Here is a 57,671-nt window from a genome sequence, read left to right as displayed (position 1 = left end):
GAGTTGAGCACCACGTCGACGCCCCGGCCGTCGGTGTCGCGTAGGATCTCTTCGGCGAAGGTCAGTGCGCGGGAATTATAGAGGCGATCGACGCCGTACAGGCGCAGGAAGTCAGCCTTTTCTTGGCTGCCGACGGTGGCGTAGATGTCGGCACCCAGCCAGCGGGCGACCTGGATCGCCGCCAGGCCGACGCCACCGGCGGCGCCGTGGATCAGCACCCGTTCGCCGGGCGCCAGTCGGGCCAGTTGCTTGAGCGCATAAAAGACGGTGAAGAAGGTCGTCGGTATGGTCGCGGCGGCGGCAAAGCTGATGCCGTCCGGCAGCGGCGTGACCGAGCCACGGGTAGCTACCACGCGGTCGCTGAAGCTGCTGGGGCCGAAGCCGACCACGGCGTCGCCGGGGGCAAGGTCGCTGATCCCTTCGCCGACGTGCTCGATGACCCCGGCGAACTCGAGTCCGAGGCTCGCGCCGGCGAAGCCGTTCTCGATGGCTTCATCGGACAACAGGCCGAGGGTGTACATCACGTCGCGGAAGTTGAGCCCGGTGGCCTGGACGCGGACGCTGACATCCTGTTCGCCGAGTTGGCGCAGGGGCCGCGGTTGCCAGTGCAGGTGACGTAGTTGGCCGGGCAGGGTCACTCCCAGACTGCTGGCCTGAAGCGGGGGGAGGGTGGGCTCGACGGCGGTTGGTGCACTGTCGATGGCTACGTGGGCGCCCGGAGCCGCGTCCGCGGTACCGCACTTGGCGTCGCGGGTCTGGACCCGCAGGCGTGTGGCGAAACGCTGGCCCTCGGCACCGAGTACCAGCTCGGTTTCCTCGCCGGGGCAGCAAAGCTCCAGGGTCAGGGCCTGCAGGATGGGGCCGTCCAGCAGGTGAGCGCTTGATGACGCCTGGGCCTGGCCACTGGGCGGGTTTAGGTCGAGATCGACCAGGGTGACCCGGGCTTGGGACAGTTCGTTGGCCAGCGAGCGCGCGAAGCCCCACGTCGCGGCGTCGGCCGGGGTGGCAGCGTCAGGGCCGTTATCGGCAGCGGCGGTAGTGGCCGCACCGACGCCTGCCGGTTGATCGGCAAACAGGGACGCCACGCCTCGGGTCAGCACCCACAGGCGGCAGCGCTGAGAGATATTTTCCAGGCGCCTCACCCAATGGGCCAGGCGATCGCAGCGCTCGATCTCGTCGGCGGTGTCATTGAGCCCGCGCAGGTCGATCAGATTGAGCGGGGGGGACGTCGGGTGGCTGTCCTCTCGCGCAGAGGAGCTCGAGGATTGTCCGGATGTCTGGCGAGTGGCCTCGGCAAGGGTAGCATCGAGGGCGGCGTTTTCTCCCTCGATATCCACCGATGGCAGCGCCAGCCGTGATACCTGACCTCCCGCCGCGCTCAGGGCGTCGGCGAGGCGCTTGGCCGCCTCGGCGGTGGCCTCGTTGTGGACCAGCAGTTGTGCAGGCAGCACGGCCTGGGCGCGGGACGCTTCCTCGGTGCCTGGTGCCGGTCGCTCGGGCAGGCGCAGTGAGTAGAGCACCAGACTTTCGTCGCCTTCATCCAGGGGCGTGGCGTTGACGTTGCCTTGTGCCAGTTCGGCCAGCATCTCTTCGAGGTCGGTCTTCTCGCACAGCCGGGGATTGTCGCCTTGCGTCAGGGCGGGGGTGGCGGCCAGGGCGTCCCACCAGGGGGCGCCGGGAGCGTGTAGCACCAGCAAGGCGGCGCCCGGGACCAGGCGTTCGCCAAGGTCCTGAAGCTGGCGTCTGGAGGCCTCGTGATCGACGGTGTCGACCATGATCAGCCCGAGCTGGGCGCGTCGGCGCTCGGCGGCTGGGGCCTCGCCTGCGCTTTCCAGTGTGATCAGTGGGCAGCGTTCCTTCAGACGCGTGGCACGCTGGCGACTATCGTCGTCGCCGACGATCAGGTGAAGGTCGAGGTGGTCGGGGTCGACCAGAGGGCTCAGGGCTTCGCTCAGGCGCGGAGCGCCAACGCCTGTTTCGATGACACCGAGACGCCGACATTCGCCCTGGATCGACTCACGTACAGCCGACAGTGCCGCGGCAAGACAGCGGCCCAGCGCCTGCCAGCCAGACTGTCCCAGGGTATGCGGGGCGAGGGCGGACAGCGAGGCCGGCGTCAGCCCGATGGCGGCGGCGTCGCGCTGGCCGGTCAGCAGTTCGCTCAGGTGCAGACCATGGCGCCCTAGACGCTGGATCAGCAGGGCATCGTCGGGGTAGTCGTCGATCAGCAGCTGCCAGATCGGTGCCGGGTCCAGGCGTTCGTCTTCGTCGATGCGGGTCCAGCCCTGGTCGTCGGCGACCAGACCGCCGCTGGCCTCGAGCTGGGCGACCAGCTGTCGCCACTGGGCCGCGCTGCCCGGATATTCCAGCAGATAGCGCTCGAACTCGGCGCGCTCGAGCCGCTGGTGGTGGCCCAGTTGGCTTAGTGCCTGATCGGCGAAGGCTTCGCTCAGGCGGTTGAGCAGCGCTGCCAGCTCGGCAGCGTAGCGCCGATCGGCAGATGGCGCGACGTCATCCGCTGTGGCGCCGGAGTCTTGCCGGTGCTTCTGCAGGTGCTTATGCAGGGCATCGGGCAGGGCCTTGGCGAGTGCGTCGAGGGTGACGTCATCGACCTGACGCGAGTGCGGTGCCGGGGTCAGTACATTGCCGACCAGGCTGATAGCGCCGTGGCCAGCATTTTTAAGCCGTACTAGGCGGAATCGCGTGGCGTCCAGATGGGCCAGGCAGCGGCCTTCGGCGTCGAACAGGCTGAAGTCGGCGGTGAACGAGTGAGGCGCCCGTCCGCGCAGCCTGGCCTTGGCCAAGGCGGGGCGGCCGGCGTTGGCACGGAACTGCAGGCGATCGATACGGATGGGCACGAAGGCGTAGCCGGCCGCGGCGGCCTCGCTGTCGGCCAGCAGCGGCAGAAACAGCTGAAAGGCGCTGTCGAGAATGCCCGGCGACAGGTGCAGCGGTTCGCCCTCGGCCCCGGTGGGCACGATCTCGCCGAGCATGGTGTCGCCCTCGCGCCAGGCCCGGGGAATCGCCTGGAAGGCGGGCCCGTAGTCCAGACCCAGACGACTGGCCATGGCCAGGTGGGTTTCCAGGGTGACGTCCGGTGCCCGCGACGGCAGCGTCGGCGGAGTCTGTTCGAGCAGCGAACCGGCGCTCTCGGCCATCAACCGCGCGCTGGCGTTGCGTTGCCAGTCGCCGGCCTCTTGGGTGTCGCGGGAGTCGATGGTGATATGCCCCTGGGCGTCGCTCAGTGTCAGACGTGTCTGACGTCCGTGGGGCGCATCGAGCATCAGCGGTGCGTGGATTTCCAGCGATTCGATGTCGACCAGCGTCGGGGCGCGGTGATGGATGGCGGCGGCCAGCGCCATTTCGACGTAGCCGGCACCGGGAAAGACCGCGGCCTGGCCGACCACGTGGTCGGCCAGCCAGGGCAGGCGCTCGACATCTAGCTGGCTGTGCCAGGTGGTGCGCTGCTGGGCCAGACGGTAGCCGAGCAGCGGATGCTCTATGTGGCGGTCGATCAAGCCGCCGCCGTGGCCGCTGGGGGTGATCCAGAAGCTCTCGCGCTGCCAGGGATAGAGCGGCAGCTCGACAAAGTCACCTGCCAGCGGAAAGATCCGGCTGTCGTCGATGGTGATGCCGCAGAGCCACAGCCGCCCGAGGCCACGATTGAGGGCGTCGATGCCGTCGGCGTCGCGCTCCAGGGTGGTGATCACCAGGCCTTCGCCCTGGCGCGCCTTCAGCGCATCGTTCAGATAGCGGCGCAGTACCGGGTGGGCGCCTATCTCGACGAAGACGTTGGCGCCGGTGTCGAGCAGCGCCTCCATCGCCGGGGTAAAGCTGACCGGCTCGCGAATATTGCGCCACCAGTAGTGGCCATCCAGCTCGCGGGTGTCGAGCTGGGCGCCGGCGACGGTGGAATAGAAGGGGCAGCGGGCCTCGCGCGGGCGAATATCGGCCAGGGCGGTGACCACGTCATCCTTGATGACGTCCATGGCGGGGCTGTGGAAGGCGTAGTCCAGAGGCAGGCGGAAGCTGGCGATCTGGGCGTCGCCCAGGGCTTTCTCGAGCGCTGCCATGGGGCCTTCGGGGCCGGCCAGGGTCACGCCCTGACGGCTGTTGTCGCCGGCCAGGCTGATCTCGTTGAAGCGCGGATCCTCGAGCCACTCGGCGGTGCTGTCGGCATCGAGCACCACGGCGGTCATGACTCCCTGGCCACGGGTCATGCCCTGGAAGTGACTACGCTGGGTGATCACGCTGACCGCCTCGTCGAGGGTCAAGGCGCCGGAGGCCCAGGCGGCGGCCACTTCGCCGACACTGTGGCCGATCACGGCGGCTGGCCGGATGCCCCAGTGCTCGAACACCTGGGTGATCGCCACCTGGATCGCGAACAGGGTCGGTTGGGCGATCTCGGTGCGCTCGAGGCGGTCACCGTCGACGCCCTCGAGTTCGGCGCGCAGCGAGAAGCCGCCGAGGGGCATGAACAGGGCGTCGATGCGGTCGATGGCGTCGGCGAACAGCGGCGACTCGTTCAGTAGATCGCGGCCCATGCCGAACCACTGACAGCCATTGCCGGAATAGACAAGGACGGGGCCACTGGCGTCGGCCTGCGCGGTGCCGGTCACGACGCTGCGGGCATGGGTTACGTCCCAGCGGACGCTTGCGTCCGCTTGCGCGAAGGCTTCGAGCATCGCGGCGGCGCTGTCGCGGTCCTCGGCGAAGACGACGCCACCATGCTTCAGGCGGTCCCGACGCTGGTCGAGGGCGTAGGCCAGGTCGTAGAGCGAGGTGTCGGCCTGGCGCAGGTGTTCGGCCAGGCGTACGGCGAGCTCGACCAGGGCCTCTGGGCTGTTGGCAGAGAAACGCAGCGGCAGGGCCCGGTCCGGCGTGGTGGCGCCGTCGTCGGCAGTGATGTCCTGTGACGGGCTCTTGTCGGATGGGCTGGCGTCGCCCGGTTTGCCTTGTCTCGCGCTGTCTACCGGCTCGGGGGCGCTCTGCAGGATGACGTGGGCGTTGGCGCCACCGAAGCCGAAGGAGTTCACCCCGATCGTCAGCGGCCCCTGGTCGGCGAGCTTCAGCGGCTCGGCGACGATCTCCAGATTCCAGTCGTCGAGCTTGATGCGGGGGTTGGGAGTGCGGATGCCGATGGTTGCCGGGACTTCACGGTGGATCAGGCTATAGAGCCCCTTGAAAAGGCCGGCGACCCCGGACGCGGTCTCCAGGTGGCCGACGTTGCTCTTGACCGAGCCGATCGGCAGTGGTCGGCTGCGGCCCTGGCCGAGGGCCTGGCCTATGGCGTGGGTCTCGATGGGATCGCCCACCGCGGTGCCTGTACCGTGGGCCTCGAGGTAGTCGATGTCGTCCGCGGAAATGCCAGCGTCGGCGTAGGCCTGACGCATCAGCGCGATCTGGGCGTCGGCGTTGGGTACTGTCAGGCCGGTCTTGTGGCCGTCGGTATTGACCGCCGATCCTGCCACTACGGCCAGGATACGGTCGCCATCGGCGACGGCGGTATCATAGTCCTTGAGCAGGAAAATGCCCGCGCCTTCGGAGCGCACATAGCCGTCGCCGGCCTCGTCGAAGACCCGGCAACGGCCGTTGGCGGAGAGCATGCTGGCCTTGGAAAACACGATGAAGCCGAAGGGGTGCAGGTGCAGGCTGATGCCACCGGCCAGGGCGGTGTCGCATTCGCCGTGGCGGATCGCCTGGCAGGCTTGATGGAAGGCCACCAGCGATGACGAGCAGGCGGTGTCCAGCGCCATGCTGGGCCCCTTCAGGTCGAACACGTAGGACAGACGATTGGCGGCGATGCTGGAGGTATTGCCGGTGGCCGATGGGGCGTCCATTGCCTGCAGGTCGTCGGCGTGACGGTAAGTGTAGTCGAGACTCGAGATGCCGATATAGACGCCGCAGCGGCTGCCGCGCAGCTTTGATGGCGCGACTCCGGCGTGCTCCATGGCTTCCCAGGCCAGCTCCAGCAGCATCCGCTGCTGGGGCTCCATGTGAGCCGCCTCACGTGGAGAAATGCCGAAGAAGGCGGCGTCGAAGCCACTGATGTCCCCGAGGCTGCCCGCGGCAAAGGTGACACTGGTGCCGGGGTGCTGACGATTGGGATGACGGTAGACGTCGTGGTCCCAGCGCTCCGGCGCGACCTCGGTGACCAAATCTTGGCCTTTTCTCAGGCTGTCCCAGAAGGACTCATCGTGCCTGCTCGGAAAGCGATGGGAGGCTCCAATGATAGCGACGCGCCTTGTCATTCCTGCTCCTGTAATTCGTCCTGCTGCTTCGATCTCTGTGCCTTCCGGGCGCAGGCGTTTTTCTGTCGCGTGCTTGCCTTAGCCATGCCGGTCACGGTGTCCCACAGAGTTGCTGCCAGGTGGTCGATGGGGATGTCGTTGTCATGTAAAAGCTCGGCCGGCCCCGCTGATGAGGTGGCGGTGGTCCAGATCAGGTAGTCGCTGCGACCGTCGGGCTCGCCGAGTGCGCGATAGGACCTGGCCATGATCGGCACATGGTCGCCATAAAAGCACAGTATGCCTTGTCGATCTTGTCGAATCAGGCTATTCGCCAGGGTGCTCGCCATGCTATCGGCGTTTGCCAGGTGGCGCAGATAGACCGCCAGTTCATTGCGGCCGCGCTCGTCGAGCGATGTGGCCAGGGGGGGCGGCAGCTTGTCTCGCCAAGCGGCGTCCGGGCGCTCCAGGTGCAACGGGCCGTGATTTTCCATGGTGATGACGAACACCATCAGCGGCTGATCGATGCTTGCTTGCAGCAGCTCGTCGACTTTGCTTGCCAGTACCGCGTCAGCGATGTACTGGCCGTCCCGGTCACCCTGTCGGCCTTCGGCCGGCTGGTCATCGTCGAAGGCGTCGAGAGTAATGAAATCATCGAAGCCCATGTGCGGCATGACCTTGTGACGCAGATAGAAAGACGCCGGGTAGGGGTGCACGGCGACGGTGCGATAGCCGCTGCGCTTGAGGCTGCGCACCAGGTTGGGCACCGGTTGGCGCGCCAGCTGACGGTAGGGGTTGAACTGATGCATGCCGAGGGCGGCGCCGCTCAGCCCGGTCAGAAAGGCGGCTTCGCTGCGCACCGTATTGGCGCCCCAAGCGGGCACCTCGAGGCGACCCTGCACGGCGCTCTCAGCACAGAGTCGGTCCCAGCCGTCGAGCACGCTGCCGTGAAGCGCTGGCTGCCATTGGCGGGGGTCGAAGAACGATTCGCTCTGCACCACTACCAGATGGGGCAGGGCGTCGGCCCCGGGTAGGCTGTCGGGTCGGCGGAAGCACTCTGGCGTGCTCGACGGATCGATCTGGCGGCGCGGGTAGCGGGCGTAGGCCCAGAAGAAGCCGAACAGTCCGTGGCGCTTCAGATCCTGGACTGGGTTCAGGGTTATCTGTGATAGACGGGGCAAGGCATGGCCGAGCAGACCGACGCCGTTAAGGCCGAGGATGGCGACCATGGCGACAAGACCGCTGGCTCCCACGGAGTCCGACAGGGCAGGTTCGAACCAAAGGAAGGCCGCGAAGGCCAGAGCCCCGGAGACGCTGGCGGCGATGGCGAGGCCGATGCCGAAGAACGGCACATAAAGGCGAGGATGGCGGATGGCGTCGAGGAAGTAGTCGAAGTCCTGCACCAGAAACGGTTCTTTTAGGCTCACCCATTTGGTGCGCGCCGACTCTATCACCACCAGTTGCAGGCACAGCAGCAGCCCGGCGCTCAGCCAGCCACGCTGAAGCATCAGCAGTGACACGGCGAACAGCAATAGCCAGGTGCCAATGTGCACCATCAGCGTTGCCTTGGGACGCAGCCACAGCGAGTCCGGGCGCGGGCGCACCAGGGCTTCCATGGCGATGCTCAGGGCAAGGCCTAGAAACAAGGGAAGCAGCAACAAGGAAACCAGCAACATCAGCGCTCCACTCCGTAGCCGGTCCACTTCACCAGGCGTTCAGACAGGCCTGCCGGCAGCAATGCCAGGCACTGGGTGGCGAGTGCCAGAGGCCAGGGAAAGCTGACGCGAGCACGGTTGGCCTCGACCGCCGCCTGGATACGTCTGGCAGCGCGTTCGGGGCCGATCAGGAAGGGCTTGGGGCCAGGCATGGCGCGGGCCATAGCCGATTGTACATAGCCGGGCATGACGACGGTGACGCCGACTCCGTCGGCGGCGACCAGACCGCGCAGCGACTCGCCATAGGCCTTGATGCCGGCCTTGCTGGCGCTGTAGCTCGGTGTCACCGGCAGTCCGTACCAAGCGGCCAGAGAGCTGATGAAGACCAGCTGGCCACTGCCGCGGGCCTGCATGGCCGGGATCAGGCGGCGGGCCATGTCGATGGGGATACGCAGGTTCAGGTCGAGCAGTCTACGGGCCGTGGCGCCGTCTTCGCCATCGCGGCGGCTGGTGACGCCGTGGTTCATGCCGGCACACAGCAGCACCCGATCAGGAGTGCGCGGCAGGCCGTCGAGCCAGGCGTCGCGGACGTCGTCGTCTTCGAGGGGGGTCTGGCTCAGGCTGACCACCGCACCCAGCGTCCTGCAGTCCTCGGCCAGGGGCTTCAGTGCCTCCAGGCGTCGGCCGTGCAGCACCAGTTCGGTACCGGCGGCAGCATAACGCCGGGCCAGTTCTCCACCGATGGCGCCGCTCGCCCCGGTAATCAGTATCAGGCGGCCTTGGGCAGGCATTGCAGCAGTTCCTCCAGTGGGCTGAGATCGGCGGCGAGTCGCGGCGAGCATTGGGCGACGGCGAGATCGATGCCACGGCGGCAGTAGAAGCCACCGTTGAGCTGCACCGTGTGCAGCAAGGTCTGACGAAAGGCGTGGAACAGGCGCGGATCCGGGGCTTCGGGATGCTGCCAGAAGGCGTCGAGCCCTGCTCGCGCCACCAGCCCGGGCAGGGCGTAGATGGCCTGGCCGAGCGACAGCGTCGGGCAGCCGTGCTCCATGGCCACCAGGCCTGCCGTACTGTTGACTGTGACCATGCCCCGCGATCCTGGCAGCAGGCGGTTCAGGTCGCCGCTTTCGAGGTAGATGACGCGGCCGTCAATGGACAGCTCGTCGGCCTTGCGGCGGATATGTCCGGCGTAGTTCACCAGGCCCATGTCCAGCGGATGATTTTTGATCACCAGTCGGGCGTCGCCGGGAGCGCGGCGGGCAAATGAGGTCATCACCGTATCGAGGACTTCGAGCATATCTCGATAGGGCGAGTGATGCTGGATCTGGGCGTCGCCGTTCAATTGAAGCGGCAGCACAAAGTAAGGTCTGGATGATGCGACCAGGGATTCGATGCGCCGGGCATCGCGGGACTTATAGTAGCGCAGCAGAGAGAAGCGCTTGAGATAGGCGGCGTACTCGAGCGGCGCGGTGACCGATGCATGATTGCGGTAGTGGGGCGCAAGCACGGGGTTGGCAAGGCCAGCCAGGTGGAATAGCACGTCGTGGGTAGCGCGGATGCGAAACGGGCTATTAAAGGGCATGGCAGCCGGTGCATCGCCGAGTCTTGCGTAGGCCTCCTGGTACCAGTCGGAGTCGCTGGGCAAGGTTGACCGAGCATTGACGCCCTCCGGCTCCATAGTAATCCAGTGTGGGCGGAAATAGCCTTCCTCGAGCACCTGGGTGCGCACGCCGAAGGCTGGCGCCAGCGTGACTGCTGGGCGGTGGACTGGGCGCTGGTCACCGAACAGCACCTGATCGGAGATGTTGTCGCGCCGATAGCGGTCCTGCAGAAATTCGGGGAGATCTGGCAGCGAGCCTCGGTATAGCCGAGCACCTTGGCGGCGTCGGTAAAGCAAATCGCCACCATTGAAGTTGAGCAGATGGACATGGTGCCCGTCATCGGCCAGCCGGCGGGCCAGGCGAGCAGAGAATGGTGAACATGGGCCCTGCAGCATTAGAAAGGACTTTTTGCTGGCGAGCATGTCAGTGCCTGCCTTCGACGGTATTGCGGTAAAGGCGATAGGCCCGCTGCCACAGTCGCAGTCGGGGATGAGCCTGGCGGCGCTGGTCCAGCAGAGTGATCGCGGTCTCGACGTTGATCAAATGGCGGGTGGTCGGGTCGACGTAGCGCGGGTAGACGATGAGGGTCGCTGCGACCAGCTCTTCCAGAGTAGCTCGGCGGCTTCGGCGCGGCGGGGGGGGCGCCTGATCCAGGGTCAGCCCCCAGCCTGCGTAGAAGGGAACGCCGTAGGTGGTCACTCGCGTGCCACGTAGCAGTGCCTCGAACCCAGTCAGCGAGGTCATGGTGTGGATCTCGTCCGCCTGCTCGATCAGCGCCGTGATATCGGCGTGGGGTAGACAGTGATCGTAAATCGCATCGTCGACGACCTGACCCAGCCTGACGCCGCTGGTCACGTCGGGATGGGGCTTGTAGATGATAAGGGCGTCGGGATTGGCCTCACGCACCCGGGCCAGCAGGGCGGCGTTGGTGGTGATCTGGGTGGTGCCGGTACGAATGGACGCGTCGCTTTCGACCTGGCCGGGTACCAGCAGGCAGCGTTGTTCTGGACTGGCCTTGAGTGCCGCCAGGCGTGGCCTGAGAGTAGTCTCGTGGTGTTGGGTAGTGCTGTCGTTGTACTTGCTCATCTTGAGCGCGACCAGGCGCTGGATAACGTGGCGAGCACGTGCCAGCAGCCGTGGCGAGAAGTCGCCTCGTTCGATCATGGTCTCGAGGTCACTGGGCCGGCCGGGATCGTAGTAGATGCCAGCGCCGTCGATGACCAGTGACAGTGGGCGTATCAGGTCGATGCCCAGCCCTACCGAACGCAGAAAGCCATCTTCCATGCGCCAGCAAGCGCCATCATCGTTGTGGCCATGCTGATCGCCCCACACTAGTCGCCGTGTCACACCTGTGGTGGTCGATGGCTGGGGCGTGTAGGGGGAGTTGGCTCGAGGCGTCTCTCGGGGCGTGCTGGTGCTGTGCAGCTTTGCCCTGGGACCAAGGAAATCGCCGATAAAGCCGCGCTTCCAGCGTGAGAAGCCCTGTGCCTGCCAGTCGCCGGCAGCAGTCTCGATCTGACGACGTTGGTCTTCCAGCAGGTCGAGGGTGGCTTCCAGGTCGCTGGTTTGCCCGGTATAGGGGTTGGCGTAGCGGCAATAACGCAGGTAGGCCGCTGCAAACACCCAGGTGAGACTGGGGCGGTGCGCACGACGAGGGCAGGCACAACGGTCGTCGGTGAGCCCCCAGCCGGCGTAAAACGGCAGGCCGTGGCAGGTGACCGGCAGTCCGGCGATCAGGGCTTCGAAGCCGAGTTGGCTGGTAACCACGTGAACGGCCTCCACCGCATCGAACAGTGCCCAGGGGTTGATGTCTTCGGTCAGTAGATGACAGCGTCGGCGCTTTCCTGCCTGCATCAGGTGACCGGCCTTGCTGCCGGCCACCACGTCCGGATGGGCCTTGATCAGGATGTCGGCGTGCGGATGGTGATCGCAGGCGTAGTCGAGCATGGCCTCGAAGCTCTTGGCGTTAGCCATGCCGTAGGTGATCGAGGCGTCGCCGCGGGTTTGGTCGACCACCAATACACGCGGGTTATTGCTTGCGGGTAGCGGGAGGTCCGGTGCGTGATTGTACTTTGAAAGACGCAGCTCACGCAGGCGGGCCATGGCACGTTCGGCGCGCTGTTGCTCGCCGGGCAGGAAGCTGTCTTGCCCGATCATAGTCTCGAGATCCGATGGACGCGAGGCGTCGTAGTAGATCCCTAGGTGGTCCACCACTAGGGAGTGAGAGGCATAGCCCTGCACATTAAGACCCCAGGAACGCAGAAACCCGTCCTCAATGGCAACGTAAGGCATTCCGAGGCGCTCGGCGTAACGCCTCGCCTTGTTTGCAGATGGCTTATAGCCCCAGCCAGCCACTGCCTGGGCGCCTTGGCGATGCCGTTGGCTCCAGGGGCGGAGCTCATCGAATTCGTGCAGACAGGTCGCCAATACTGGCTGTTTGGCCAGAGCGCCCGTGGTCAGGATGGCAATGCGGCGGGGGTGCATTTCATCTGCGTGTAGATTGACTCCCTGTCCCAAATTTCACCTACGGCGCACAAGTTGATTAAGTGAGTAGTGCCTCATGTTAACAGAACTAATGTTCTTGAAACTCTTATTCTGTCAAAAATAAGCATCGTTTATGGACCTTAATCGGTGTAAGGTCAGCGGCAAGCTGTAAGCCTTGATTAGTAGTACCAATATTGGTGTAGCGTCTTAACAAGTTTTGTACAGGTTACACAGCGGCAATCTGTCGGTAGTGACCAGAGTGGTGCTAACTCCGGCGAATGACATTCAAGTCGTGCTGAGCCGCCGCCCCCCCCTGCGCTGAACCGGTGAGTCGCGGTAAACTTGACACCTTCGATTTCCGGGAAGGCCTTGCCTTCTCGGTACATGGTACCGGCTCGCCCTGTTATCTTCGGTCGAGTCTTTCATCAAGGAGCCTTCCGTGCCCGTAAGTCTGAGCAGTGAACACAAGGATGCCCTTGTCGCGGGTGTCGAAGACGCCGGTCGCCTGGTGCTCGAGATCTATCAGCGTGACTTCGACGTCGAGCACAAGGATGACAACAGTCCCCTGACCGAGGCCGACCTGGCCGCCCATCACGCGCTGGTGGCGCTGCTGGAACAGCTGACGCCCGGCACGCCGGTGCTGTCCGAGGAATCCGGCGAGATCGCCACCGAGACGCGGCTGGGCTGGGACTGTTACTGGCTGGTGGACCCGCTGGATGGGACCAAGGAGTTCGTCAATCGCAACGGCGAGTTCACCCTCAATGTGGCGCTGATCGAGCACGGTGTACCGGTGCTCGGGGTGGTGCACGCGCCGGTACTGGGGGTGACCTGGTTCGGTGATCGCCAGCAAGGCGCCTGGCGCACCGAGCAGGCCCCCAGCGGCAAGGCGCCGGTGCGCCAGCCTATTCGAGTGCGTGACTTGCCGGACCCCGCGGTAGCGCCGTGGGTGGTGGTCGGCAGCCGGCGCCACGGGGCTGAAGCCTTCGAGGCCTTCTGTGCGGGCCTGCCCGCCAGCGAGTGCACGTCCATGGGCAGCTCGCTGAAACTGTGCCTGGTGGCAGAGGGCAAGGCGGACCTCTATCCCCGTCTGGCACCCACCTGCGAGTGGGACACCGCCGCGGCCCAGGCCGTGGTCACGGCCGCAGGAGGCGAGGTGCTGGATGCCGAGACGTTGATGCCACTGCGCTGCAATCGTGGCGAGTCACTGCTCAATCCGTTTTTCGTCGTCTGCGGCCAGCGTGACCGGCGCTGGGAACAGGCCCTGGCCGCAGCACTGGCGGACTGAGTCACGCTGTTCTGCCGGCTTCAGAAGGTGTAGGCCAGTGAGGCACTGATGACGTCGTATTCGGTGTCGCTGGCGCCCAGCGTGGTCTGTCCCGACAGCGACATGACCACGCCTTTGCCGAGGCGGTGTTCACCCCCAGGGTCAGGACGAAACGGTCGTCATCGCTGCCATCCAGGTGGTCGGCGTCGTCGTCCACGTCACTGGACAGGTCGTAGTGATAGAACAGGTGGCCATAGACCCGTCCCGCGCTGAAGTGGGTGCTCAACTTGGCGCCAGCAAAGACCTCACCGGTCTCCTCGCCATAGTCAGTGCGCTGCCCCAGGTAGTCCCCGTCCAGGTCGTCCTCAAGATAGGCGCCGCCCAGGGTAAGGCCTGTGTCGACCCGGTGATAGCGCGGTAGATAGTAGGTGCCGGAGGCTCGTCCTCCCCAGCGGTGGCCATCCACGTCGATGGGGGCGGCCAGATAGTCCCGATGTGCCTCTCCATCCAGGTCCTGGTACAGCAGGGTGGCATCCAGCACCAGGCGGTCATCGAGCAGGGCCACCGCCGCATAGGGCATGACCAGCTCTCCTCCCAGGTCGGTGCGGCCGCCACGGTCGCCATGGAGTTCGATATCGCTGTGGCCCGCGGCGAGGCCGACGAGCCAGTTCCGTTGGCGGTAGTCCACCCCTGCCAGCACCGCCTTGGTATCTCCCGAATATCCTGTGTGGTCTGTTTCCCCGTCCAGATCGCCGACCTCGCTGGTCGTCCAGACGCTGATGCCCGGACCTGTCAGAGCTTGCTGCGCGCGCGGTTGCATATGCGTGTCGATGCGCTGGGTGACCGGCTGGAAGTGGCGTGCCAAGGCTTGTTTGAGGGCTCCGTACAGGCTCTGATCGATGTCGAGAATGCCCAGGCGGGACGCTAGCGCCAGGGTCTCATCGCGATCTAGCTCGCCCATCGTTCCGCTGAACAGCAGCGTGCCATCGTCAGCACGCAGGGATATCGGCGTGGTGGTGTTCACGGCGGCCAGCGGTGTACCGAGGGGTAGCAGGAGGTCAATGGGACGACCATTGAGCACCGCCGTCACACGGTTGTCCGGGCTGCCAGGAGCCGTTTGCTGGAAGTGCTGCAAGGTGAGGGGGCGGCCCTCGAAGCTCGTGTAGAGCGTGCCTGCTGCTGCGGTTGTCGGAAGCGTCTGGCCCAGCCCTGCAGCGGGCATCAGGCTGAGTGCCAGGCTGGGGACGAACAGGCAGCGAGCCAATAGTGAGGGTGCCGGGGCGACGGGGGAGTGGTGGGGTAGGGTCGGTTTCATGGAAATGCCTTTTCGGGATAGAAACACCTTTGGGGCGGCTGATTAAGGGAAATACATCAGCCTTTTCATCCGATCCTTGGCTGAAAATGCGCATGTTGGATGAGGTGTTATCCAGTATCAGGCATCAGAAAGTAACTAAATGTATATACTGTGCCTAAATGGAATTAGGATTGCATTTTTTTGCTATTTCATCTTTTGAATGGCGAAAAAGTGCTCAAAAAAGCAGAGAAGGGTAATTAAGAGCACAGTGTTGGTCGGTGTTTGCTGAAAAAAAGACCCATCGCTGTCTGGGCGAGTCAGCAGGGGCTTTGTGAGGGGACCGGAGCAGGGAAGGACGTGGGTGCAGGGAAGGAAGTGGGTGTAGGGAAGGACGTGGGTGTAGGGAAGGACGTGGGTGTAGGGAAGGACGTGGGCGTAGAAAGGGAAATGGGTGTTGTGACAAAACGTGGCGCTGGGAGCGAGGGTAGAGCCGTTGCTCGTCAGGGTGAGGCGCCGTGCAGGTCATGACCAGAGGATTACTTGCGCGATATCCCATAGCCAAAAAGCTGCAGCAGGCGCTGGGCCCACGCTGGTGGTAGCAGCGTCAGACCTTGGGTTGCCAGGCACAGCGGCAGTGGAAAGCTGACTCGGGGGCGATTGGCATCCACTGCCTTGGCGATGCGTTTTGCAGCGCGCTCCGCGCTCCACATAAAGGGTTTGGGGCCGGGCATGGCACGCGCCATGTCGGACGCCACGTACCCGGGCATGACCAGGGTGACCCCGACGCCGTCATTGCCAAGGGGGGCCCTTAGCGCCTCGGCGTAGGCCTTGATGGCCGCCTTGCTGGCGCTGTAGCTGGGAACGGACGGCAGGCCATGCCAGGCGGCCAGGGAGCTGACAAAGACCAGCTGGCCGTGACCGCGGCGGCGCATGGCGGTCGCGAGCTGGCGGCTCATTTCCATGGGCACGCGCAGGTTGATGTCCATCAGCTGACGAGCGGCCTCGGTGCATTCATCGAGCCGAGCGTCGCGGATGCCGGTGTTCATGCCGGCTGCCATTATCACGAGATCTGGCGTCGCGCTGAGGCTGTCCAGCCAGGCGCGACGGGCCTGATCATCTTCCAGGGTAACGTTGAACAGGCTTACCTTGGCCCCCTTGGCGCGGCAGCGTGTGGCCAGTGTGTCCAGGACGTCCTGCCGCCGGCCGTGTAGCAGCAGGTGCTGGCCTGGCGCCGCGTAGTGTTCGGCCAGGGCGCCACCGATGGCCCCGGTGGCGCCGGTGATGAGAATCAGCCGAAGGGGCTCGGTCATCTCGCAAGTCCTCAGTAGGGTCCATGCAGGTAGCGTCGAGTCAGGCGATAGAGGCGCTGAAACAGGGTGAGTTCCGGCTGGTTCTGGCGCGCCCTGGCCAACAGCTGGACGGCGGTTTCGACGCTGATGAGCTGACGACTGCGGGGGTCGACGTAGCGGGGGTAGCGAATCAACGCGGCCACCACCAGCTGCTCCAGGCTGATCTTGCGGCCACGACGATCGGGTGCCGGTGCGTGGTCCTGGGTCAGCCCCCAGCCCGCATAGAACGGCATACCATAGGTGACCACCCGGCGCTCACGAATCAGCGCTTCAAAGCCGGTCAGGGAGGTCATGGTATGGACCTCATCGACCCTGTCGATCAGGGTCGTGATATCGACGTCTGCGACCAACCTGTCCCAGTCGTCCGAGGGCACCTGCGCTCCTTGCCGCACACCCGCCATCACATCCGGGTGGGGGCGATAGACAATAAAGGCGTCAGGCCTCGTCCGACGGACCTCCCTGAGAAGCTGCGCATTGGTGCGGATTCGCCCGGTGCCCAGGCGCACCGAGGAATCGCTTTCCACCTGGCCCACCACCAGCAGAAGCGGTCGATCACCTGGCAGTTCAGGCAGGCGGGAAGGCTCGTGGTGAGGGTTGTACTTGCTCAGCTTGAGCTGTCGCAGCTGCTGGATCAGCCGGGATGCCCGCGCGAGTTCGCGGTGGTTGAACTGGCCGTGGGCGATCAGCCGTTCCAGCTCGCTGGGGCGGCCAGGATCGTAGTGAATGCCACAGCGATCGATGACCAGCGATAGCGGCCTGACCAGGTCGATGCCCAGCCCCACGGAGCGTAGAAAGCCATCTTCCATGCGTGATACCCCTGTCGCTGCTGGTGTCTGGCTTCCCCAGAGCAGCTGCTGCTCCGTGGAGGTGGCCAGCGGTGATGGCTTGATGCGCTCGTGTGAGTGATGACTTACACACGCCTTGGGTCCCAGAAAATCCCCGACAAACCGCTGCTTCCAGCGTGACAGGCCGTGGCACCGCCAATGCCCCCTGCCGGCGTCGATCTGACGCTGCTGGTCTTCCAGCAGATCCAGGGTGTCCTCCAGGGTGGAAGGGGCGCCGGTATAGGGATTGGCGTAGCGGCTGTAATGCAGATAAGCGGCGGCGAACAGACGCTGCAGCGAGGCTCGCCGGTGGCGGCGAGGACAGCGGAGGTGGTCAGTGGTCAGGCCCCATCCCGCGTAGAACGGGAGGCCGTGGCAGGTGACGGGGAGCCCCGCCAGCAGGGCCTCGAAGCCAAGCTGGCTGGTCACGACGTGAACGGCCTGCACCGCATCGAACAGCGCCCAGGGATTGATGTCATCGGCCAGCAGTTGGCAGCGAGGGTGGCGGCCCGCGTGTTCCAGATGGCCCTGGCGTCGCCCGGCGACGACCTCGGGATGCACCTTGACCAGGATGTCGGCATCGGGATGACGGGTCAGTGCATGGTCGAGCATCTGGTGAAAACGTTGACGGTCGGCCAGGCCACCGACGATAGAGGCGTCGTCCCGGGTCTGGTCGACCACCAGTACGCGTGGCCGAGGGCTCGCCGGTAACGGTATGTCCGGGGCGTGGTTGACCTTGGACAGGCGAGAGTGGCACAGGCGCACGATCAAACCGCTGGCGCGAAGCTCGTCCTCGGGTGAAATACGGCCATGTTCGATCAGGGATTCCAGGTCGGAGGGGGCTGAAGCGTCGTAGTAGATGCCGCTGTGATCGACCACCAGTGAATGACTGGCGTATCCCTCTGCCGCGGGCCCCCAGGAACGCACGAAGCCTTCCTCGAGCGCAATGAACGGCAACTGGTGGCGTAGCGCCCACTGTCTGGCCCTGGCGGTGGTGGGGCGCTGCCCCCAACCCACCACGGCGTCCGCGCGACAGCCGCGGCGGCGTGGCCAGGGGACGATATCAGAAAACTCCGGCAGGCAGGGAGCCAGCGCCGGCAGCCGGGCCAGGGCGGTGGTGGCAGTTAGCGCACAGCCTGTTGGCGACGTGGCGTCACGAAGCTGTGGCGAACGCATGAGTGACCTCTACCCCTTGGACGAGTGTTCAGGATGCTGCCGTCGAGCAGCAGTCGCTAATGCTATCAGGGTGATAAGGCCATCAGGGCGGCGCTTTATGCCGCAGCCAGCAGAGAGGGTGAAGGCGTCGTGAGGGCTCAGCTCGACAGCGGGGCCAGCGTCTCGAGCAGCGACTGCAGAACGTTCAGACCCTGATGGAAGTGGTGCTGCAGGAAGCGGCCCAGGTCGGTCATCAGCACCATCAACAGCGCCAGTCCAACGGTGAGGGAGGTGGGAAAGCCGATGTTGAACACCGTCAATTGGGGAGCCGCCCGGTTGAGGATGCCCAGCGCCAGGTTGATGGTCAGAAGGGGGGCGACCAGTGGCAGAGCCAGCAGCAGGCCGGTGGCGAAGATGGTGCCACCGTAGCGCGCCAGCATGATGAAAGCATCTGGATTGAAGCGTTGGATGCCGATCGGCAGCGTTTCGAAGCTGGTGATCAGCAGCTCCAGCACGATCAAGTGGCCGTTGATGGCCAGAAACATCAGCAGGGTGATCATGTAGAGATAGCGCGAGACCACCACCATATTGGTGCCACTGGACGGATCGAAGAAGGTGGCGAAGGCCAGGCCCATCTGCAGGCCGATGAATTCACCGGTGGCCTGCACCACGACCAGCAGCACCCTGATGCACAGCCCCATGGCGACCCCGATGACCAGCTGCTCCACCACCAGCCCAAGGCCGGCCCAGGAGGCAATCGGAATATCGGGCAATGGGGGCAGCATGGGGCTGATCAGGATGGCGATGGCGCCCGCCAGGCCAATCTTGGCCTGGGTCGGCACTGCGCTGTGACCCCACAGGGGAGCACTCAGCATCAGCGCGGTGATGCGCATCATGGGCCACAGGAAGAGGCTGAGCCAGGCGTGTAGCTGGTCGAAGGTGACCTCTACCATGGGAGCCGAGTGTTTCCAGTGGTCATGATCTTCACAGCGCTCCCTGCTATTCGGTCACTTGCCATGTTCCGCTCACTGACGCTATGTCAGGACACGAGGGCCGGGATATTGCTGAACAGCTCCCGGGTGAAGGTGATGATCAGTTCCAGCAGCCAGGGGCCCGCCAGTACCAGCACGGCAAACACCGCCAGGATCTTGGGGATAAACGACAGCGTCATCTCGTTGATCTGGGTAGCCGCCTGGAACAGGCTGACCAGCAGACCGGTGAGCAGGGCGGTCAGCAGCAGCGGCGCACCCAGCAGCAGGGTCACGCGCATTCCTTGATAGGCCAGGCTCATGACGGTCTCGGGGTGCATGGGGATCTCCTTGAAGCGGTGTGGCTGGCGCGTGCTAGAGGTAGAAGCTTTCGGCCATGGAGCCGATGATCAACTGCCAGCCGTCCACCAGCACAAACAGCATCAGCTTGAACGGCAGTGAGATTGTCACCGGCGGCACCATCATCATCCCCAGTGACATCAGTACGCTGGCCACGACCAGGTCGATGATCAAGAACGGGATGAAGATGGTGAAGCCGATCTGAAAGGCCGTCTTCAGCTCGCTGGTGACGAAGGCCGGCACCAGGACCTGCAGGGGCACGTCCTCGGGGCCTGCCATGGGCCCGACGTCAGACAGTCGGGCAAACATCGCCAGGTCCGGCTCCCGGGTCTGGCCGAGCATGAACTCGCGGAAGGGCTGCTGGGCGATGTCGATGAACTGGCCGAAGTCGATGGCATCGGTGGTCAGTGGCAGCCAGGCATCCTGATAGACGTCATTGAGCACCGGCGACATGATGAAGGCGGTCAGAAACAGCGCCAGCCCCAGCAAGACCTGATTGGGAGGCGTGGACGCGGTGCCCATGGCGGTGCGCAGCAGGCTCAACACGATGATGATGCGGGTGAAGCTGGTCATCATCAGCAGCGCGGTCGGCAGAAATGCCATCGCGCTGAGCAACAGCAGCGTCTGCACCGACAGCGACCATTTCTGGCCGCCGTCGGCCAAGGGCTCGCTGATCACGCCAGGGATCTGCTGCGCTACCGCCGGCGTGGCGGCCAGACCGCTAAAGGCCAGCATCAGCACTACGGCCAGCAGCGGTGTCAGTAGTCGCGCCAGTGACCGTCGAGTCAGAGGCTGCCAGAAATAACCCGCGCCAGGGCGGCCGGTGGGGTGAGGCAGCAGGCTGTCGATCATCGCCATACCCATCAACGCGGTCGCTGTCCGAGGTTGGTCTTGAGGGCTTGTGCGAAGCGCTCGCCGAAGCTGTCCGCTGCAGCGGACGATGCCGGCAGTTCTGGCTCCTCGGGTGCTGGCAGGCTGTCGAGGCGATTGACCCGGCCTGCGCCGACGCCGAGCACCAGCCAGCGATCCTGAACCTGCACGACCACGACACGCTCACGCTGGCCCACGGCGGTGCTGCCGATGATCTTGAGCCTGCCTGGCTGGCCATGCAGGCCTCCGCTGCGCCGTTTGATCAAGGCCGAGAGTCCGAACAGGATGGCGATGATCAGGGCCAGGGCGGCTGCCGTCTTGCCCAGCATCGCCAGGCCCAGCAGGCCGTCACCGCCCTGGGCCAGACCGTCGATCGCTGCGCTGGTGGTCGTCTCGTTCATCGGTTGAGCTTCTGTACCCGCTCGGAGGGGGTGATGATCTCGGTGATGCGAATGCCGTAGCGATCCTCGACCACGACGACCTCACCCTGGGCGATCAGATAGCCGTTGATCAGGATGTCCATCGGCTCACCGGCCAGGCCTTCGAGTTCCACCACCGATCCCTGGGCCAGTTCCAGCAGCTGCTTGATGGTCAGGCGCGTGCGGCCGAGCTCCACGGTCAGCTTGACCGGGATATCCATGATCATGTCGAGATCACGGGTGCCGCTGGCGCTGGCGCTGTCCCCCAGTGGCCGGAACACGCTGTCTCCGGCGGCCTTGGGGGTGGGGCTGTCGGCGGCGGTTGCCGTGTCATCGTTGGGGTCGGCGGCCTGCTGTTCCGCCATGGCCTCTGCCCAGGGATCGTCCTCGGGCGTGGTGGCGTCGTTGTCCTGTTGTTCGGACATGGCGGCAGCCCAGTCATCGTCGCCGACCTGGTCTTCGGGCTTATTGGGGTCAGTCATGCTCTGATTCCTTGGAAGGAGGCCGTGTGCCTTTGACGAAAGCATTGCCGGAGGGATGCCCGGCGGCGTGATCGAACATTCGCAGGACGCGCAGTGCGCGCTGCTCGCGCTGGCTACCGTACTCGCACTCCATCACCGGCACGCCGTCAACCTGAGCGGTCACCGTGTCGGGCAGGTCCAGCGGCAGAATGTCGCCGACGGAAAGCGCCATCACGTCGGCGATTCGTGAGTCGACCGTGGCAAAGTTGGCGACCAGCTCGACCTCAGGGTGGCGCAGCTCACCGGCCATGCGGCGATGAAAGGCGCCGTCCTTGTCACGACTGCTTTCGCTGAGGGGGTTGGTCAGCAGGTCCTTCAGCGGTTCGATCATGCTGTAAGGCATGCACACCTGGAAGGTGGACGACAGGCTGCCGACTTCAAGGTGGAAACTGGTGCTGACCACGATCTCGTTGGGCGAGTTGGTGATGTTGGCGAACTTGGACTGCATTTCCGAGCGCAGGTAGCTGATATCCAGCGGATAGACCGACTTCCAGGCTTCGCTGTAGCCCTCGATGGCGAGGTTGAGGACCCGCTGGATGATGCGCTGCTCGGTATTGGTGAACTCACGCCCTTCGGACTTGGTGACGAAACGTCCGTCTCCACCAAACAGGTTGTCCACCACCATGAACACCAGGCTGGGGGGAAACACGATCAGCGCCGAGCCTTTGAGTGGCTTCATCGCGATGATGTTGATGTTGGTGGGCACCGGAACGTTGCGTGAGAATTCGCTGTAGCTCAGATAGCGAACGGCATCCACGGTGATATCCGCGCTACGCCTGAGCAGGTTGAACATGCCGGTACGAAAGTGACGAGCGAAGCGCTCATTGATGATATCCAGCGCCTGCAGCCGCTCACGGATGATGCGCTGCTGGTTGGCCGGATCAAAGGGGCGCAGGCGGCCCCGGGGCGCGCTTTCCTCGCCATCGGTGTCATCGTCACCGCTGACACCCTTGAGCAGGGCGTCGATTTCTTCCTGAGACAGGAGATCGTCTTGAGACATGATCGCGACCTATTGGACGATGAACTCGGTGAACAGCACGTCGTCGATACCTATGCGGGCGCGATCGGGGCCGAGCACGTCCTTCAGGGTCGTGACGATGTCGCTGGCCAGGGCGCGCTTGCCTGACGCCGTCACCAGACTCTCGGCGTCCCGGTCCGACAGCAACAGCAGCAGCTTGTTACGCACCTGGGGGCGGTGCTGCTCCAGGGTTTCCAGGCTCTGCTCATCGGTCAGTTGAAGCGTCATGCCGGCATACAGAAGACGCGGAATATCGTCGTCATCTGCCAGGTTGACGGTGAAGGGCTCCAGCTTGAGATAGATGGGCGCCACCGCAGGGTGTGCCGAGGTGCTGGCATCCACCAGAGTGTCGCCGATGGCATCTTCGAGACTGGCGTGAGCGGACGTCTTGGCCTTCTCCTGGTAGAGCAGGTAGAAGCCGGCTGCAGCCCCGAAGGATGCCAGGATGACCAGGATCACCAGCAACCAGATGAGCCGTCGAGATTTCGCCATGTCCTGAAGTCCTGAGCCTGTTGTCCCTGTACGGGAAATATGGGTACACGCGGATGTGCCGCACCCTCAGTATGCCGTTTGAGGGTGCGTGTCGATGGCAAGAACAGGCACCAAGTTCGTGCTTATCTTGGGATATTGTTTCATCGAGGCGCGATTCCACCAGCGCTCTAGTTCACCAGAGCTCTAGTTCACCAGAGCACTCTTTTACCAATGCTCTAGGCCTCGACAGCGTTACGCATAGAGATCGACACGCCCCTCGCCGAGGGGCAGTGACGGCGCCTGCCGGGAAGTGGCCTCCTGGAGACCTGTGTCTGTGGAGGGAGCGCTGGCCAGTGCGGCCTGGCCCCCACCAGCGGCGCTGTCCTGGGCGTTGCCCTGGGAGCCCGGATGCGTGCCCTGGTCGCTGACCGAGGCGTCACCGAGCTGGATACCCTGCTCCGCCAGCGCTTCGCGCAGCTGTGGGATGGCCTGCTCCAGGGTCTGCCTGACCTGAGCATGGGCCGAGAAGAACTGCGCCTGGGCGCCATGTTCGCCGAGCTTGAGAGTGACACCCAGGGACCCCAGCTCGGCAGGATGCAGGCGCAGTTCGATCTTCTGTTCGGCATCGCCGGCCTGGCTGGAAAGACGCGCCAGGGTGTGGCCGAGCTGCTGAGGCCAGGCGTTGTGGTTGAGGGACAGTGCTGCGGCGGTGGCGGGAAGCGGTGACGCCGCCAGGGGAGCCGCGCCGCGGCTGTTCAAGGATGCCGGAGCTGCCAGGCCATCGGTGGCTGCACGAGCCTCAAGCGAGCTTTCGCTACGAGGCTGATCGGCAGCCTCGCTGGCACCCTGCAACATGCCGCTGGCCAGGGTCGTTGGCGCTGGCGGCTGAGCGGCGTCGGAGACCGGCGCTGGCGGCGCTGACGCGAGCGGCGATGACGGCTGGGCCGCGCTGGTAGTCGCCTGGGTCGGATGCTCGCCGCGAGGCGTCAGATGCAGGGCGAGAGGATCGACGGAGGTGGCCATCGCGCGGTCCGACGCGCCGCCCATCACGCCTTCACTTGACGCCTGATGTACCGTGACGGCGTTCAGCTTGCCCCCTGCCAGTGATGGCATCGCCCCCGCGCCCTGGGCCGCGCTGGCCAGAGAAGGGCCCGTCAGAGTGGGGGTGAGCGGACCGGCGGCATGAGAACCTAGGCTGGCCTGACCTGCGGTGAGCTGGGCCGCGCTGGTGACATCGGCACGGGAGAGACCAGCGCCCTGGCCAGTACTGGCTGTCGTGGCTGTCACTGTGTGCGCCTGGATCGCCGATGCGCGGGCGATGGCCATGGCAAGCTCACCGCTTGCCGGCATCCCTTCGCCGTGGATAGCGATGGGGGCCATGCTGAGACCAGGCAGCGCGGCATCAGGATGATGGGCCGCGACGAGTTCCCCAGCCATGTTCTGATCGCCGTCCTTCGAGGCTGCGCTGCCCCCGCGGTCGCCACTGTGGGACCCCTGCACGCCAGGCTGCGTCGTCGAGGAAGCCAGCCCGGCCACCGCGGCCAGGTGCTCGGCGAAGTCGCCGCCGGAGGAGGCTTGGCCATCCGTTGCTGACGAGGCCTGTGCGACGTTGGTCGTGGACGGGCCGGCAAGGCCCAGCAGAGTCAGGTCCATGGGATATCCTTATCGCTCAGTAACCGCCGGGAATGGCGTTGCCACGCTGCAGGCGGCTGTTGATCAGGTCATCGCTGACGCGCTGTTCCTGGCGGGCCTGATGACGCAAGCCTTGCTGTGCACGGCGTTGTGCCAGGGTGTCGTAGGCGCTCAGGCGTTGTTGTTCTTGCTGCCATTCCTGCTGGCTGCTGGTGACCTTGTCACGCTCCCGCTGGAGCGCGCTGCGTGCCCTGGCCAGGGCGTCATCCAGTGACATCAGGAAGCGCTGGGTGTTATGCAGCGTGGCCGGATCGATGCCACGACGCATGTCCTGGTGCAGGCGCTCGGCATATTCCTGCCGGTAGTGCTCCAGCGAAGTCAGCTGCTCGGCCACCTGGCGCTCGTCGCGGCGGGCGCTGGCCAGATGCTGCAGGGCCTGGTCTCGGGCATCCCGGGCCAGCTCGATCAGGGTATCCAGTGGGGTACTCATGCTGCTCCTCCCAGAGTGGACGAGAGCGCCTGACGCGAGGCCTCCAGGCTGGCGCATTCGTCGATTCGCTGTTGCAGAAAGGCTTCCAGATCAGGGTAGCGGCGCACGGCATCGTCAAGGCGCGGGTCGTGGCCCGGCTGGTAGGCGCCGACGCTGATCAGGTCGCGGTTGCGCTGATAGCGTGAAAACATGGCCTTGAAGCCCTGTGCCTGGCGGCGTTGGTCGTCATCGACGATGGCGTTCATGGCACGGCTGATCGAGGCTTCGATATCGATGGCGGGATAGTGGCCGGCCTCGGCCAGGCCTCGCGACAGCACCACGTGGCCGTCGAGTATGGCCCGCGCCGAGTCGGCGATCGGGTCCTGCTGGTCGTCGCCTTCAGTGAGTACGGTATAGAAAGCGGTGATGGAGCCTCCGCCGGGCGCTGCGTTGCCCGCGCGCTCGACCAGGCTCGGCAGCTTGGCGAAGACCGAGGGCGGATAGCCCTTGGTGGCCGGGGGCTCGCCGATGGCCAGGGCGATTTCGCGCTGGGCCATGGCGTAGCGGGTGAGCGAATCCATGATCAGCAGCACGTTCTTGCCGTCGTCACGAAAACCTTCGGCCAGGCGGGTGGCGTAGGCGGCCCCCTTGAGTCGCTGAAGGGGTGAAGTATCTGCCGGGGCCGCGACCACCACCGCACGACGGCGTCCTTCGGGGCCGAGGATGTTGTCGATGAAGTCCTGTACTTCGCGGCCACGCTCCCCGATCAGCCCGACCACGATGACATCGGCCTGGGTGTAGCGAGCCATCATCCCGAGCAGTACCGACTTGCCGACGCCCGAGCCAGCGAACAGCCCCATGCGTTGACCGCGGCCTACGCTGAGCAGCGCGTTGATGGCGCGGATGCCGACGTCGATCTGTTCGTCGATCGGGGCCCGTGACAAGGGGTTGAGCGGAGGGGTGGCCAGCGGTGCGCGGGGAGCGTCGTCGAGCTCGCCGAGCCCGTCGAGGGGGGCGCCGGTGCCATCGACAACGCGTCCCAGCAGACTGTCGCCCAATGGAAAGCGGCGCGAGGCATTGGCGCCACCCTCACCCAGGGGCAAGACGCGGGCGCCAGGCATCAGGCCACTGATCTCTCCCAGCGGCATCAGAAACAGACGCTCGCCGGCAAAGCCTACCACCTCCGCCTCGGCGTACTGGCTGGCCTGGCTACCGTCTGGTTGGCGTGGGCCTTCACCGGGGAGTTCAATGCGACAGCTGTCACCCAGCGCTACCTGCAGACCCACCACTTCGATCACCATGCCGGTGGCGCGAATGACACGTCCGGTGGCTCGCGTAGCGGGCAGGCCATCAACCCGTTGGGTGACGGCCTGAAGCACGCGCTGCCAATGCTGATGGTGGGCCTGAGGTGAGTTCATGGGGCGCCGTCCTCGCCGCTAGTGCCGTCGTCGTCCGTCTCGCGGGGGGCGCGGCGGCGGACCTGGGCGGTGACGGCCTGCCAGCGGCGCTCCCAGGTGGCGTCGATATCGCCCTGGTCGCCGCTGACGCGACAGCCACCCCGATGCAGACGTTCGTCGACGCGGAGCGTCCAGCCGGCGGTCTCCAGCTGCTCTCCCAGGTGGCGCTCAACCAGTCGCAGGTCCAACGGATGCAGCCATAGGCGTTGGCGGCCCACCAGCGGCGGGTCGGTATGCAGCAGCTGTTGTACCAGCTCGACGACCTGTCGAGGGCGTGCCTTCAATGCCTCGCCTGCCAGCTGTCGACCGGTGGCCAGGGCCAGGTCGGTCAGCTGTTCCGCCACGGCATCATCGAGCTGCATCAGCGCCGCCTGGAAGTCTTCGACCAGCTGTGCCAAGGGAGCCAGCGCTTCCTCGCTACGGGTGTCGATCGCGGCGGCGATTTCCTGCTCGGCCTGGGCACGCCCGGCGGCAAGACCTTGCTCCAGGCCCTGCTGATAGCCCTTGGCATGGCCTGCGTCGAAGCCTTGCTGGTGACCCTGGGCATGGCCTTCACGGTGACCTGCGTCCCGCGCACGCTGGCGCTCGGCAGCCAGCTCATTGCGCGTCGGTGTGTCAGGCGCGGGCGCCTCGTCTGCATCTTCGGGCAGGGCTCCCATGTTCCAGCGACGCCAATGGCTCATGCCCGCGCCCCCTTGTCATGCGTCTTGTGCACGCCCCTAGACATAGGCTTCGTCGCCTCCACTGAGCACAATTTCGCCGTTGTCGGCGAGGCGGCGCACCACCTGCAGGATGACCTTCTGTTCGGCTTCCACCTGGGAGACCCGAATCGGGCCGCGGGCATCCATGTCTTCCTGCAGCAGATCGGCGGCACGCTGGGACATGTTGACCAGGAACTTGGCCTTGAGGGTTTCCGGAGCGCCCTTGAGGGCGATGACCAGACTGTTGGTCTCGATTTCCTTGAGCAGCAGCTGGATGCTGCGATCGTCGAGGTCGCCGATGTTCTCGAACAGGAACATCTCGTCGATGATCTTCTGGGCCAGGTCCTCGCTGTGGGAGCGCACCGTGTCGATGGCGGCCTCTTCCTGGGTGGTATTCATCAGGTTGAGGATCTCTGCCGCGGTACGTACGCCACCCATCTTGCTGCGTTTGAGGTTCTGCCCGTCGAGCATGCTGGTCAGCACTTCGGTGAGTTCCTGCAGCGCTGCTGGCTGAACGCCGCTGAAGGTGGCGATCCGCAGCACCACATCGTTGCGCTGCTTTTCGTCGAACAGTTCGAGTACATCGGCGGCCTGGTGGCGCTCCAGGTGCACCAGCACGGTGGCGATGATCTGCGGATGCTCGTCGCGGATCAGCTCGGCCACGGTGGCCGGTTCCATCAGGTTGAGGGCATCGATGCCGCTGCTGGTGCCGGCGGTTTCCAGCACGTCCTCGATCAGGCTCGAGGCGCGCTCGCTGCCTAGTGCCTTGGTCAGCACCGAGCGGATGTGTTCGCTGGAATTCATGTTGAGACCGATGAACTCCTCGGTCTCGGTGTGGAAGTCATGTAGGACCCGTCGCATCTCTTCGTGGGAGATCTGGCCGAGCTGGGCCATCTCCCGCGATATCTGCTGGATCTCTTTGGCATTCAAGTACTTGAATACCTCTGCAGCGCTATCTTCGTCCAGGGCAAGCAACAGCACTGCGCTGCGTCGAATGCCGCTCGAGGTTTCGATGCTAGTCATTGGCGTTCATCCAGCTGCGCACGATCATGGCGACCAGACGTGGGTCTTCCTGAGCCATTTCCCGCAGGTCATTGAGATTCTGTTCGTAGGCATTGGCCTTGCGCTTGCGTCGGTTGTCGCGGCTGTACGTGGCCGCCTCGTCTTCGCCTGACTCGCTGTCGCCATCAGCCTTGTGCTCGCCTTCGGCCTCTTCGTCGCCGACCCGGGCCGAGAAGGCACTGGGCATCGCAGGCGCTGGCGGGGTTTCCGTATAGCGGCGAATCAGTGGGCGCAGGACCAGCAGGTACAGCAGCAGTGCAGCCAGCAAGATCAGCAGGTAACGACCTATCTCCTTGGCCAGCTGGTGGACCATGGGGTCCTTCCACCAGGTCGGCTCGACCAGCGCATCCGGCTGGGTAAACGGACGGTTGACCACGGACAAGGCGTCGCCGCGCTCCTCGGAGTAGCCCATGGCCTGGCGCACCAGGGTCTCGACCTCGGCCAGTTGGGTGTCGGAGAGGGGCGTGCGGGTGGCTTCTCCGGTATCGTCGACGCCATCCTGATAGTTGATGACCACCGCGGCGGAGAGGCGCTCGATGCCTCCACGCTGGTGCTGTACGTGGGAGACCTGGCGGTCGACCTCGTAGTTGGTGACGTCATCGCGGCGAACTCGCTGGGCGCTGGCCTGTTCGTCGCCGGCGGTGTCCTGGGCGTTCCCCGGCTGCTCGGCGGCCGCCGGGTCGGTCTCTCCGTTATCAATCGGCGACGCGGCGGTGGTCGGGGCGCTGTTGCTCAGGGCACCAGGGATGCCGCTGGCCAGATCGCCCTGGCCATTGATGTCCAGGCTCGACTGGTGACTGCGCACGGCGGCCTGGTTAGGGGGCTGATTGGGGCCGTAGCGCTCTTGGGTCTCTTCACGCTTGGAGAAGTCGATCTGAGCGGTGATCTGCGCGTGCACGTTGGCAGGGCCCACCAGTGGCGCCAGGATGTCCTCGATCCGTCGCTGGTAGGAACGCTCGACCTCGGCGATGTAGTCGAGCTGGGTGCCGTCGAGCCCCAGCCCGCTGTGGCTGGCCGCCGACAACAGACGACCGTTCTGGTCGATCACCGTCACGTCTTCACCGGCAAGGTCGGGCACGCTGGATGACACCAGGTGGACCATGGCGGCCACCTGGCCTTCTCCGACTCGCCTGCCGGGCTCGAGGGTCAGCACCACCGAGGCCTTGGCCGGCTGGCGCTCGCGCACGAAAACCGAATCCTTGGGCAGCGCCAGATGTACCCTGGCATCGGCGACCGGGCCCAGCGAGGCAATGGAGCGAGCGAGCTCACCCTCGAGACCCCGCTGGTAGTTGATCTGCTCAGCGAATTGACTGATACCGAAGGCCTGGTCCTGCATCAGCTCAAGGCCTACGTTGCCGCCGTGGGGCAGGCCTTGTTCGGCCAGCTGCAGGCGCAGGGTGTGCAGTTGATCGTCCGGCACCAGCAGGGCGTGACCGCCGGCGGAGAAACGATAGGGTACGCCGCGACTGTCGAGCTCGGTGATGATGGCACCACCGTCGGCTTCGCTGAGGTTGCTGAACAGCACGCGATACTGCGGGCGTGAGGCCCACAGCACCAGGGCGACGATGAGCGCGATCGAAGCTGCCCCTGCCAGCAGCAGCGGAATCAAGGGCTTGCCACCCAGTCTTGACGTCAGTCCGGACAGGGGGCCCGCGCTGGTGGCTTTGGCGTCTGCCGTGGCGCTCATGGACAATTCCTGTGCGGAAGAGACGTGTAAAGTCGAGTCATTGGCATGACCGGTGGTCCGTTGGTCGAGTGGCCGCGGGCAATGCCCGGTTCTGTGTTGATGCCTATTATCGTGAGGCCTGGTCGAGCCAATGATTGAAATAGCCCATGTTTTGTCGGCCATTTACGGCGATGAGCAGAACGCAAGACTTGGTAGGCTTGCCTGCGACGATCGGGGAACTCCCTGCAGACTAACGAGCACCAGGACTTCACATGTCGACACCCGCGATGCAATCGGCTCTGGCCCAGATGGCCACCATGGCCCGTGATGCCGGTCAGGTTTCTGCGTCACAGCCTCCAGGCGTGCGCGATGGGGCCGAAGCCGACGGCGGCTTCGCCGATGCACTCAAGTCCTCGATACAGCGCATCAATGAGTTGAAGGCGACGGCCGACACCCAGGCCAAGGCCTTTCAGGCTGGCGTTCCGGGCGTCGAGCTCAACGATGTGATGGTCGACATGCAGAAGGCCAGCGTGGCTTTCCAGATGGTCCAGCAGGTGCGCAACCGCCTGGTATCGGCCTATCGGGACGTCATGAACATGCAAGTCTAGGCTGGTCTCTTACCAGCCCTATCCCCAGCCCGAGAGGCGCCTGGGCGCGAGGCAGGCTGTGCGTGAGCCGTAGGCGATTGCCTCGGGCGCCGAGTCCCGTTTCGACACAGTCTTGTCATCAATAGCTGGTATTCCTGCCGCACCCCTTCGCTCAAGAAACGGGACAACCAGGGAACCTTGCTCCGATGACGCCTCTTCGCTTTCTTTCCATTCGCACCGGCGGCCTGCTGGTGCTGGCGCTGTTCTTTCTCCTTATGGCGGGCCTTGGCGGGCTTGGCCTGTATGCCAACCAACAAGGCCGTGAAGCCTTCGACACGATGCGAGAGGAGCATGTCGAGCAGTTTCGGCTGCTCAATCTGGCTCAGACCCAGGTATTTCGCTCCCGCGTAGAGATGGACAGGGCGGCGCGACTGACGCGAGTCCCTTCCTTTGATCGTCCGGGGCCGGTCATCGAAGCTGCCGAGGCGCTGCTGACGGACGCCAAGCTGGCCTTTGACGGTTTTATGGCGTCGGACGCCAGTGAGGCCCTGTCGAGCAACAGGTCAACGCTGGAACAGCACTTTCGCTCGCTGGTCGGTACCGGCCTTGAGCTGCAATTGATGCTGCTCAAGGAGGGTGACCTGGGGGGCTACGATGCGGGGCAGTCCCGCCTGACGGCCATGAGCCACGACTTCGTGGAGGGTGTGGAGGCCTTTTCGGCCGAGGCGCTGGCCCAGGAGGCGCGGCTCGCAGCGGGCTTTCGCCACCTGGCGGACCGCATGAATATGGCGCTGGCCGCGACGCTGGGGCTGTCACTGCTGGTGTCTGTGTTGCTGGCCTTTGGCGTGAGACGTCACGTTCTTCAGCCGCTCAAGGCGTTGCTGCGCCACTTTGAGGCTTTGGCTCAGGGGCAGCTCGAGCAGCCACTGCCAGACCGGGGCAACAACGAGGTAGGGCAGTTGTACCAAGGCGTTGAGTCACTGCGTCTGGCCTTGGTGAAGAACGTGCGTGACATGCGCGAGACTAGCGACAGCCTCCGCCACAACGCTGAACGCATGCAGGATGATGGCCGTGAGCTGTCCCGTCGCACCCAGCAGCAGGCGGCGGCCCTGGAGCAGACGGTCGCCAGCCTGGAGCAGTTGACGACGACCGTGGCGCAGACGGTGGCCCATCTCGGTGAGGCCAATCGCCTGGCCGATGACGTGGGGCAGCGTGCTGCCAGCGGCAGTGAAGGAGTTGCCGCGGTGGCAACGGCCATGGCCGAGATTCAGCGTCACGCGGACCAGGTTCAGGCGATGGTCAAGCTGATCGATGATATTGCCTTCCAGACCAACCTGCTGGCCCTCAATGCGTCGGTCGAGGCCGCTCGAGCCGGGGAGCACGGTCGTGGATTTGCCGTGGTGGCGGCAGAGGTGCGCAGTCTGGCGGCGCGCAGTGCGGAGGCTGCGGGCGAAATTCGTGATCTGACCGGGGCGTCCAGTGCCAGTGTGGCAGTCGGCGCCCGGCAGTCCCGTGACGCTGATGCGTCCATTCAAGGCATTGCCGGTGCCATCGTCGAGCTGGGGGCGCGCATGGTGGAACTCGAACAGGCGGCTGGCGAGCAGCATCAGGGCCTGGATCAGCTCAACCAGGCCATGGCCGACATCGACAGCGTGACCCAACGCAATGCCGACATGGTAAGGCGCTCCAGGCAAGAGGCCGAGCGCCTGACGCAGACGGCTGTCGCGTTGATCGAGGCCAATGCGCACATGCGCCTTCCAGACACCTGCACGCATCTCGACGATGAGCCTTCCTCCCTGGCCCCGCCGACGTCAGCGGCAAGAACACAACGCCGGTGGCTGCCGCTGTTCAAGCGCCGGCAAGCTCTCAAGCCTCAGGGCATTGGAAGTGCATGACCTGGGTGTTGGCACAGGGGCGATCTCAAGGGGGCATGCTCCGGGGGCAATGCTAATAAGGGAGTCGTGATGGACCGGCCCGCCAGGCCGTCAATAGACCTTACCTGCGTTGATTAAAGGTGAGTGTGAAATAGCCGATAGAGCTTTTTGTCGACCTCGCTCACGCGAGGCCCACCCCCCTGACAGAGAGCGACATGATTCATTCATTGAGATTTCGGCTCCTGTTGACCACCGTGGCCGTCATCCTGGCGGCCCTGGTGATCAACGGCCTAGTGAACTTCAGCATTCTTCAGCATCATCAGGAGCGCCAGGTCGGTGAACAGCTGGCGTCCGTTGCCGAGGGCAACAAAGCCGCCATCGACGAATGGGTCATCGGCCATGGCCGGCAGCTCGAGGCGTTGGCGCCGGCGGTGGCCGTAGCGGATCCGATGAGCGCGCTACTGCAGCTTCAGGCAGGGGGTGGCTTTCTGACCACCTATCTTGCTGATAGTGCTTCTGGCGATGCCGTGTTTTCCGATGGCTGGGAAGCGCCTGCGGACTATGATCCGCGGCAACGCCCCTGGTACCTCCAGGCGGTGGCCGCGGAGTCCACGGTGGTGACGCCTCCTTATCAAGACGCCAATACCGGTGGTCTGGTGGTGACCTTTGCCACACCTTTCTATCGTCAGGGGAGCCTGGAAGCGGTAGTCGGTGGGGATATCATGATCGAGAGTGTGATCGATGTCGTGAAGGGGATCGCTCCCACACCCAACAGCTTTGCTTTTCTGGTGGACGGGGACGGCAAGCTGGTCGCACATCCCGACGCGTCGCTCAGCCTGGTCCCGGCCAGCGAGCTTGCCGAACGTCTCACGCCAGACTTCCTGGTCAGCCTGAGTGAACAGCAGTCGCCGATCGAGGTCGAGATCGGTGAGCGCCTGCGCAAGCTGTACGCCACGCCCATCGATGGCACGGATTGGCAGCTGGTGATCGCCCTGGATAGCCAGGAAGCCGGTGCCAGCCTCGCCCAGGTGACGCAGGCGTCGATCTGGACGCTGCTGATCGTTGGCCTGGTAGCACTGCTGGTGCTGGGCGTACTGCTTCGCTTCGCGCTTAAGCGGCTGTCCACCGCCAGGGATGCCATGGTGAATGTGGCCAGTGGCCATGGCGACCTGACCCGACGCCTGCCTGAAAGTGGCAAGGACGAAGTGGCGCAGATTGCAGCCGCCTTCAATCGATTTGTGTCGCGCATGGAGGCGGTGATGGTCACCATTCGCGAAAGCAGCGAGTCCGTGCGCGTGGCCGCAGGCGAGATTGCGCTAGGCGGTCAGGACCTGTCACGACGCAGCGAGTCGACGGCCTCGAGCTTGCAGCAGACGTCGGCATCCATCGAAGAAATCACCAGTACCGTGGCGCATACCGCAGCATCATCCAGGGAGGCTCGGCGCCAATCGGGTGAAGCGTCCGGAGTGGCCGAGAAGGGCGGCGAGGTAGTCGCTGAGGTGGTGGCAACCATGGAGTCCATCACCGAGTCGTCAAGCCAGATCGGCGCCATCGTCAAGGTCATGGATGGGATCGCCTTTCAGACCAACTTGCTGGCGCTGAATGCATCGGTAGAGGCCGCGCGAGCGGGTGAGCATGGGCGCGGCTTCGCCGTTGTGGCAAGCGAGGTACGCCAGCTCGCCACTCGCTCAGCCGATGCGTCACGAGAAATTCGTGGACTGATTGAGACGTCTGGCGAGCGAGTCGCCAGTGGCACGGAACTGGTGCGTCGGGCCGGCCAGACCATGGACGAAATCGTTCACCAGGTGGGGCGCGTCGCCTTGAGTCTTGACGAAATCAGCGTGGCTGCCGATGAGCAGAGCGAGGGCATCGCCCAGGTCAACATCGCCGTCGCTGAGCTGGATCGTATGTCTCAGCAGAATGCCAGCCTGGTCGAAGAGTCCACTGCCGCCACCGAACGTCTGCTGGAGCAGGCAGACCGGCTGGGTCAGCTAGTTTCGGGATTTACCCTGGGGACACCCGCGACCTTGACCCAGACCAGAGGGCCATCGCCGGCGCATATGCCTGATCTGTCGTCGTCCACTAGTGGCTCCGCTGCTACGGCCGTCTAACCCTTGAGGGCAGCCCCCCGACAACCCTATGGAGGAGCGATGCTGATACGAAGCGCCTATTCCGTGGGGGCTGTTCTGTGGGCGGCGTGCTCTGAGCGCGACTGGCCAGCGTGCCCGTCGCTTCTCTGGACATCTGGGTTCGTCGCCAGGTCCAGGGAGCGATGGGTATCGTACTTGTGACTGAGGCATAGGGCTGAGTGATGATGGTTTGCCGCTGTGTGGTAGGGGGCGATCATTGAGGACTCGGGCCTTACGGCTAAGTGCACAGGCAGAAGGAGAAAGGTAGTCACTCAAGATCTGTTGTGTCGATATCGTGTCGATGTCGTTTCGCGCTGCCGATCGAGGCTGCGGCCCTTCCATGCTTCCCCTGCTCATTGGCGTCTGACTTTCGTCGACGTCCTACGTTTAATGCCGTAGGGGCAACGCGTATCCGATGGTTGTCCTTATGGACGAAAAAGTTAACGAATTTTTTACAGTTATAGAGATTAATATATTAGTCCTGATGCTTTGAAATAGTAGTGTCGCGATTTGGTGTTTTTAGTCGTCTGCCATCTTTGCATAATCACTTTCGAATGAACTGCCTTCTGCTCTTCCGCGCCATGACGCAGTTGTCTTACCCACATCATGGTTGAGTCTTATTCAGCAAAGCGCCGATATTATTATCTGTCCAATAGTCGTAGGAAATAAGACGCTCACTTTGCTTTTGCAAAATTATACATTTCCAGCTTTCCTATATCTTGTTGTTTTTATTGATTTTTATCATTCTTTTCTATGCGTTTATTGATGCCGAGTTGCCGTCGTTATCGGGACGTATGACTTGGATTTATTTGTATCGGCATAATTATATGTCGCTGGATTACTCATTATGCCGAAGTCGTTTAATTTTCGTAGTGAATGGCAGGGTTGGCTGGATGATGACAGGCAAGATCATTAACATCCTCGGTTGTAACGTAAGACGGTTCTTTTGTTTAAAAGTGTATGAAGAACCGTGTAACAAAAAATTGTGCGGAAAGTGCTGTTGGGCACTGAAGTGGGCGAGGGGAAACGTCCGTGACATCCCCGGGGCGGTAGCGTGCTTTCAGCATTGTTCATGTATGTATCGTCCCATCGGCACGTCAGGCGGCGCACAATGATGCGTTGACACATAAGCCTTATCACTCAAGGCGCCATCACACAGGCACCAAGATAAGGGCTGCAGTAGCTGTAGTGTTAGGTAACGGTCAGACAACAGGGTCAGAAAGTAGGGTCAGAAAAAGGGGGCTTAGCAGGGCACCTTGGCATGGCGTTCATGGACCAGACATTTCACTGCCGCCGCAGGCCTCTGACGGTGTCTACGCCGGTCCGGCTGCTTCGGCCTGGGACACCCTTACTCGCACCTTCTCTTTCACTCTTGCTATAGCAGCCGGCCCCTCCCGCTGTCTCGCCGACGCGCCATGGCCGAACCGTTCCCCTGTACGTCCGATGTCATCTCCTCTCGCCTTCCTGATGACCCCCTTGCGACCGTATTTCTGGCGGGCCTAGGCCCGCCTTCGATTTCTTGAGGACTAGCTTCCATGGATCTAGCACCCGACAGGCAGACTCACCTGAGGCAACTCGAGGCTGAGTCGATCCATATCATCCGAGAGGTGGCGGCCGAGTTTCGGCGGCCCGTCATGCTGTACTCGATTGGCAAGGACTCGTCGGTGATGCTGCATCTGGCTCGCAAGGCGTTCTTTCCCGGGACGCCTCCGTTTCCCCTCATGCACGTCAACACGACTTGGAAGTTTCGGGAAATGATCGCCTTCCGGGATCTCATGGCCAAGCAGTCTGGCATGCAGCTTATCGAACACATCAATGAGGAAGGCGTCGCTGCCAACATTAACCCGTTTGACCATGGCAGTGCCAAGTACACCGATGTGATGAAGACCGCTGCACTCAAGCAAGCGTTGGACCAGCATGGTTTCGATGCTGCATTCGGTGGCGCGAGGCGTGATGAAGAGGCCAGCCGCGCCAAGGAGCGCATCTTTTCCTTTCGTGATCGCCACCACCGCTGGGAGCCCAAGAGCCAACGTCCCGAGCTCTGGAGTCTCTATAACGCCAAGATCAACAAGGGTGAGTCGATTCGCGTATTTCCTCTCTCCAATTGGACCGAGCTGGATATCTGGCAATACATCCACCTCGAATCGATTCCCATCGTTCCGCTTTACTTCGCTGCGCCACGCCCGGTGGTCGATAGAGACGGAATGCAGATCATGGTGGACGATGAACGCCTCCCCCTGGCTCACGATGAAGTTCCTCAACAGCGCTGGGTACGTTTTCGCACCCTGGGGTGCTACCCGCTGACCGGTGCGGTCGAGTCACGGGCCTCGACGCTACCCGAGATCATTCAGGAAATGCTGCTGACTCGCGCCAGCGAGCGAAGTGGCCGCGCCATCGACCATGACCAGGCTGGATCGATGGAGAAGAAGAAGCGCGAAGGCTACTTCTGACATCACGTCCTAGCAACGAGCCTACTTAGCAGCAGAAATAGGGCGCTTTAACGGCGACCTCCAGGTTGCATGCGTAGAGATAGTGACACCTCGCACCAGGGCGCGGTGCTCAACCCGTGGATGTTGGCTCTGCCTGGACAGCGTTGCTGCTGAGTTTACCTGCCGGCCGTTTTCCATGGCGGCATCCTCTCTTTCAACAGGAATTCTGTATGTCCCACCAGTCCGAGCTGATTGCCAACGATATCGAGCGCTATCTTCACGAGCATGAGAACAAGGACCTGCTGCGGTTTATCACCTGCGGTAGCGTGGACGATGGCAAGTCGACCCTGATCGGCCGCCTGCTGCATGACTCGAAGATGATCTATGAGGATCAGTTGGCGGCCATCACTCAGGCCTCTCGGACCAGTGGGACGACGGGGGATGAGGTCGACCTTGCGTTGCTTGTCGATGGACTGCAGTCCGAGCGAGAGCAAGGGATTACCATTGATGTGGCATACCGGTTTTTCTCCACCGACCGGCGCAAGTTCATCATTGCTGATACGCCTGGGCACGAGCAGTACACCCGCAACATGGCGACTGGGGCGTCGACGGCAAGTCTTGCCATTATCCTGATAGATGCGCGACATGGTGTGCAGACTCAGACGCGGCGCCATAGCTTCATCTGTGACCTGCTAGGTATTCAACATCTCGTGGTAGCGATCAACAAGATGGATCTGGTGGGCTACGACCAGAAGCGCTACCAAGAGATCGTTGAACAATATCAATCGGTTGTCGATCGTGTAAGCGCTCGAGATATCCGCTTCATGCCGATTTCAGCGCTCAAGGGTGACAATGTGGTGGAGCCAAGTAGGGAGATGCCCTGGTACGACGGGCCGAGCCTACTGGAGCTGCTGGAAACGGTGGAATTGCAGCATGATCAGAACTTGTGTGACCTGCGCTTGCCCGTGCAGTTCGTCAGTCGCCCTAACCTGGACTTTCGCGGTTATGCAGGCACGCTGACGTCTGGGATCTTGACGGCGGGCGCCACGATCAGGGTCCTGCCCCGGGGCACCACGAGTCAGGTCAAGCGCATTGTCACCATGGATGGGGATCTCGAGGCTGCGTTTCCGGGGCAGGCCATCATGGTCACTCTGGCTGGCGACATTGATGTCTCGCGAGGGGACTGGATCGTAGCTGCCGATGACTCGGTGGCTCTATGCGATGGTTTCGAAGCCGATATCGTCTGGATGCATGAAACGCCGTTGGAGCCTGGCAAGCTCTACGACATTAAGCTTTCCACACGGGACCTCGCCGGAAAGGTAGTGGCCATCGATTACCTGGTCGACGTCAACACCTTGGAGCAAAGACATGGTGTTCAGCTCGATCTCAATGCCATCGCGCGCTGCCGCCTGGAGTTGACAGCCGAGGTACCAGTAGATGACTACCGTCGCTACCCGGGCACCGGGTGTTTCATACTGATTGATCGGCTCACCAACCTGACTGTTGGTGCTGGCATGATTCATTGCCCTGTGGATAGCGAACTGCCATATGAGTTTCGCAATCATGACAGCAAAGCCAGCGTGGTCTGGAATCGCACCACGGTCACTAAGACCATGCGTGAGCGAACTAATGGTCATGAGGGCCGATGTGTCTGGTTCACGGGGCTATCTGGTTCTGGCAAGTCGACATTGGCGAATGCTCTGGAAGTCGAACTGAACCGACGTGGTTATCACACCATGATTCTAGATGGAGACAATATCCGTCACGGGCTATGCAAAGATCTCGGGATGAATGAGAGAGATAGAGCAGAAAATATTCGGAGAGTCGGCGAAGTAGCACGTCTCTTTGCAGAATCCGGCGTCATTGTGATAACGGCTTTTATTTCACCTTTTCGCGCAGACAGAGAAGCCGCACGAGCCTTGTTCGATCAGGATGGCTTTGTGGAAGTGTTCGTGGATACGCCCCTGGATGTGTGTGAGAAAAGAGACCCTAAGGGACTGTATCAAAAGGCAAGAGAGGGAAAAATCGCCGATTTCACAGGCATCAACAGTCCCTATGAAGCGCCCGTGGATGCCGAAATCGTTGTGGATACTGAGAAGATGAGCGAGAAGGACATTATTGCGAAGTTACTGAAATATATGTAAGCGTCTACCTAAAGCCAACTGGCGAGACTATCTCGGCAGTTCCGCCACGGTGATGTCGGGGTGATACATCTCTGTTAAACACGCTTTTCAGCTTGTGCAGATATGACAAGAAAGCGACATTATCGCGAGATCGGGAGCATGGTCGGACAATATAGGGGACGAAAGGTAGATGCGATGGATGATAAAGGGATGAGAACCGGGGGCGGGGCAGGAAGAGCAAGAAGCGCGGCCAGCAGGGCAATGTACCAGCGCAGTCAGATACGACTGTCTGCATTAGTACTGCTGTTACTTTGGATCTTGGGGGGATGTGCTCATTCGCCCATGGCGCCGACCCGTGATGACGCCAGCATTATGGCTACACCAACTGGGCGACCGTTAGATGCATCGCTGGCACGATTTCTGACAGACGCTAGTGCGGGTAGCGTCACGGTATTGCCGAGCAGCCCCTGGGGAGCCAATGCCGAGGTACAGGCAGGTGCCCCCTACTTTGCCGCGAGTCGGCGAATCTGCCGTCATCTCACGATACGACGCGCCAACGCAGAGCGAATGGTGGCGGTGGCCTGCCGGGGTGAGCAAGGTAACTGGACCAGTGATCGATTGGTGACAGCGCTGTATAACGGAGCGGAGACCTGGTGATGGCGTACATGGACGGTACGAGCGAGGGACGTGAGTTGTGTGGCCGAGCTGGAGCAGCGGAAGCAGACAGCGAAGGGATGAGCGGTCGAACCGAGGTAGGCCTGCGGGCACACATCATGTCTCTCATCATGTTGGCGTGGCTCATTGTGCTGCCGGTCGCCGCCATGGCACAGAGCCTAGTGCTGCCGAACGACATTCTGCCAGACGCCCAACGGCAGGAAGCCGTTGAGGCGATTGACGACCGGCCCCGCACAAACTGGCATAACGATCACTATGGCCCCGTGGCTTCTTCGCCTACCTCCAGCACAACACCCAGCGTTGACCTGTTGCCGCCCTTTGGCGACAACCTTTTCGCGGGAGGGTTCCGCGGCACTATGGCGGACGGCTTGAATCGCGACTACCGGATCAAGCCTGGTGACCAGGTGACATTGAGGGCCTGGGGCGCGGTGGAGTTTGATCGCGTGGTACCTGTGGATGCACAGGGAAATATCTTTCTGCCCTCTATAGGTCCGCTTGCGGTGCAAGGCTTGAGTCACGGTGAGCTGGATGCCAGGGTGCGGGCTGCCATTCAGAATATTTACCCCGAAAATGTGCAGGTCTACACCAATCTTCAAGGTGTCCAGCCCGTGGGCGTCTATGTGACCGGCTACGTTCATAGCCCGGGTCGCTACGCAGGCACACCATCAGACTCGATTCTGTACTTTCTTGATCAGGCCGGCGGCATCGACAACGCTCTTGGCAGTTATCGCCGGGTCAAGCTGATGCGCCAAGGCCAACACTTAGCCAGCTTCGATCTTTATCGTTTTCTACTGGACGGCAGTATTGCTCGGCCCCAGCTTCGCGATGGCGACACTATCGTGGTGGAGGAGCGCGGGCCCTCGATTGCGGTAACGGGAGACGTGGAGCGTGCCTATCGCTACGAGCTGTTGACGAACCAGTTGAGTGGCAGTGAGCTGGTCACCTTGGCACGTCTGAAAAGTGGGGTATCGCATGCTTTGCTCAGGGGGCAGAGAGCGACCGGCCCGATGGCGACGTATGTGACACTGGCGGAGTTTATGGGCCGCCAGATCCGGCCCGGCGATGAGGTCATCTTCAGCGCTGATCATCAGGTAGACACCATTGTGGTGACGTTGGAAGGGAGCTTTATGGGGCCATCTCGATTCGCTCTCCCTATCGACGCTCGCTTGGGTGAGCTGTTGGATGCGGTCGCCGTCCAACGAAACCTATCTGCCAGCGGCAATGTCTCGATTCGCCGAGAGAGTGTCGCTCTCCAGCAGAAGCAGGCATTGGAAGATAGCTTGCGTCGTCTGGAAACTACCTATCTCGGAGCATCATCCGCTACTGACGAGGAAGCGCAGATACGGGTTCGTGAAGCTGAGTTGATTCAGACCTTCGTAGCTCGAGCTCGTGAGTTGGAGCCTAGTGGGCGGCTCGTGGTGGCCAGCGATCAAGGGATCGCGGACATCAGATTGCAGGACGGTGATGTGGTGACCCTGCCCGAGGCGTCGGATTCGGTGCTGATTAGTGGTGAGGTCATCGTTCCCCAGGCGATGGTCTTCCAGACGGGAGCTGGGCTTGGCCACTATCTTGAGGCTGCAGGCGGGCTGACGCAGAGGGGAGATGACGACCATATTCTGGTGGTCAGGCAGAACGGCGCCGTGCGGAATGCGGATGATGTTGCGCTCCAGCCTGGAGATGAAATTCTGGTGATGCCCAAGGTACCGACCAAGAATCTCCAGCTGGCGACGAGCCTGACGCAGATTCTCTATCAGATTGCCGTGGCCACCAAGGTGGCTGTTGATCTCTAGAGTAGCGGCGGATCGAGGGGAGTGCGCAGACATGACTCGAACGGCAACGCGGCATCCCTGGGTGGTGACACGAAGTGTGTGGTATGCCCTGTTCTTGCGGGAGGCCATTGCCCGCACCATGACCGACCGCATGGGGTGGTTCTGGATGGTGGCAGAACCGGTTCTCTTCACGCTGATCATGGTAGGTATCCGAAGCTTTATTCATGCGGATAGTCTGCTAATAGGCGCGCCCTTCCTGCCGTGGATGGTGGTCGGCCTGATGGGGTTCTTCCTTGTGCGAGAGGGTATGACCAGAGGTATGGGAGCCATCAGGGCGAGTCAGGCACTGTTTGCCTATCGCCAAGTCGTGCCTAGTGATCCTGTGATGGTGCGAGTTGCCCTGGAGGGGCTATTACGGTCTTTTATCTTTCTTATCTTTATCGTGGGCGGCCTACTTCTCAAGGAAGAAGCTATGGCCCCAGACGATGCGCTGATCGCACTGTCCTGGTGGCTGTCGCTGTGGCTACTGGGACTGGCACTAGGGCTGGTCGTATCTGTATTAGCCACTCTGGTAGCTGAAGTGGCTATTGTCCTGAAGATGGTGATGATGCCACTTATGATATTGTCGGGCGTGATCTTTCCAATTCAGGTAGCCCCCCACTGGGCACAGAAATATCTGCTACTGAATCCTGTGGTGCACGGGCTTGAATTCCTAAGAGAGGGATTTTTCTCGTCATACGGAAAGGTGCCGGGTAGCAGTAGTGTGTACTTCTGGTTGGTGACGCTGGCCTTAATGTCTCTTGGCTTGATATTGCATCTTCGCTTCAAGCATCAATTAGTGGCGCAATGACCAAGACGCCATGATAGAGATAGAGCACCTTTACAAACGATATCACCATCACTTGGTCAGGGACTGGGTGTTGAAGGACATCCACCTGACGATCCCGACCGGGGTCAGCGTGGGTGTATTGGGAGGGAATGGCGCGGGCAAGTCCACACTGCTTCGACTGATCGCGGGAATGGATACGGCAGAACGGGGTTGCATACGGCGTCACGTCCGGGTGTCCTGGCCGATGGGACTTGCGAGTGGGTTCCAGGCGAGCCTGACTGGCCGTCAGAACGTCAAGTTCGTGGCGCGCATTCATGGCGGGCGCAGGGATGTCAGTGATGTCATTCAGAAGGTTGCAGAATTTGCCGAGATTGGCGAAGCCTTTGATGAACCGATTCGAACCTACTCTAGTGGCATGCGCTCTCGACTCAATTTTGGCCTTTCACTCGCATTCGACTTCGATGTTTATCTATCGGATGAAGCGACGTCCGTCGGAGACCGGGCCTTCAGAGCCAAGGCCACTCAAGCCTTCAAGGAACGAGTAGGACGCTCAAGCCTGATCATGGTGTCTCACAGTGAGGGCATATTGCGAGAACTCTGCCAGGCTGGGATCTATTTGAAGGAAGGCCAGGCCTTCTGGTTTGATGATATTAATGATGCTATCACAGTATATCATCATGACAGCGATCAGGTACCTGAAGCACGTGCCCTCACCAGCGTCAATGACACGGCCGTGTTTCCTCAAATGGCTCCAGGCCAATCAGAATCTTCACCTGCCGTCGCTGATCCTAAGACGTCTCTCCCGAACGCCGAACGTCAGCGCCTTGCACGTCAGCTCGCCGAAGATAAGGAGGCATCACGCAGTTCAGCCAAACCGACTAAAGGACTTGAACAAATGCCGCTTGATGCGTTGAGAAGGCTGCTGAGGAAGCGTCGCCATAGCATGATGCGCTGGCAGGCACGCTTGGACGAGTTGGGGGGCACTGTCACGGCAGGCGATCCTCACCGTAATGGAAAGTTGCACGAAAGCCTGGTTCTGCGTCGCAACATCGCGCGAGACCGTCTGCACGAAGTTCGCCGAGCGATCCAGGCCAGAGACCCAGCACATCAAGGTCATGGAACATCACCATGATGACAGGCCCCAGGAATAGCTTCCGTTGGGGCATCGCCACCAAGGAAGAAATACGATGCTGCGATGGTTGAGGGGTCGGCCCCACTGGCTTGTAGCTCTCTTATCGATTTTAGTTATGTCATTCTACTGGCTTGTATGGGCTGAAGATCGTTATGTTTCAGAAGCCGTTGTGGTGCTGGAAAGCCCCCAGATTGCGCCTCAAACATTTAGTCTTTCGAGTATTATTTCTGGTGCGAATATCGACAGCGACATGCTGCTTTTGAGAGAGTATTTGCTTTCCGTAGATATGTTGAAGCTGGCAGATAGACAGTTAGATTTGCGTTCACACTATAGTAAAAACGGAGATTTTCCGGCTAGGTTGTGGAACGCGAATGCAGCGATAGAAGACATGCACGAGTACTATCTCAAGCGTGTGCGCGTGTCACTCGATGACTATGCAGGCGTACTCAAGATTGAAGTTCAGGCGTTCACTCCAAGTTTTGCTCAGCGGCTAACGTCTCTTTTACTCGAGGCAGGTGAGTCTCACATGAATGCCATTGGGCAACGTCTTGCCGAAGAGCAGGTGCGATTTCTTGAGGTGCAGGTTGAACGTCTTTCTCATCGACTTGATGAGAGTCGGGAAGATCTACTCGACTACCAGAATACACACGGACTGGTATCGCCGACATCGACAGTCGATAGCCTTAACCAGGTTGTGGCAAGTCTGGAAGGCGAATTGGCCAGGCTGCAGGCACGACGGAGTGCATTAGCTAGCTTTTCCAGCCAACGCTCAGCAGACATGGTCAGAGTAGAGAGTGAAATTACAGCGCTACGGCAACAGATCGATCAGGAGCAGGAACGGCTTGCCAAGGCAACAGGAGACTCCCTCAACCGGTTATCATCTGAATATCAGCGGCTTGAGTTGCGCGCTCGATTTGCACAGGAAACCTACTCTAGCGCACTGACGGCCCTGGAGGGAACTCGCATAGAGGCTGCTCGTAAGTTGAAGCAAGTGAGTGTGCTACAGAGTCCTCTTCTTCCAGAATACGCCACCCGGCCAGAACGACTTTATAACCTTTCGATCTTTGCCATCGTGACAATATTCATTGCTTTTATTGCTAGTATGCTGTGGATGATTATTCAAGATCATAGAGACTAATGTGAAGCCAAGACTTCCCTCGACCATTGGTCCCACGCATTCTAGGCTGATGCGAAAATCTCTGACATTTATAGAGTGATAAGCGAATAATAGCTTGTCGGCCATCACGCCTGGTCAGCGTTATTCGTACCACTATCACCTTCTTTCGGCTAGCAGTGGTCATCCCGAAGGGATGCTGTCCACGGAGCCAGGCCGACCACTTGCACGACTACCAGGGGCGCTATATGACCAAGACCTATCTTGTTACCGGAGGGGCTGGCTTTATCGGTTCGGCTGTTGTCAGAGAGCTGATTGCCAATACCTCTCATCGCGTCATCAATGTCGACAAGTTGACGTATGCCGGGAACTTGGCCTCTGTCGCCTCAGTGGCGTATGACGCTCGCTATACCTTCGAGCGAGCTGACATTTGTGATACCGACGCCATGGCAAGAATTTTTGAGCAATATCAGCCTGATGTGGTCATGCACCTGGCCGCAGAGAGTCATGTCGACAGGTCCATTGAAGGGCCGCGGGAGTTCATCCAGACCAACGTAGTGGGGACGCTGACATTGCTTGAGGTAGCGCGTGCGTATTGGGTTCGCACCAAGCAAATAGCGGAAGGCAAGGCCAGGGGGTTCCGTTTTCACCACATCTCCACGGATGAGGTATACGGAGACCTGGACGATGATGGTAGCCTTTTTACTGAAGAGACTCCCTATGCTCCCAGCTCCCCCTACTCGGCCAGTAAAGCAGGGTCAGATCATTTGGTTCGAGCATGGCTTCGCACCTATGGGCTTCCCTGCATTATCACTAACTGCTCCAACAACTATGGTCCTTACCACTTCCCTGAGAAACTGATTCCGCTGATGATTCTCAAGGCGCTAAAAGGAAGCCCCTTGCCGGTTTACGGTGACGGAGGTCAGGTGAGAGACTGGTTATATGTGGAAGACCACGCCCGTGCTTTGGTGCAGGTGGCGACTGAGGGAGTGGTGGGTGACACCTACAATATTGGTGGCCACAATGAAAAAACCAATCTGGAAGTAGTGCACATGCTCTGCGACCTTTTGACAGAGATGGCGCCATCCAGATATCACTATCGGGATCTTATTACCTACGTCCGCGATCGACCAGGGCATGACCGGCGTTATGCCATCGATGCGTCGTACATTCAGCGAACGCTTGGCTGGACGCCGCGGGAGACCTTCGAATCGGGACTGCGCAAGACCGTCGCCTGGTATCTCGCCAACGAGCGCTGGTGGAAGGCAGTACAGGATGGAAGCTATCGTGCCGAGCGACTGGGTGTACTGTCATGAGCATAGTGTTGCTGGGCGCGTCTGGTCAGGTAGGACATGAGTTGCGCAAGGCCTTGGCGATTCATGCTGACCTGCAGGCACCCACCCGTTTGGAGCTCGATCTCGCCGAGCTAGGTCAGGTGCGAGCCTATCTATCCCATCACCGCCCTCAGTGGGTGATAAATGCCGCGGCTTACACCGCTGTGGATAAGGCAGAGACCGAGACCGAGCTCGCCTTTCGACTCAATGCAGAGCTACCAGAGTGTCTCGCCAAATACTGTGTCGAGCGCGACATATTGCTGACGCATTACTCCAGCGATTATGTGTACCCAGGCGACGGAGAGCATTTCTGGAAGGAAGATAGCCCGACAGGACCGTTATCCTACTACGGGCGGTCAAAATTGGCGGGCGACGAGGCGGTGCAGGCCAGCGGTTGTGCGAGCCAGATATTTCGTACCAGTTGGGTGTACAGCGCCAGGGGCAATAACTTCATGAAGACCATGCTGAGACTTGGTCGTGAGCGTGACACCCTATCTATAGTCGATGACCAAGTCGGCTCACCGACGCCCGCCCGCTTGATTGCGGACATGACGGTATGGGCTTGTCAGCGATATCTGGATGATCAGGAACTGACAGGAATGTTCCACCTAGCACCGCGAGGAGAGGTGTCATGGTACGGTTTTGCCCAAGAGATCTTTCGTCTAGCGAGAGAGGCGAATACCCCACTCGCGATAGATGAGGCGGCGCTGGTGCCCCTAGCGACTGACGAATATCCCACCGCGGCGACGCGTCCTTCTAACTCCCGTCTTTGTCTTCGCCGTACTGAGAGCACCTTCGGAGTGAAACTGCCACATTGGAAGGAGCAGCTGGCCCTAACGCTGACAGATTACCTGAAATAATAAAGCGTTCGAAGTAACTGCTGTTGACGTCCTAGAAGGGGCGTGTTTTCGCGACTCTGAGTAAAACCTTCCATAACGCTAATTCTCAGGTTGCTTATTTTCATCCCGATTCTACCATTCTCATTTTCCGCTGTCTAAAAGAGGTGTGTTGTACACAATACACTGCAGTACTGGCCCCTTTATATTGTCGATATCGTTTCATGAGCTAGAGGGCGAATGAAGCGATTGCAAGAGTTGTAAAGTCATCAAATGGTCGATAATTTGATTTAGCAACACAGCTTCCTGGTCTGTCTCAGTTTTTTTAAAATGTAATGTGCTGCCTTCTTTGACATTTAGTACCGCCTTCCCCTTCGTCGCGTTTCTACCGTGTCACGTACGTCGTCGACAACTCACTTAATGTTAGCCACACGCTTATAAAAATAGCGTGCCCAGTGGTCAGTATTCCCAGAGGTCATTCACCATGAATCGTAAGGGTATTATCCTTGCCGGAGGTTCCGGCACACGTTTACATCCTATCACCCACGGCGTGTCGAAGCAGCTGCTTCCGGTCTACGATAAGCCAATGATCTACTATCCGCTATCCGTTCTGATGTTGGCGGGAATACGTGACATTCTTGTAATATCCACGCCCGAGGATCTGCCCGTATACCGCCAGCTACTGGGGAACGGTGAAAAATTCGGTGTTTCCCTTAATTATTCCATTCAGCCGAAACCCGAGGGACTTGCTCAGGCGTTCATCATCGGCGAGGACTTTATCGGTAGTGATCCGGTCTGTTTAGTTTTGGGCGATAATATTTTTCACGGGCAACATTTCTCAGAGCAGTTGTTGAGGGCGTCAGATCAGTGCCGTGGAGCTACCGTCTTCGGATATTTCGTTAAGGATCCGGAGAGATTTGGTGTCGTCGAGTTTGATCAAAGCGGCCGTGCTATATCGATTGAGGAAAAACCGACACGTCCGAAGTCATCCTATGCAGTGACCGGTCTCTATTTTTACGACAATGATGTTGTCGATATTGCTAAGAGTGTGAAACCTTCCGCCAGGGGAGAGCTGGAAATCACCTGTATCAATAACGAATACCTGGAACGCGGTCTCCTGCATGTAGAGCGCCTTGGAAGGGGCTTCGCATGGCTAGATACCGGAACACATGACAGTCTTCTCGAAGCCGCTCAATACGTACAGACGGTAGAGCATCGTCAGGGGCTGAAGATTGCGTGCCTTGAAGAAATTGCCTGGACCCAGGGGTGGATTAGTGACGAGTTCCTTTTAGACCAGGCCGCAGGGCTAGCCAAGACGGGCTATGGGGCCTATCTGAAGCAATTGGTGTCGGCCAAGGCAGTTGGGCTCTGACAGGCCAAGTATCGATGAAAGGGATAAGTTAATGAATGCAGAGAAACTGGCAATACCCGACGTCGTATTACTAACACCTAAAGTTTTCGGCGACGAGCGGGGATTCTTTATGGAGACATTTCGCCAAGAGCTTTTTAATGAGCACTGCGGCGATCAGCAATTTGTACAAGATAATCACAGTCGATCAGAGCAATATATCCTGAGAGGACTTCATTATCAGATTAAGCAACCACAGGGCAAGCTGGTTCGAGTCATTCGGGGGGAGGTGTTTGATGTTGCAGTTGATATGCGACGTAATAGTAACACCTACGGAAAATGGGTAGGTGCCTTTCTTAACGAAGACAACAGGCAAATGCTGTGGGTGCCACCAGGGTTCGCCCATGGTTTCTATGTTACCAGTGACCAAGCTGAATTTGTGTATAAATGTACTGATTATTATGCCCCCGGTGATGAGGTGTCGATTCGTTGGGACGATAAGACACTATCGATAGATTGGCCTCTAAGTGGCGGTACTCCGCGTGTGTCTGACAAGGACGCACGAGGGATGGCTTTTATCGATGCCCCCAGCTACTAGATGATAGATAGGGAGTGGAAGTAGTGGATGATGAATCAGGGCAGGGGCAGGCCTCCTCAAAGTATCCGGACCTGACGAATTTGGCGTTATCAGCAAGGCTACGGCGTATGCAGACCTCCCTCAGCTGGCGCGCGACCAAGCCTCTTCGTGACTTGGGTGGTTTGTATCACAAATACATCAAGAAGAGCAGCCGACTGGACCTACTGCCCATCCACGAGCTGCAACTCATCACGAGAGATAACCGCGTCATCTGGGTGGCGGTAGGGGATGATCCTCAGTTCTTGTTAACACCGCTCAATCCGGCAGTCTTGAAACAAGGTGGCTGGTTTAGTCTAGAGTACGACTTCTCCGCGCTCTTTGCAGTCGAGCAGTGTCTGTATCTCGACTACGGCGACGGCTTCCAGCCTGATGTAGTGTGGACCCGCAACATCGCCAAGCCAGGTCGGCAACGCCTTGTCCTCTATATTCCGGTAGGGACGCAGGGTCTGCGGCTTGATCCCATGACACGACCCGGCGAGTTCCAGCTCGAAGACCCTCTGCTGAGGCGAATCGACCCACCAAAGCTGGATCGTCCTTGGTCGGGCATCGATGGCTTTCTCAAGTGTTGCGAAGGTTGTGCTGTCAGCCTGACTGAGGCCCAACAACTCGAGCGATGTCTTGACGGGGAATACCATTGGCGATCCCATGGAACCGATCCCGCATTCATCGTTAGCCGACGTGCCCAGGGCAGGTTGAGTGAGGGCTGGTGTCGAATCGAGTTCATCATCACTGGTGAGTACCAGCATCAGGTCGCCAAGCTTTATATCGACTATGGTGAAGGGTTTACGGAAGATGAGTCCTATCCGGTGCCGTTTCAGTCTGGCGCCGCCACCACTAGGGTGCTGCGCCTGTCTGGAGATGTTGTCAATATTCGTTTCGATCCATGGGAGCGGGAAGGGCTGTTCAGACTCGAGCGACTGTGCATTGATAATGTTTTGGAGGATGACGCTCAGAGAGACATTGCCATCAGACTGGCGAGCAGTCGCCCAGAGTATTCTGGCCTCTCGGCTTCGGATATATGGTCGGGTAAGGTCAATGACATCTTGATGCAAGAAGACGATCATCATGATGAATCCACGAGGGTTCCGCAGTCGGAAGACAATATCAAGGACCTAGAGTGCCCAGGGGATATCCTCCATCGACTGATGGAGCACTACGCAGAAAGCTTCATTGTTAATGAGGCTGAGCTTTCTTATCAGAAATGGATTGATGAGGTCGAGACCCTAAACTTACCCAGCAGAGACACAATTAAGGAATTTGTTTCGAGGACATCATCACCTGTCGTTATTTCGATTCTGGTTCCTGTTTACAATACCGATGAGTATTTGTTGGCACAGTGCATTGAGTCCGTTATGGCCCAGTCTTACCCTCATTGGGAGCTGTGTCTTGTCGACGATGCCTCGCCGTCACCAAGTGTATCAAATGTACTGAAGGCGTATAGTGATAGAGACAAACGCATCAAGTACAGGGTGCGCGAAGATAACGGCCATATTTCTAGAACCACCAACGATGCCCTTGCACTTGCAACAGGAGAGTATGTGGCGTTGCTGGATCACGACGACGAACTGGCAGTAGATGCTCTGTATTTCATTTCAAAAGAACTTTCTGAACATCGCGATGCCCAAATTATCTATAGCGATGAAGACAAGATTGACTTCGCGGGTATGCGGTGTGAGCCCCACTTTAAACCAGACTGGAATGTAGATCTCCTGTATTCACAGAACTATGTTTCGCACCTGGGGGTTTATCAACGAGCGCTTGTTGAAAAGATCGGCGGTTTTCGCGTAGGTGTGGAAGGTTCTCAGGACTACGACCTTGTCTTGCGGTGTCTACCCCACGTGCATCCGGACAGGATTCGACATATTCCTCGTGTACTGTACCACTGGCGTGCTATTGAAGGTTCCACTGCGCTGGCTGAAGAGGGAAAGGATTACACAACATCCGCGGGAATCAAAGCACTGCAAGATCACTTTATGTCCTCTGCGATAGAGGGAGCAATGGTTCAGCAGGGGATGGTGGGAAATACCTATCGTGTGCAATGGCCAATTCCTCAACCTTTACCGCTTGTGAGTATGTTAATTCCTACCAGAGACAAGAAGGAAGTTACTGAGCTGGCGGTTCGTAGCATCCTTGAGAAGACGCTGTATTCACATTACGAAATAATTATTCTTGATAATGGTAGTGTAGAGCCAGAAACTCATGAGTTTTTTGAAGAGATTCAGCGAGAGGACTCCCGTGTAACGGTGGTACGCTATGATCATCCCTTCAACTACTCTGCGATCAACAATTTCGGTGCGACCTTGGCCAAGGGAAGTATCATCGGATTGATTAATAATGATGTAGAAGTGATCTCGCCAGAGTGGCTCGGGGAGATGGTATCTCACGTCTGTCGAGAGGATGTAGGTTGCGTGGGAGCCAAACTGTACTATGGCAACGACACGATTCAACATGCCGGTGTTATTGTTGGGCTAGGGGGTGTTGCTGGTCACTCTCATAAACATTTTCCCAAAGAATCTGGTGGCTACTTTAATCGGCTCAAGGTCGTCCAGTCTGTGACGGCGGTGACGGCAGCCTGTCTCTTAGTCAGAAAGGATGTTTATGATGAGGTCGGTGGACTTAACGAAAATGAATTGAAAGTTGCGTTCAATGACGTCGATTTCTGTTTGAAGGTGCATGCTGCAGGGTATCGTAATATTTGGACCCCCTATGCCGAGCTTTATCATCACGAGTCTATCAGTCGCGGTGCGGAGGATAACCCCGAGAAGGTCGCCAGATTCAATGCAGAAATCGAATATATGAAAAGCTCATGGGGCAAAATTATTGATCATGATCCAAGTTACAACCCCTGCCTGACAAAGAGTCGCGAAGATTTTTCCATTGGAGGACGATAATGACTGCTGTCTTAAAAACCACTGGCGGAGCTAGTGAGAGAGCTCGGAGGGATGATGGCGAAAAATAGTGCACTAATTAACAAGGGGGTCGTCGTTGTAGGAAATCCTAAGTCAGACAAGATGTCTCCGATCATTGTCATCGGTACAGCGCGCGGTGGGACATCAATGGTCGCGGGTGTTTTGGCTAGGCTTGGTGTTTATATGGGCGATCGGGCCTGTCATCCAGTATACGAAGATGTCCGACTCTCCAGTGCTTTTGAGCGTAATGAGCGTGCCAAGGCAAAGCATATTATTAATGAGTATCATGCAAAACATAGTCAATGGGGATGGAAGAGGCCCTCCATTATCGATCGTCTAAGCGACGTGGATACTCTTATTCCAGATGCGAGATATATATTTATTTATAAAGACATACTTTCCATAGCCCAAAGAAATTCTATTTCCATGCTTGAGCAAGTGACAACAGGGATGGAGCGCGCATTAACTCAATATCAAAAGACACTCGATTTCCTTAATGCCGGCACTGCACATGCCATGTTAGTGTCGTACGATAAGGCAACAGCCTATCCTGATGTATTTCTCTCGATGTTAGAGGAGTTTTGTTCTATCCACCCATCGAGGGAGCAGCATGATAATGCACGTTCTTTTATTGATCCTGAACCTGAGGACTATATCGAATCGACCCGCATCACGAAATCGCAAGGCAGCCTTGTCGCGTTTGATGGGCAGCGTGTCAGGGGGTGGGCTCAGTACGTCCACCGGGGGCAGCATGCTGAGGTCGAGATCTTTATCGGTGAGCGTTCAATCGGCGTCGTGACTGCGAACGAAGCGGCCCCAGGATATGGCGGACCCGATAACGTGGCCTGCGGTTTTTCCTTCACTTTACCAGAGAGTGAAAGTGTGCTGCCTGGTGAGTGTGTAAGGGCAAGGGTCGTCAATGATGTTGTTGATTTGGTCAACTCACCGATGAGGATGAGTTAGCAATGGACAAATTTTGTCTAGCAGGAATTGTAAAAAACGAAGTCGACTACATGGTGGAATGGGTAGCCTGGCATCACCTTGCCGGTTTTGATCATATTATCATAGCTGACAATATGTCGACCGATGGCACCAGGTCATTGCTTGAAGCGATGGAGTTAATTGGGCGCGTTAAGTTGATTTATCAGCCGACTCTTGCAAGAAATACTCAAGCGCATTGCTATAACAGGGTGTTGGAAAGCGCTCTTGGGAAGTTTGAGTTTGTAATGTTCCTTGATGCTGACGAATTTCTGGTGCACGAGAGTCAGCGTCATGGAGAGGAGCGGCGCTGTCTCGAACAGCTCGTTGGTGCGGGCGATGTCGGAAGTGTCTGCGTTAACTGGCGATGTTTTGGTTCTGGAGGACTAAGCAAGAAAACTCCGGAGCCCGTGCTTCAGCGCTTTACTCACTGCTCTGGCAACGTCGATTTCGAAGGAGACCATCATGTGAAAAGTCTGGTTAAAGTCGACCATGTAAAGAGCTTGGGCATTCACGCTTGCTTGTTGATTTCTGACCTTAAATATGTTGACTGTAGGGGGGAGGAAATCTTAGATTTTTCCAAACGGCCTGCTCAGCCTGCCCAGCCTGGCCCACAGTGTGGTGTGACAGGGTCCGTTCGTAAGGGGCCTTTGCGAGTGCATCACTATGCCGTGAAGACAAAGGAAGAATTCGCCGCTAAATGCCGTCGCGGCAGTGCAGCTAGTACGAGTTTCACTAGAGGTGAAAACTATTTCAAGCAGCTTGATGTCCGTGGTGAGCAATTTGTCTTTGACCCAGGGAAGCTAAGCCGTCTTGATCGAGAGATGGCTGGGTTGGATCAGCGCCTAGCGAGTGAGACCCCATTAGGTCGTACTCTTAGGGGTATCGTAATTGTATCCAATGCCACTACGGTGATGGGCTGGATCACTGACCTGCAAGGTGATTCTAGTGGTCTATTTGTGAACATATTTGTCAATGGCGTGCATGTGGGTCGTGTTTCGGCTGACATGTATCGTCCAGATCTTCTACATTCGGGGAGGTCAGTGGACGGCTACTGTGGTTTTCGTTGGACGCATTCTCTTCCGTTGAAGCTGGGTGACAGGGTAACAGTAACGCCCCATGCCAACGCATCGAAATTGGGCGGCCAGAGTACTACCATTATCGGTGAGGACTGAGATACCGTTGTTTTGTTAAGAAAACGATAGTAACTGAGATCTTTAGGTATGCCCAGATTCGGTGTGGAGACTTTTGCCATATCACGTGATAGGCGCACACACGTTGTTAGGATCTCTATGATTGTGTGATACCAAAATGTTCATTACCGGGTCGTGGGACGTTGATTCTCCTTAGAGAAAGGGTGTGTGAGGTATGGCGCTGCATGAAGAATGTCCTGTGTTAAGTGAGGTGACCGTGGGTCCTTTGTTTTTTATTCACATACCTAAGACGGCTGGTACAAGCTTTCGCTTAGGGGTGCAGCAGGCTTTAGGTAACCAACATATTGTATATGACTATGGGCTTGAGGCCCAGGGTACTCATGCTTTAGTACGGCAGTACATGTACGAGGGCCGTGATAATGTATGGCAGTTTTACTGCAGTTGTGTCGCCATGCAGGCAAAAATGGTGGCCGGTCACGTTAATGCTGTCAGATATTTGCCCGTCTGCGGTGCAACTCAAACCTTGACGTTTCTTCGTGATCCTCTTCAGCGGGCAGCATCCGAGTATTGGCATCATCAACGACATGACCGTTACAAAATGAGCTTTGCTGAATTTATCAGGCTCGAGGGCTTTTTGAATCGGCAGCTTGCTGTGCTTCGTGGTGTCGAGCCTGAGGCTATCGGTGTCATCGGTCTCACCGAACGCTACTCAGAGAGTTTGGAGATTATCAATACTCGCTATGACATCGATGTTCCTCAGCGGCAGGAGAATCTTGCGACGCCTCGATTGGGTGCACGCTATGATATAGACCCAGACGATGAGCGAGACTTCCTCGAGCTGAATGCTAAGGAAGTGGAGTTGTATCAGCACTGCTGCAAGCTCTTTGATATACGGATGCAACTCTATCGGCAGAATCTGCGCTTCTCTCACTGCAAGATGACCCGTTGTGATATGCAGGGTGTTTCTGGATGGGCGTGGTGGGAAACAGATTCCGATGATCAGGTCGTTGTGGAAGTATGTGTCAATGGTGAGCGAATGGTAACGGTTCCGGCGACACAGTCCTGTAGCGATGTTCAAAGCTGGCGAGCACCGAGAAGTGGCTGTGTGGGGTTCAAGGTGCCGATCAAGTTATCAGTGGGCGACGAAGTGCAGTGTCGAGTCGCCGAGACCGGTCAATGTTTCCCGATTGAGCCTTTCCGAATAGCTGCGCCACATTGACGTGGAGCATAAGACTATCTGCAGACTTGAGCGCGCAGCATGAGTGAGGGTAGTACGTCTTCTTTGGTGTTACGACTTCTTGAGCGATCACATTTCATCGTTCACCCTCAGCGGTATTGGCGGCCTTGGAGTGGTTTGGGAGAGCTCGGGAACGGTTGTCACGACTGGCAGTGGGAGGCTCTGGATGATGATCCCCAGTTTCTTCAGCGCAAGCACCTGCCCCTTCCCGGCTGGCATATGGTTGAACTCGACCTGGACCACGATCAGCGGCACGCGCTGGTACGTCTGTATTTTGATACCGGTAGTGGCTTCAGTGAAGATGAGTCACTCGTAGTGCCCTTGCGAAACGGGCGTATCAGTAAGCGTCTTGTGTATGTCAAAGGGTGGTTGCGACGCCTACGCTTTGATCCTCTTGATTCGCCTGGTCGCTTTGCTGTCAGACATTTTCGTATCGTCTGGCTGACACCCTGGTTTGCTCATGAGCGTCTGAGTCAGCGACTGGTGCACATGCATCACCGTTGGCGAAACGTACCACGTGCAAATGTGGTAGAGGGCTGTCGGCAGCGCGCAAGGTTGGAGCAGCGCCATTGGCGTGAACTGGCTCTAGCAGACTACGAGGAAACGTTTGAGCGTATGTGCTCGGGTCAAAGTTATCCCCAGTGGTTGCGTGAACGTGGCTGGGAGGAGGCGTGGGAGCTTCTGGGCGAGCAGGATACTAGCGCATCATCTTTCCCTGGTGGGCCGGTAGGCTCCGTTGTCCATCGGGTTGTGGCTCGGTCCGCGACGACATTGGGTGAGGGCAAGCTACATGGTCCAGAAGGTGCGGATGGACGGGCGGATGGAGAGCTTTCCAGGCAGCATGATGCCCATCCTTCGCTGGTGGAGCGTGAGGCAGTCAAGGCTGGAGAGGTCATCTATCGCCAGAATTGGCGGACGACCAGCCGACAGGCCGATTTTGGGGAAATTCGTGCTGGGACCGAGGGGCTACGTGGCGCCCGCGCACGTGATCGTTCAAGAACCCGTCGGTCCAAAAGGAAGGCGGGGGGGGCACGATCTCGTGATGACAGTCGCAGTCGACAGCGGTTGATGCTGGAGCACAAGAGATCGTTCGGGCGTATGGATGTTCAGGGGGAGTCACGGTGGGTCCGTTCACAGTCCGTTCCCCGGTTCTCCGCTCGGGGCGTGCCTGGTGCGGCCCAGGCCACTGACGCCCACAGAGCCTGTCACCCTACGACACCGCAGGTGTCGATTCTGGTTCCCGTCCACGACCCCGTGCCGGCTCATCTGCGTCAATGCCTTGAGTCGGTGCTGGAGCAGGACAGTCCCCATTGGCAGCTGTGCCTGGTGGATGATGCTTCCCAGGACCCTCAGGTGATTGCTCTGCTTGAGGAGTTTGCTGCTAGGGATGACAGAATCGAGCTCGCACGCCTTGAGCAGCATGGCCACGTGTGCGCAGCCAGCAACAAGGCGCTGTCCATGGCCAAGGGGCAGTATGTTGCCTTGTTGGATCATGATGACATGCTATCGCCATGTGCATTGAGCTATGTGCTTGAAGCCACCAGCCTTTTTCCAGCGCCGCTGCTCATGTACAGCGATGAAGACAAGATTGATGGCCGTGGCTATCGCTGTGAACCCCACTTCAAACCAGGGTATAACCCTGACCTGCTGTTGGCACAGAACTACATCGCTCACCTGTGTGTGTTCGATATCGAATTGGTACGTCAACTTGGCGGATTCCGCCTTGGCTTCGAGGGTAGCCAGGACCATGACCTTGCGTTGAGGGTGTGTGCTGCGGCGGACCCTGATCGCGTCGTTCACATTCCCCGCGTGCTGTATCACTGGCGTGCTGCTCCCGGATCTACAGCGTTGTGCAGCGACGCCAAGCAGTATGCCTTCGATGCCGGACTACGCGCCGTGGCAGATCATTTGCAGCAGGCCCGCAGCGGAGCGGAAGTAGAACCAGGGCCCCTGCCCCATACCTACCGGGTGCGCTGGCCGCTGCCAGACCCTCTACCATTGGTCAGCCTGCTGGTTCCCACCAAGGATCGTGTCGACCTGTTGGCCCCCTGTGTTGACGCGATCCTCTCGCGCACCCGTTACCCCCGCTTCGAAGTGCTGATTCTTGATAACGACACTCGCTGTCCAGAGACGCTGGCATACCTCAAAACCGTTGCTGCGGCAGATAAGCGTGTCAGAGTGATAGCCTGGAACCACCCGTTCAATTATTCGGGGATCAATAACTTTGGCGCCCGCCATGCTAGGGGCGAGTTGCTCGGTCTACTCAATAACGATATCGAGCCGATCAACGACGACTGGCTAGAGGAGATGGTACGTCACGCGGTGAGGCCAGACATCGGCTGTGTCGGTGCCAAGCTCTACTATCCCAACGACACGATCCAGCATGCGGGCGTCGTACTCGGCATAGGGGGAGTGGCGGGGCATGCTCACAAGTATTTCAGTCGTCACGCTAACGGTTACTTTTCGCGGTTGATGCTGGCTCAGAATTATTCTGCGGTGACGGGGGCTTGCCTGCTCCTTCGAAAGTCGCTGTTTGATCAGGTAGGTGGGCTGGATGAGCGTCACCTGCCTATCGCTTTCAATGATGTCGACCTGTGTTTGCGAGTCCGCTCCTCAGGTTATCGCAATGTATGGACGCCGTATGCCGAGCTGTACCATCACGAGTCTGAGTCCCGTGGTGCCGATGACAATGCCAGCAAGCGGGCCAGAGCCAGTGGTGAGGTGCTGTATATGCGCAACACTTGGAGAGAGCAGCTCGATCATGACCCCGCCTACAACCCTAACCTGACCCTGGTTCATGAAGACTTCTCTTTACGCTGATAGCGGCCGTATCGAGTTGCAGGGCAATGTCAGGCGAGACAGTAGGCACGTTGGCTCTTGTAGCATGCCCTGCGGGAGCTCTTCGGGTGAGAACTCCGCTTATGAAAGCTGATGTTCTGAAAGGTAGGGACGCACTGCCTCATGCAGCGGGAAGCGTGACCGTCGCTCGAGGACGATGGCTATTGCTCAGTGATGGGGCGCTGCCCACTGAGGATATCTACTTTATGGCGACGGCAGCGCCCGGGTTGCGCAGGGCCGGCGCCAGCGTGACTCGATTGAATACTCGACGA

41 protein-coding genes (1 of these 41 cut by a window edge) are annotated in these 57,671 nt (G+C 60.1%); 20 read left to right on the top strand and 21 right to left on the bottom strand.

From position 1 onward, the window contains the following. The 5 genes in view from KUV72_RS15730 to KUV72_RS15710 are tightly spaced (at most 1 nt apart) and all read right to left on the bottom strand, a layout consistent with a single transcriptional unit that may run on beyond the window. Positions 1-6,251: the 5' portion of a type I polyketide synthase gene (locus tag KUV72_RS15730; RefSeq protein WP_222239041.1), read on the bottom strand. It extends 1,567 nt beyond the left edge of the window; the window shows 6,251 of its 7,818 coding nt (coding positions 1-6,251); its start codon is at positions 6,249-6,251; the stop codon falls past the left edge of the window. Then, positions 6,248-7,903: an LTA synthase family protein gene (locus KUV72_RS15725; protein ID WP_222239040.1), complete on the bottom strand. Its 1,656-nt coding sequence runs from the start codon at positions 7,901-7,903 to the stop codon at positions 6,248-6,250. Before KUV72_RS15725 ends, KUV72_RS15730 begins: the two co-directional genes overlap by 4 nt. Next, positions 7,903-8,673 (bottom strand): SDR family NAD(P)-dependent oxidoreductase, encoded by a 771-nt coding sequence (locus KUV72_RS15720; RefSeq protein WP_222239039.1) that lies wholly within the window; start codon positions 8,671-8,673, stop codon positions 7,903-7,905. Before KUV72_RS15720 ends, KUV72_RS15725 begins: the two co-directional genes overlap by 1 nt. After that, on the bottom strand, positions 8,652-9,905 hold the full coding sequence (locus KUV72_RS15715; protein WP_222239038.1) for a capsule biosynthesis protein: 1,254 nt from the start codon (positions 9,903-9,905) through the stop codon (positions 8,652-8,654). Before KUV72_RS15715 ends, KUV72_RS15720 begins: the two co-directional genes overlap by 22 nt. Position 9,906: 1 nt before the next feature. After that, the gene (locus KUV72_RS15710) at positions 9,907-11,967 is read right to left on the bottom strand and encodes a capsular polysaccharide biosynthesis protein (RefSeq protein WP_222239037.1); all 2,061 of its coding nucleotides are present in this window, start codon (positions 11,965-11,967) and stop codon (positions 9,907-9,909) included. Between the two features lie 439 nt (positions 11,968-12,406). On the opposite strand from KUV72_RS15710, the gene cysQ reads away from it, so the two are divergent. Next, positions 12,407-13,252, top strand: coding sequence for a 3'(2'),5'-bisphosphate nucleotidase CysQ (gene cysQ / locus KUV72_RS15705; RefSeq protein ID WP_315857911.1), 846 nt, complete (start codon positions 12,407-12,409; stop codon positions 13,250-13,252). Between the two features lies 1 nt (position 13,253). On the opposite strand, the gene KUV72_RS15700 is transcribed toward cysQ, so the two are convergent. The 16 genes from KUV72_RS15700 to fliF form a co-directional block, all read right to left on the bottom strand. Then, a complete protein-coding gene (locus KUV72_RS15700; RefSeq protein ID WP_222239036.1) occupies positions 13,254-14,546 on the bottom strand; it encodes an autotransporter outer membrane beta-barrel domain-containing protein in 1,293 nt (430 codons plus the stop codon). Positions 14,547-15,061: 515 nt separating this feature from the next. Further along, positions 15,062-15,835: an SDR family NAD(P)-dependent oxidoreductase gene (locus tag KUV72_RS15695; protein ID WP_222239035.1), complete on the bottom strand. Its 774-nt coding sequence runs from the start codon at positions 15,833-15,835 to the stop codon at positions 15,062-15,064. 11 nt (positions 15,836-15,846) lie between these two features. After that, positions 15,847-17,874, bottom strand: a complete 2,028-nt coding sequence (locus KUV72_RS15690; protein ID WP_222239034.1) for a capsular polysaccharide biosynthesis protein — start codon at positions 17,872-17,874, stop codon at positions 15,847-15,849. Between the two features lie 137 nt (positions 17,875-18,011). Continuing rightward, positions 18,012-18,806, bottom strand: a complete 795-nt coding sequence (fliR, locus tag KUV72_RS15685) for a flagellar biosynthetic protein FliR (RefSeq protein ID WP_222162366.1) — start codon at positions 18,804-18,806, stop codon at positions 18,012-18,014. A gap of 86 nt (positions 18,807-18,892) precedes the next feature. After that, the gene (fliQ, locus tag KUV72_RS15680; protein WP_206943660.1) at positions 18,893-19,162 is read right to left on the bottom strand and encodes a flagellar biosynthesis protein FliQ; all 270 of its coding nucleotides are present in this window, start codon (positions 19,160-19,162) and stop codon (positions 18,893-18,895) included. A 34-nt stretch (positions 19,163-19,196) separates the two neighbouring features. Next, positions 19,197-19,916 carry a flagellar type III secretion system pore protein FliP gene (gene fliP / locus KUV72_RS15675; protein WP_315857913.1) on the bottom strand — a complete coding sequence of 240 codons (720 nt, stop codon included), beginning with the start codon at positions 19,914-19,916 and terminating at the stop codon, positions 19,197-19,199. A gap of 128 nt (positions 19,917-20,044) precedes the next feature. Next, the gene (fliO, locus tag KUV72_RS15670; RefSeq protein ID WP_222162367.1) at positions 20,045-20,452 is read right to left on the bottom strand and encodes a flagellar biosynthetic protein FliO; all 408 of its coding nucleotides are present in this window, start codon (positions 20,450-20,452) and stop codon (positions 20,045-20,047) included. Then, positions 20,449-20,952 (bottom strand): flagellar motor switch protein FliN, encoded by a 504-nt coding sequence (gene fliN / locus KUV72_RS15665; RefSeq protein ID WP_222239033.1) that lies wholly within the window; start codon positions 20,950-20,952, stop codon positions 20,449-20,451. Before fliN ends, fliO begins: the two co-directional genes overlap by 4 nt. Further along, positions 20,945-21,991, bottom strand: a complete 1,047-nt coding sequence (gene fliM, locus KUV72_RS15660) for a flagellar motor switch protein FliM (RefSeq protein WP_222162369.1) — start codon at positions 21,989-21,991, stop codon at positions 20,945-20,947. Before fliM ends, fliN begins: the two co-directional genes overlap by 8 nt. 9 nt (positions 21,992-22,000) lie before the next feature. Then, a complete protein-coding gene (gene fliL / locus KUV72_RS15655; RefSeq protein WP_222239032.1) occupies positions 22,001-22,501 on the bottom strand; it encodes a flagellar basal body-associated protein FliL in 501 nt (166 codons plus the stop codon). Positions 22,502-22,732: 231 nt separating this feature from the next. Further along, on the bottom strand, positions 22,733-24,133 hold the full coding sequence (locus KUV72_RS15650; protein WP_222239031.1) for a flagellar hook-length control protein FliK: 1,401 nt from the start codon (positions 24,131-24,133) through the stop codon (positions 22,733-22,735). A 16-nt stretch (positions 24,134-24,149) separates the two neighbouring features. Next, positions 24,150-24,602 carry a flagellar export protein FliJ gene (gene fliJ, locus KUV72_RS15645; protein ID WP_222239030.1) on the bottom strand — a complete coding sequence of 151 codons (453 nt, stop codon included), beginning with the start codon at positions 24,600-24,602 and terminating at the stop codon, positions 24,150-24,152. Beyond that, positions 24,599-25,999: a flagellar protein export ATPase FliI gene (gene fliI, locus KUV72_RS15640; protein WP_222239029.1), complete on the bottom strand. Its 1,401-nt coding sequence runs from the start codon at positions 25,997-25,999 to the stop codon at positions 24,599-24,601. Before fliI ends, fliJ begins: the two co-directional genes overlap by 4 nt. Further along, positions 25,996-26,721 carry a flagellar assembly protein FliH gene (fliH, locus tag KUV72_RS15635; protein WP_222239028.1) on the bottom strand — a complete coding sequence of 242 codons (726 nt, stop codon included), beginning with the start codon at positions 26,719-26,721 and terminating at the stop codon, positions 25,996-25,998. The genes fliI and fliH overlap by 4 nt, the downstream gene beginning before the upstream one ends. 36 nt (positions 26,722-26,757) lie before the next feature. Beyond that, on the bottom strand, positions 26,758-27,762 hold the full coding sequence (fliG, locus tag KUV72_RS15630) for a flagellar motor switch protein FliG (protein WP_222162374.1): 1,005 nt from the start codon (positions 27,760-27,762) through the stop codon (positions 26,758-26,760). Continuing rightward, positions 27,755-29,488, bottom strand: coding sequence for a flagellar basal-body MS-ring/collar protein FliF (fliF, locus tag KUV72_RS15625; protein ID WP_222239027.1), 1,734 nt, complete (start codon positions 29,486-29,488; stop codon positions 27,755-27,757). The genes fliG and fliF overlap by 8 nt, the downstream gene beginning before the upstream one ends. Positions 29,489-29,739: 251 nt before the next feature. Here fliF and fliE point away from each other — a divergent pair, with 251 nt between their 5' ends. The 19 genes from fliE (at position 29,740) to KUV72_RS15530 (ending at position 57,381) form a co-directional block, all read left to right on the top strand. After that, positions 29,740-30,075 (top strand): flagellar hook-basal body complex protein FliE, encoded by a 336-nt coding sequence (fliE, locus tag KUV72_RS15620; RefSeq protein ID WP_222239026.1) that lies wholly within the window; start codon positions 29,740-29,742, stop codon positions 30,073-30,075. Positions 30,076-30,260: 185 nt separating this feature from the next. Continuing rightward, the gene (locus KUV72_RS15615; RefSeq protein WP_222239025.1) at positions 30,261-31,949 is read left to right on the top strand and encodes a methyl-accepting chemotaxis protein; all 1,689 of its coding nucleotides are present in this window, start codon (positions 30,261-30,263) and stop codon (positions 31,947-31,949) included. 194 nt (positions 31,950-32,143) lie between these two features. After that, positions 32,144-34,039: a methyl-accepting chemotaxis protein gene (locus tag KUV72_RS15610; protein WP_222239024.1), complete on the top strand. Its 1,896-nt coding sequence runs from the start codon at positions 32,144-32,146 to the stop codon at positions 34,037-34,039. 1,553 nt (positions 34,040-35,592) lie between these two features. Further along, positions 35,593-36,507 carry a sulfate adenylyltransferase subunit CysD gene (gene cysD, locus KUV72_RS15605; RefSeq protein ID WP_222239023.1) on the top strand — a complete coding sequence of 305 codons (915 nt, stop codon included), beginning with the start codon at positions 35,593-35,595 and terminating at the stop codon, positions 36,505-36,507. A gap of 209 nt (positions 36,508-36,716) precedes the next feature. Then, positions 36,717-38,630, top strand: coding sequence for a sulfate adenylyltransferase subunit CysN (gene cysN / locus KUV72_RS15600; protein WP_222239022.1), 1,914 nt, complete (start codon positions 36,717-36,719; stop codon positions 38,628-38,630). A gap of 351 nt (positions 38,631-38,981) precedes the next feature. After that, complete coding sequence (locus tag KUV72_RS15595) at positions 38,982-39,266, top strand: DVU3141 family protein (protein ID WP_222239021.1); 285 nt, start codon at positions 38,982-38,984, stop codon at positions 39,264-39,266. 116 nt (positions 39,267-39,382) lie between these two features. Beyond that, the gene (locus KUV72_RS15590) at positions 39,383-41,074 is read left to right on the top strand and encodes a polysaccharide biosynthesis/export family protein (protein WP_261317529.1); all 1,692 of its coding nucleotides are present in this window, start codon (positions 39,383-39,385) and stop codon (positions 41,072-41,074) included. Between the two features lie 31 nt (positions 41,075-41,105). Next, entirely contained in the window at positions 41,106-41,903 is a 798-nt protein-coding gene (locus KUV72_RS15585) for an ABC transporter permease (protein WP_222239019.1), read from the top strand. Between the two features lie 10 nt (positions 41,904-41,913). Then, on the top strand, positions 41,914-43,014 hold the full coding sequence (locus tag KUV72_RS15580; RefSeq protein WP_222239018.1) for an ABC transporter ATP-binding protein: 1,101 nt from the start codon (positions 41,914-41,916) through the stop codon (positions 43,012-43,014). 55 nt (positions 43,015-43,069) lie between these two features. Continuing rightward, positions 43,070-44,152: a chain-length determining protein gene (locus tag KUV72_RS15575; protein WP_222239017.1), complete on the top strand. Its 1,083-nt coding sequence runs from the start codon at positions 43,070-43,072 to the stop codon at positions 44,150-44,152. A gap of 224 nt (positions 44,153-44,376) precedes the next feature. Beyond that, on the top strand, positions 44,377-45,444 hold the full coding sequence (gene rfbB, locus KUV72_RS15570; protein WP_222239016.1) for a dTDP-glucose 4,6-dehydratase: 1,068 nt from the start codon (positions 44,377-44,379) through the stop codon (positions 45,442-45,444). Then, positions 45,441-46,322, top strand: a complete 882-nt coding sequence (rfbD, locus tag KUV72_RS15565; protein ID WP_222239015.1) for a dTDP-4-dehydrorhamnose reductase — start codon at positions 45,441-45,443, stop codon at positions 46,320-46,322. Before rfbB ends, rfbD begins: the two co-directional genes overlap by 4 nt. A gap of 460 nt (positions 46,323-46,782) precedes the next feature. Continuing rightward, positions 46,783-47,670 carry a glucose-1-phosphate thymidylyltransferase RfbA gene (gene rfbA, locus KUV72_RS15560; RefSeq protein ID WP_222239014.1) on the top strand — a complete coding sequence of 296 codons (888 nt, stop codon included), beginning with the start codon at positions 46,783-46,785 and terminating at the stop codon, positions 47,668-47,670. A 31-nt stretch (positions 47,671-47,701) separates the two neighbouring features. Beyond that, positions 47,702-48,244, top strand: a complete 543-nt coding sequence (gene rfbC / locus KUV72_RS15555; protein ID WP_222239013.1) for a dTDP-4-dehydrorhamnose 3,5-epimerase — start codon at positions 47,702-47,704, stop codon at positions 48,242-48,244. Positions 48,245-48,267: 23 nt separating this feature from the next. Beyond that, positions 48,268-51,174, top strand: coding sequence for a glycosyltransferase family 2 protein (locus tag KUV72_RS20010; RefSeq protein ID WP_222239012.1), 2,907 nt, complete (start codon positions 48,268-48,270; stop codon positions 51,172-51,174). 51 nt (positions 51,175-51,225) lie between these two features. Then, a complete protein-coding gene (locus tag KUV72_RS15545; protein WP_222239011.1) occupies positions 51,226-52,155 on the top strand; it encodes a hypothetical protein in 930 nt (309 codons plus the stop codon). 2 nt (positions 52,156-52,157) lie between these two features. Beyond that, positions 52,158-53,345, top strand: coding sequence for a glycosyltransferase family 2 protein (locus KUV72_RS15540; RefSeq protein ID WP_222239010.1), 1,188 nt, complete (start codon positions 52,158-52,160; stop codon positions 53,343-53,345). Positions 53,346-53,538: 193 nt separating this feature from the next. Continuing rightward, positions 53,539-54,543 (top strand): hypothetical protein, encoded by a 1,005-nt coding sequence (locus KUV72_RS15535; RefSeq protein ID WP_222239009.1) that lies wholly within the window; start codon positions 53,539-53,541, stop codon positions 54,541-54,543. Between the two features lie 1,242 nt (positions 54,544-55,785). Next, positions 55,786-57,381 (top strand): glycosyltransferase family 2 protein, encoded by a 1,596-nt coding sequence (locus tag KUV72_RS15530; RefSeq protein ID WP_222239008.1) that lies wholly within the window; start codon positions 55,786-55,788, stop codon positions 57,379-57,381. The last annotated feature ends 290 nt before the right edge of the window (positions 57,382-57,671 follow it).

Source organism: Halomonas sp. DP4Y7-1, assembly GCF_019800705.1.
Taxonomy (GTDB): Bacteria; Pseudomonadota; Gammaproteobacteria; order Pseudomonadales; family Halomonadaceae; genus Halomonas; species Halomonas litopenaei_A.
This window is presented reverse-complemented; position numbering and strand designations above follow the sequence as displayed.

Bases quoted from the DNA above. Each gene is read 5' to 3' on its own strand.
- KUV72_RS15725 (WP_222239040.1), bottom strand. From the start codon at position 7,903: ATGTTGCTGGTTTCCTTGTTGCTGCTTCCCTTGTTTCTAGGCCTTGCC.
- KUV72_RS15720 (WP_222239039.1), bottom strand. From the start codon at position 8,673: ATGCCTGCCCAAGGCCGCCTGATACTGATTACCGGGGCGAGCGGCGCC.
- KUV72_RS15715 (WP_222239038.1), bottom strand. From the start codon at position 9,905: ATGCTCGCCAGCAAAAAGTCCTTTCTAATGCTGCAGGGCCCATGTTCA.
- KUV72_RS15710 (WP_222239037.1), bottom strand. From the start codon at position 11,967: ATGCACCCCCGCCGCATTGCCATCCTGACCACGGGCGCTCTGGCCAAA.
- KUV72_RS15700 (WP_222239036.1), bottom strand. From the start codon at position 14,546: ATGAAACCGACCCTACCCCACCACTCCCCCGTCGCCCCGGCACCCTCA.
- KUV72_RS15695 (WP_222239035.1), bottom strand. From the start codon at position 15,835: ATGACCGAGCCCCTTCGGCTGATTCTCATCACCGGCGCCACCGGGGCC.
- KUV72_RS15690 (WP_222239034.1), bottom strand. From the start codon at position 17,874: ATGCGTTCGCCACAGCTTCGTGACGCCACGTCGCCAACAGGCTGTGCG.
- fliR (WP_222162366.1), bottom strand. From the start codon at position 18,806: ATGGTAGAGGTCACCTTCGACCAGCTACACGCCTGGCTCAGCCTCTTC.
- fliQ (WP_206943660.1), bottom strand. From the start codon at position 19,162: ATGCACCCCGAGACCGTCATGAGCCTGGCCTATCAAGGAATGCGCGTG.
- fliP (WP_315857913.1), bottom strand. From the start codon at position 19,916: ATGCTGGCCTTTAGCGGTCTGGCCGCCACGCCGGCGGTAGCGCAGCAG.
- fliO (WP_222162367.1), bottom strand. From the start codon at position 20,452: ATGAACGAGACGACCACCAGCGCAGCGATCGACGGTCTGGCCCAGGGC.
- fliN (WP_222239033.1), bottom strand. From the start codon at position 20,952: ATGACTGACCCCAATAAGCCCGAAGACCAGGTCGGCGACGATGACTGG.
- fliM (WP_222162369.1), bottom strand. From the start codon at position 21,991: ATGTCTCAAGACGATCTCCTGTCTCAGGAAGAAATCGACGCCCTGCTC.
- fliL (WP_222239032.1), bottom strand. From the start codon at position 22,501: ATGGCGAAATCTCGACGGCTCATCTGGTTGCTGGTGATCCTGGTCATC.
- KUV72_RS15650 (WP_222239031.1), bottom strand. From the start codon at position 24,133: ATGGACCTGACTCTGCTGGGCCTTGCCGGCCCGTCCACGACCAACGTC.
- fliJ (WP_222239030.1), bottom strand. From the start codon at position 24,602: ATGAGTACCCCACTGGATACCCTGATCGAGCTGGCCCGGGATGCCCGA.
- fliI (WP_222239029.1), bottom strand. From the start codon at position 25,999: ATGAACTCACCTCAGGCCCACCATCAGCATTGGCAGCGCGTGCTTCAG.
- fliH (WP_222239028.1), bottom strand. From the start codon at position 26,721: ATGAGCCATTGGCGTCGCTGGAACATGGGAGCCCTGCCCGAAGATGCA.
- fliG (WP_222162374.1), bottom strand. From the start codon at position 27,762: ATGACTAGCATCGAAACCTCGAGCGGCATTCGACGCAGCGCAGTGCTG.
- fliF (WP_222239027.1), bottom strand. From the start codon at position 29,488: ATGAGCGCCACGGCAGACGCCAAAGCCACCAGCGCGGGCCCCCTGTCC.
- fliE (WP_222239026.1), top strand. From the start codon at position 29,740: ATGTCGACACCCGCGATGCAATCGGCTCTGGCCCAGATGGCCACCATG.
- KUV72_RS15615 (WP_222239025.1), top strand. From the start codon at position 30,261: ATGACGCCTCTTCGCTTTCTTTCCATTCGCACCGGCGGCCTGCTGGTG.
- KUV72_RS15610 (WP_222239024.1), top strand. From the start codon at position 32,144: ATGATTCATTCATTGAGATTTCGGCTCCTGTTGACCACCGTGGCCGTC.
- cysD (WP_222239023.1), top strand. From the start codon at position 35,593: ATGGATCTAGCACCCGACAGGCAGACTCACCTGAGGCAACTCGAGGCT.
- cysN (WP_222239022.1), top strand. From the start codon at position 36,717: ATGTCCCACCAGTCCGAGCTGATTGCCAACGATATCGAGCGCTATCTT.
- KUV72_RS15595 (WP_222239021.1), top strand. From the start codon at position 38,982: ATGGCTACACCAACTGGGCGACCGTTAGATGCATCGCTGGCACGATTT.
- KUV72_RS15590 (WP_261317529.1), top strand. From the start codon at position 39,383: ATGTCTCTCATCATGTTGGCGTGGCTCATTGTGCTGCCGGTCGCCGCC.
- KUV72_RS15585 (WP_222239019.1), top strand. From the start codon at position 41,106: ATGACTCGAACGGCAACGCGGCATCCCTGGGTGGTGACACGAAGTGTG.
- KUV72_RS15580 (WP_222239018.1), top strand. From the start codon at position 41,914: ATGATAGAGATAGAGCACCTTTACAAACGATATCACCATCACTTGGTC.
- KUV72_RS15575 (WP_222239017.1), top strand. From the start codon at position 43,070: ATGCTGCGATGGTTGAGGGGTCGGCCCCACTGGCTTGTAGCTCTCTTA.
- rfbB (WP_222239016.1), top strand. From the start codon at position 44,377: ATGACCAAGACCTATCTTGTTACCGGAGGGGCTGGCTTTATCGGTTCG.
- rfbD (WP_222239015.1), top strand. From the start codon at position 45,441: ATGAGCATAGTGTTGCTGGGCGCGTCTGGTCAGGTAGGACATGAGTTG.
- rfbA (WP_222239014.1), top strand. From the start codon at position 46,783: ATGAATCGTAAGGGTATTATCCTTGCCGGAGGTTCCGGCACACGTTTA.
- rfbC (WP_222239013.1), top strand. From the start codon at position 47,702: ATGAATGCAGAGAAACTGGCAATACCCGACGTCGTATTACTAACACCT.
- KUV72_RS15545 (WP_222239011.1), top strand. From the start codon at position 51,226: ATGATGGCGAAAAATAGTGCACTAATTAACAAGGGGGTCGTCGTTGTA.
- KUV72_RS15540 (WP_222239010.1), top strand. From the start codon at position 52,158: ATGGACAAATTTTGTCTAGCAGGAATTGTAAAAAACGAAGTCGACTAC.
- KUV72_RS15535 (WP_222239009.1), top strand. From the start codon at position 53,539: ATGGCGCTGCATGAAGAATGTCCTGTGTTAAGTGAGGTGACCGTGGGT.